Raw genomic sequence first — 57,671 nt, 5'->3', positions numbered from 1 at the left:
GGCCAGAAGTCCGGCGGCTGGCGGGAATTCCAGTACCAGTTGCGCGGCGGCGGCTGAGTTCGGCAGATGCACGATCAGCGGATCAAACGCGGGTCGCCGCTTGGCTTCAAAGATTCCGGCCACCGCTGCCGAATTTGTTGCATCCGCGCCCAGCCCATAAACCGTTTCCGTGGGAAATGCGACCAGCAGCCCCTGTCGAATCAGTTCGGCGGCGAAAGAAACGTCTTTCGTCAGGATTGAAGAAACGGACATCTCTTGGCATTTTGGTTCGGTGAGCGAAGTCGAAAGTCTATACTGTCCGCGGAAGAATCCGGCAGTTCTGTGTCTCTTTTTCAGTCACGACAGAATCTCCGCCGTGCTGCGGCGAATGTCCCGGACCGGTTCTGATTCCGGAACTCGTCGAAACCTGCTTGTGGTGAAATCATGCCTGACGCCGGAGTCCTTGCAACTATTCTGCTGATTGTCGGCCTGTTCCTGCTGGCACTGGAACTGATGATCCCCAGCTTCGGAATCATCGGCATTTGTTCGGCGATTTCCCTGCTGATTTCCGCCTGGTGTGCGTGGCAGGCGTGGTGGGGAACAAGTCCCGGTTTCTTCTGGACGTATGTCAGTTTCTGGCTGCTGGGGATTCCGGCGGTGTTTGTCGGAATGCTGGTCGTGATGCAATACACGAGCATCGGCGACGCGGTCGTCCTGCGCGGTCCCGGCCGGGACTCCGCGGCTTCATCCGCTTCCGCGCGTGAGCGGACTGGTCTGGAATCGCTGGTGGGAAATACCGGCAAGGCATTGTCGCTGCTGACTCCGGGAGGCATGGTGAGCGTCGCGGGAGAGCGGTTTCACGCCGAAAGTCCCGGCATGCTGATTGAACCGGGAACCGCGATTCAGGTGATCGGCGTGAAGGGAACCCGGCTTGTCGTCAAAGAAGCCAAACCGGTCACGTCCGATGCACTGGCCAGGACGGTCGTTCCGGCGTCTTCCGAAGTCGGTGATGACGATTCCGGCGCTGAGGAATCGGTGCGACCGGCAGGCTTAGTTGAAGAGTCCGCAGCGCCGCAGCACGCTGGCGCGTCGTCCGGCGCGGATACGAATGGAGCCAGTCAGGTGGTGGACGCTGACATCCTTGACTTCGATGTTCCGGAGAACTACACCGCCGGGTAAGAATTTTCGGCTTTGTTTGATCCGCCAGCGGCAGAATAACGTCTCTTCTGTGACGTGATAACGTGATGAGCAGGTCGGGCATATTTTGAAAAGGCGCTCTCATGGATATGGGACCGATGCAGTGGGCGGCAATTGTCGTCATTCTTCTGCTGGCGATTATTTTCCTGGCGGTTTTTGCACAGTTCGCCAGTCTGTGGCTGCAGTGCAAAATGACGGGTGCCCGAATTTCGCTCGTGAATCTGATCACGATGCGGTTTCGAAAAGTGAATCCGACAGTCATCGTCCGCAGCATGATCATGGCCGTGCAGGCCGGTGTGACTCGCAACTATCCGATTACACGCGAAAAACTGGAAGCTCACTACCTGGCCGGCGGAAATGTGCCCAACGTGATTCGCGCGCTGATCGCCGCACAGCGAGCCGACATTGATCTCGACTGGCAGACGGCTCAGGCGATTGATCTGGCGGGACGCGACATTCTGGAAGCCGTGCGAACCAGCGTGTATCCGAAGGTTATTGACTGCCCCGATCCCAAGCGCACTGCGGGAACATTGGATGCCGTCGCCGGAGACGGAATTCAGTTGCGAGCCCGAGCCCGTGTGACGGTTCGGACCAACATTCAGCAACTGGTCGGTGGGGCGACGGAAGAAACCGTGATCGCCCGCGTCGGTCAGGGAATTGTTCAGGCAATCGGCTCGACTCCGTCGTACAGCACGGTTCTGGAAAACCCGGATAAGATTTCCAAGACCGTGCTGCAGCAGGGCCTGGAAGCTCAGACTGCCTACGAAATCGTGTCGATCGACATTGCGGACATCGACGTCGGCGAAAACATCGGCGCGAGACTGCAGGCGGATCAGGCGGAAGCCGATATGCGCGTGGCTCAGGCAAAGGCCGAACAGATGCGCGCTCAGGCAAGGGCACGCGAACAGGAAATGATCGCCCGCATTCAGGAAAACCGAGCCAAGGTCGTACTTGCGGAAGCTCAGGTTCCTCAGGCAGTCGCTGAAGCGTTCGGCAGCCGCAAGCTGGGGTTGCTCGACTTCTATGAACTGAAGAACGTGCAGGCGGATACGCAAATGCGCCAGGCGATCGCGGGCGAAGGGCGTCGACCGCAGGACGCCGCTAACTGATCAGGAAGGACGGTTTCGTGGAAAAGCTTATCGTTTTCCTGATCATTATCGGCATCAGCGCGATTCGCGGCATGATGAAGAATGCCGAAGACAAGGCCGCGAAAGCACGGCGCATGGCGGCTGGCGGAAATCTCGCTCCGGAACGCAAACAGCGCGTGCAGAGTGAGATTGAAGCGTTCCTTTCCGAAGTCGGTGCCGCACCCGCAAAACCCGCTCAGCCTCGTCAGCCGCTGGCAGCACGGCCGACGGCGGCCAGTCCGTCGGCGCAGGTCAGCCGTCCACCGCGGCCTGAACGGCAGCAGCCGGCTCCGCCGAAACAACGCAAACCCCGGCCGTCACCGGCAGTTCGTCAGCCGGAACGGCCGAAGCCCCGAGTTGCGCAGCAGTCCGTTACCAAGCGGGCTCCACTTGCAGCGCGGCAGCAGGTGGGAACGGGCATCGGCAGCCACGTCGATCAATACATATCGCAGCACGTTTCGCAGCATCTTGACCACGACGTCGACGAATCTGTCACAGCCGACATCGTCAACAGCGTGAACTCGCATCTGGGCAGCCGCGATCGCGAAATGCCGGCGCTGACCGGAAATCGACAGGCAGCGTCCCCCGCGGGCGACATCGTCCGACTGCTTCGCAATCCGGAAGGCATTCGACAGGCGATTCTGATCAACGAAGTCCTGACACGGCCTCGAGCACTGCGCCGTTCGTAAACGTGAAACCCGATGCCGATGACGAGTCTTCGAAGGCAATTGCTGCCGTTCCTGTGTCTGCTCGTTGTTTCGACAGAATCGCCGGGTGGGCAGCAGGTTGCCTTTCAATCGGAATCAGACGCCGTTGTGATCACAGTCGACGGCCTCCCCGTCGCGCGATACGTCTACAGCGACCCGGCGATTCCACGACCGTATTTCGCCGACGTCAAAGTCCCCGGCGGCAGGCAGGTGACTCGCAATCACCCGCCGATCGAAGGCACGGACGCCATCGACCATGCGTCGATGCATCCGGGAATCTGGCTGGCGTTCGGTGACCTGAGCGGTAATGACTTCTGGCGCAACAAGGCTTCGGTCGTTCATGCAGGATTCGTGCAGGAACCAGAGGGCGGTGACGGCCGCGGCTCGTTTGTCGAAGAAAAGCGCTACCTTCGTCCGGACGGTTCGATGATTTGTCGCGAGGAGTTTTCGCTGACGGTCATCGTCCGCGACGACGGTTACCTGCTGGTCTGGGATTCCACGTTTCGTTCGGACACGGAGTTCCATTTCGGAGATCAGGAAGAGATGGGTCTCGGTTTTCGCGTCGCCACACCGATCAGTGAAGTACGGGGCGGTCGGTTGTCAGATTCCGAACGCCGTTCCGGCGCGGACAACATCTGGGGGAACGCCGCGGCATGGTGCGACTACAGCGGGAATGTTGACGGGCAGACAATCGGGATCACTGTGATGTGTCATCCGGGCAATTTCCGGCCGAGCTGGATGCATGCTCGCAATTACGGGCTGGTTGTCGCCAATCCGTTCGGCCGCCAGGCGATGAAGAAGGGCGACGTCAGCAAAGTGACGGTCAGGCCCGGCGAGGAACTGCGCCTAAGGTACGGAATCTGGCTGCACGGCGGCGACCTTCCCGCCGAGCGAACTCCGGACGATGTGTTTTCCGAGTATCGGTCAATTCCGTAGTTGTCGATCCGTGTGTCGTCAGCGCAGCCAGTCATCCAAGTGCTTCGCGACGAATTCGTCGTCTGTCAGCCACGGATATTCTCTAACAACGCGGTCCAGTTCATCAGCCTGACCAGGGCTGAGCACTTCGTGTTCGTTCAGGCAGCGGTTTGACGGCAGCAGTCCCTGGCGACGCAGGATTTCGTTGATTCCGGGAATGCAGCCGGCGAAGTTGTTGGCGGCATCGAAGACAGCGGCGTTCGCGTCCGTCAGTTGAGTATTCTTCGTCAGCCAGTTCGCAGCGATTTCCGTGAATGTCGCAGCCTGCTGAATCTGTTCCAGCATTTCGACCGCGCGGCGAGTCCAGACCGCCCACTGCCCGAGCAGTCCGCCGACGATGCGTCGTACCGACCCGCGGTAGGAATACGGAGTTATCAGGTCAGCGATGATGTTGTCGTCGTTGCCGGTGTACAGGGCTATGTCGCTGCGCTGCGACTCCATGACGGCTCGCACAACGTCCCAGGTGAAGTAGCGGTTGAACGGAGCGATCTTGATGGCAACCAGTTGATCAACTTCGCACAGACGTCGCCAGAATCGATAGCTCAGGATTCGTCCGCCGACCGCAGGCTGCAGGTAAAATCCGATCACCGGAATCACGTTCGCGACCTGCCGGCAGTGTTCCAGCAGTGCGTCGTCATCGGCTTCCGGCAGTGCCGCCAGACTCAGCAGTCCGGCGTGGTAGCCCAGGTCGGTGGCGATTCCGGCTTCGGCGACGGCTTGCTGCGTGTGGCCGCAGATGCCCGCAATCCGTACGAAGTCAGACATCGCACCCGCGGACGTCAAAACCTGTGACGCGAACTCCAGCAGCGGCCGGAACAGTCCGTGCTTCGGGTCACGGATTTCGAACTGCGTGGTATGCACTCCAACGGCCAGCCCGCCGGCGCCGGCCGCTGCATAGTATCTCAGCAGCGCCTGCTGATATCGCCGAGACCACCTTCCGTCTCCATCGAGAGCCAGCGGGCAGGCGGGAATGACGATTCCGGATCGCAGAGCATCGTTCCACGTTTTCATCGGACGTCTGCTGTCCTTTCTGTGAAGTATCGGCTGCGGCGTGAGACTTGGGGAATTCCCGCAGGGTTCAGCCCGGTACTGCGGTTTCCCGGATAACGAACACGACGTGGTGTCAAGCTGTGAGCTACTGTTGATGTGGACTCAGAATAGTTTCCCGTGACTGCAGTCGCCCAGTCCGGCAGAGGTTCTCATGATGGCACCAAGCAATCCGCTGCCGCATTCACTTCCCCCGGACCCCGACGGCATCGATGCGCTGATCGCGAAGGCGGCCCGTCTGCATTCTCCTCCGGAAGTGGCGCAGTCGCTGCTGAATCTGACCCGCGACGAAGACTTTGATATTCGTGAAGTCGTTGACTGCATTCGTCGCGACCCCGCGATGTCGGCCAAACTGCTGCAGGTTGTGAATTCATCGCGGTACGGTCTACCCGCTTCGGTCGGCAATCTGCACCAGGCAGCGGCACTGCTCGGACAGCGAACGGTGCGTCTTCTGGCAATGACGTTCAGCATTGTCAACACGTTCGCGACCGGTGCCGCCAGATCACTCTACAACGATTATCTGCGCAGTGCGCTGACAACGGCCTGTGGCGCGTCGCGAGTCAATCGTCGGGCGACGGTGCTGGAACGAAAGGACGCCTACACGGCGGGGCTGCTTGCCGACGTCGGAATTCTGGTGATGGCTCAGGCGGACGGCGATTCCTACCTGTCGCTATATCGCGATCACAGGGGATCACTGCTTGTCGAAGCGGAACAGGCCAGATACGGGTTTGATCACGCGGCTGTCGCAGCCAGGCTGTTTCAAAAATGGCAGTTTCCAGGTGGAGTCCTGAGCGCGGTTCGCCGGCATCATGACGAGGCTGTGACGGAGCCGATTGAGACGGCGACCTATGGCGGCTCGCTGCTTGCCGAAGCGATCTGGCGCAAGGACGCCGTAGTCATGGACCGATGCCGCGGCTGGCTGGAAGCTCACTTCGGGATCGACATCGATCGTTTCCTGGACCTGGCGATTCAGTGCCGTGACGAGGTCGCGCTGGAGCTGGAAGTGTTCGGCGTCGACTGCGACCTGTCGATCGACTGTCGAACGCTGCTGGAACAGGCCCGGCAGCAGTTCATCACGACGTCCGATGACGCGTCTTCTTACGATGAGTGTCCTCAGTCAGCACTGACCGAAGTCTGACCGCGGCAGCAACTGTGGTGTAACTGCCAGGCAGGCGGATTCCCCGGTGCCGCGATGCAGAGTCTCGACGCTCGTCGACGGGCGATTAGCCGTCCGAGCGCGGCGGTCACTTGTTTCCGGGACAATCCTGATTTGTAATGTCGGACGTCGGTTCCAGCGCATTCAAATTCCTTTGCAGGTCATCGTCGCCCCATGAAACGCTCCATCGTCATTCTTGCCGCGTTGCTTTTCGTTTCTTCCACGAGTTTGGTATTTGGACAGGATGCGGATCCCGTGCCGGGCCGGCAGGTCGAAGCGTCATTGACAACCAGCGACCGCGCGCAGGTGGGATACCTGATTTCGTTTCCGGAAGACTATGAATCCGCGGAGGGCAAGCTTCCGCTGATGCTGTTTCTGCACGGCCGCGGCGAAAGTTACGGTTTGCTGCCGCTTGTCGCGAAATGGGGACCGCCGCTGATGGCGGAGCAGGGCGAAGAGTTTCCGTTCATCCTGGTGTCCCCGCAGTGTCCCGGCGACGATTCCTGGAGCCGGCCGACGCAGCAGGCTCGCCTGATCGAGCTGCTGGACCACATCGTGAAGACGTACAAGGTCGACGAAAGCCGCATCTATCTGACGGGGCTCAGCATGGGCGGTTACGGATCCTGGAGACTGGCTGCCGACCATCCCGAACGCTTTGCCGCGGTCGTGCCTGTGTGCGGAGGCGGAGATCCCGCCGACGCGGAAAAGCTGAAGGCGCTGCCGATCTGGGTGTTTCACGGCGACCAGGACAGAGCTGTGCCGTTTTCGAAGTCCGTAGAGATGGTGGACGCCATCAAGGCTGCCGGCGGCGAACGAATCCGGTTTACGACCATGGAACACATCGGTCACAACTGCTGGTCGGCGGCCTACGCGACTCCCGAGCTTTATCAATGGCTCGCTCAGCAGCAGCGCACCACCGAATGACCGCGGCCCTGTCGCTGGCTGACCTGAAGGAAATGCCGGTGCGCGACCGATGGCCGGGACGGCGAGGCTCCTGCCGAGCCGCGTGTGCCAGAGGGCGCCCGGTGTGGCAACGGCTCGGCAGGAGCCTCACCCTCCCGAACACAGCGCCCTTCCGATGGGCTCGCGCGTGCGATCAATCGGTACCCGGCTGGCCGAGAACCGACTCCTGACACAAACGATGCTTTGGAGTGCGATGATTCAGCCTCGCTTTGGATTTCGACGAAGTGGCGAATTCCGAACTCTGCTTCGAATCACCTGAATTCCCGACTGAACGAAATGGAAGCGGCGACAAGTTGCCGCACCAAAAAGTCGTGGCTGACTCGATGGAGTGCCACGTGCGGCTCGCCCAGGGAATTCGTCAACCCTGCCGATGCGCGCGACACGGAATTGTGCGACGGCGGAACGAACTCTCCGTCAGCGGATTTGGTATGCTGCGGCAAACCCGCGTCGGATGATCATTCCTCCACCGCACCAACGATTCTGTTGTTGAATGCCCGAACCTCTGCGTCGAGTCCTGTTGCTGACCAGCGAACTTTCCTTTCGAGGATCGTCGATCCTGACGCTGCGCCTTGCGCGCGAGATGGAGAATCGCGGCATCGAAACGGTCACGCTGTGCGCACGGCAGAGCCCCGTTGACCTCGATCTGACGGCGGGGTTGAAGATCTTTCCGATGCAGGGCTATGCGCTGCCGCTGTGGGGGCGTGTTGTCGGGCGCACCGTCCTGAGCCAACTGACACCGCAGCCTCCTGACGTGATTCACGTACAGAACGTCGAAATGCTGCCGCAGGGACTCTGGCTGGCAAACGCCCTCGATCGGCCGATTGCGCTAAGTCTGGTTGACCAGGTGGAAGCGACTCGCATTCCACTGGTGGCGCCGCTGGAAAAGGTCAGCGCCATCATCTGCGTCAGTGAGAGTGTTCGCAGCGCGATCCCCGCTCATCCGCGGCTGGAACGGATTGAAAAGCGAGTCATCCTGCCAGGCGTTCGGCTGCCTGATCTGCCGGAGCACAACCCGATTCTTCCCGGCAACCGTGCTCCGGTGATTGGCATGGCAGGGCCGCTGGAGATTCTGAAGGGCGGTTCGTTCTTTTTGAGGGCCTGTCACCGTGTGATCGAACAGGGTCACGACATTCGCATCGTGATTACCGGCTCCGGCCCTGAAGAACGCAATCTGCGCCGGCTGGCCACGTCGCTTGAACTGACGGATCAGGTGACATTCGTCGACGACGGCGCGGAGATGCGGGCCTACCTGTCTGCGATCGACATTTTCTGTCTGCCTTCTCTGCAGCAGGGTCTTGGCGTGATGATGCTGGAAGCAATGGCGCTGGGGCGGCCGGTGATTGCTTCGGGCGTCGGCGGAATCCTGAGCGTGATTTCCGACGACCTGACGGGTTTGATCGTGCCGCCGTCCGACAGCCGGGCGATCGCCGAACATATCCTGCAACTGCTGGCGAACCCGGACCGGGCACGCCAGCTCGGCGACGCCGGGCGCAGGCTTGTCGAGCGGCACTTCAGCATTGGCCGCGTCGTGGACGAACTCACCACCGTGTTCCAGGAAATCCGAAGTCGTGATGAGGCGGTTTCCACGTCGGTTCCCCTGTCCGGTCCTGTGAGTGCGCGGGAATGAACGTCGCCCGGACGAATGCGGAAGTGATTGCCATCGGCTCCGAACTGACCTGCGGCGCGAGGCTTGATACCAACAGCCAGTGGCTCAGTCGCGAACTGGAAGCTCTGGGCTGGACCGTGCAGCGCCACACCACGGTGGCCGACGATCATGAAGCCATGGTGCGGGTGTTTCAGGAAGCGGCTCAGCGTTCCAGGATCGTCATCATCACCGGAGGACTGGGGCCGACTCTGGATGACATCACCCGCGACACGCTGGCGGAGGCGTTCGGTCAGCCGCTGGTGGAAGATGCTTCCGCGCTGCGGCACATCGAAGAACTGTTCCGCAGCCGCGGACGAGACATGCCGGAACGAAACAAAGTCCAGGCACTCAGACCCGCGGGTGCCCAGACTCTTCATAACGCTCACGGGACCGCACCCGGCATTCTGTTGAAACTGACAGAACCGGAGTGTCTGATCGGTGTCCTTCCCGGAGTTCCGGCGGAAATGATGCGGATGTTTTTTGAGCAATTGGTGGATGTGCTGCCGGGAAGCCAGGTTTTCGTAAAGCGCTCCACAATTCGAACGTTCGGCTACGGCGAATCCGACGCGGAACGGCTGCTGGGTGATCTGACCGCTCGCGGACGCAATCCGGAAGTCGGAATCACGGCCAGCGGAGCGGTGATTTCACTTTCCGTTACTGCTCGCGCGGGAAGTGATGAAGAGTGCGACCTGCTTGCGGAGGCGGCTCGCGAACAGATCCGAAACAAACTCGGCACGGCGGTCTTTACGGAAAACGATGAAGAACTGGAAGACGTTGTGGCACGGCTGATCGCCAGCCGAAAGCTGAAGATTGGTCTGCTGGAAGGCACGACAACCGGCGGACTCATCGGGCAGTGGCTGACCGAAGAGGAACATTCCGCACATCTGGTTTCCTACAGCCGGCTGTTCCCGACGGCTGCGTCGATGAACGAGACCGATCCGGCAAACTGGCTGCGCGGAGTTCGCGAAATCGCCACCAGCCTTCTTGATCGTCGAACTGCCGACTACGTGCTGATTTCATCTCCGGCAACGCGAAGCGAAAGCGACGGAGGCGCTCGGATGAGGTGCGGAAGTGTGCGAGTTGTCGGGCAGGGCTTTGATCGCGAACTGGATGTCAGTATGACTGGCAATCTGGCTATATTCCGCGAGCGCGCCGCGCGTACGGCGCTGAATCTGCTGCGACTGCAACTGCTGAGAACACAATGAACGAAGCCAATTCGGAAGATGCTCCCGTCTACCTCGAAGTTCGGCCCGCGACGGTCGATGACCTGCCGGAACTGGAAGCACTGGTCGATCGATTCGTCAGGGCGAACCGGCTGTTGCCGCGCACTCCCGACGAACTGCAGGACCTGATTCCGTTCGGCTTTGTGGCCTGCGCGGACGAGCGGCTTGTCGGATTCGCCGCGCTGGAAATCTATTCGTCCAAGCTGGCCGAAATTCGCAGTCTGGCGATCACCGAAGAAATGCAGGGCCGCGGACTGGGGAAACGGCTGGTGGAAGCATGTGTTTCTCTGGCTCACAGCCGCAATGTGCTGGAGGTGATGGCCATTACGTCGGCGGAGGGATTCTTTCGATCCTGCGGTTTCGACTTCACGCTGCCGGGAGAAAAGAAGGCGCTGTTCATTCAGACCCGCGAACATCCATAGCGCTGTTTTTTCTCGTACCGCGCTGGCAGCAAGTTTTTCGCGACATGAGCGGGCTGCGTCAGAATGCGGACATGCGGCGGAAGATCGATTCCACTTCGGCCGACTGATCCGGTTGGCCGGTCGCGGCGTGTTCGGGCAGCGAGTACTGCACGCTGCTGGTGAATTCCGTGGCCAGGGCGGTGGGGACAAGTCGAACGGTTTGTCGTCCGCCGCTGGTCGCCAGGTAGATTGGTCCGCGCGAGGTGGCTTCGGGTGCCGCGGAATCCGCCAGCCGGATGCGATCACTGTCGCTGACGGTGTTTCTTCGCCGGTCGGACGCGTCGACACGCAACTGCCAACCCAGGAACGGCGAGCCGCTGTTGCTGTCCATCTGCATGAACGCCCGGTCGTACTCGCAGCCTGCGAACAAAGCGATGAACGAAATCGAAATTATTCTGGCCGCGGCGAACGCTGATGCTTTTCGCACTTCTTCATGACGCGAGCCAGAATTCCTCAATTTGCCCCGCTCGGGGTATAGAAATCGCATCTTGCTGGTCATCCTGACCGAATTTGCCGCAGGTAAGGTTGAGTCCTGCGATTGCGTCCGGGCGATCGATTCATTCGATGCCCGGCTGCTGCATTATACATCGTCACACGGCAGCGTGGCCCGTTGTTGATTCTTCAGTCGCGACGATTGGAATCACAGCACCGGGAATGGTTCGGAATGATCGGTACAAAGGGACACCTGTGCAGCCGTGCCACGCATTCCGCTTGCAGCCCGCGAAATCTACCAGCTCCAGCGGAAGCCTCCAAGACCGTCTCGGGCCCGCGCACCAGCATGTCTTCCGGCGAATTCTGCCGGGATTCGGCAGGATTTCGAAATTCCGAAGAATGTTGAGGAAATTCGATGTTCTGTCGGATTTCAGAGTTCGCGCTACGCCTTTTAATGGTCGCCGAAATTCCCGAGGGCGTCCGGCAACTGTGTGCCGTCTTGCCGTGAGGTTCCGCGTTAATCACTTGCGGTCGCCGTTAGGTGAAGACCATTAGGTGGCTGCCGTCTGGCACAGGGCGTCCAGGATGCGGCGGCAGGCGTCGGAGCGGTTGAGGGCGTAGAAATGGATGCCGGGGACTCCGGCTGCTCGCAGTTCTTCGCACTGGTTGATTGCGTGCTCAACGCCGATTTCAAACTGAGCTACCGCGTCATCCTGGACGGCTTCAAGTCGAGACGCCAGATCCTCCGGGAATACCGAGCCGCACATCGCTGTGATTCGTTTGATCCGCGCGAAATCGGTGATCGGCATGATTCCGGGAACAATGGGCAGCGAAATCCCCAGCTTGTCACAGCGGTCGCGGAAATTCAGGAAGCTGTCATTTACGAAAAACAGCTGCGTGAACACTGCGTCGGCGCCGGCGTCGACCTTGCGCTTCAGGTTGGTCAGGTCGGTGTCCATGTCGGGAGCTTCCAGATGCTTTTCCGGATATCCGGCGACTCCGATGCCGAATCTGGAATCATGGGCGCGGATCAGTTCGACCAGTTCGTTGGCGTGTTTCAGACCTCCTGCGACGGCGGTGAAGGTTTCCTGTCCCTGTGGTGCGTCGCCTCGCAGAGCCATGATGTTGCGGATCCCGGCGGCGGCTGCATTGGTCAGCCACTGATTGAGCTGATCGCGGGTAGAGCCGACGCAGGTGAAGTGTGCCACGGCGACGTTTTGCAGGTCATTCTGAATCTCGGTGCACCAGCCAAGCGTGCGATCCTGAGTCGACCCGCCGGCTCCGTAGGTGCATGACACGAATGCCGGCGAATACTCGATAAGCGTCTTCAGGTGCCCTCGCAGCGCTTCGTCGCCCGCCGGCGTCTTCGGGGGGAAGATTTCGATCGAGATTGCGAATTCATTTCCGGCAAAGATTTCTGGGATCAGCATTTCCGGCACGGCTCCAGCGGGACAGGGTTTTGGCCAGCAGATCGTACCGGGACACTGTCATCGTCTACCAGCCTTAAATCCCGTTCCTGCGGCATCGTTTGGAGGAGGCGAGCGGGGCGTCAGGAGATCCCGTCGTCCGGAATCGACTTGTTGAACTTTCGGATTCGTGCAGAATTCGTGTTCCGGGAGGCTGTCGAAGATGGCGATCGAGTTTCACTGTCCCTATTGCACCGCGACAATTCGTGTTTCGGATGGGCATTCCGGCAAACGGGGAACCTGTCCGAAGTGCGCGACAAAACTGATCGTCCCGGCCGTTGCGCGTCCCGGCATTGATTCCGCTGCGCCTCGGACCGCGGACGTGAAGCCGCCGGACACGACCGCGGTCGGCGGGCCGGTTGGCGACATGCCCGCGGTCGGCGTGTCCGGTGAAGCCGTGCCGCCGGCTTTTCTGCCGGCGGAAGCGACTCCGTCAATTGCCAGAACACTTAAGCGGCAGCGGCGGCGAAATCGTTCGCAGAAACTGTTTACCGTCGGCATCCCCGTGCTGTTTCTGCTGCTGTTCGTGGGCTCGCTGGCCGCCGTCATGATGACGATGAATAAGCCAAAGGTACTGGCAGGTACCTTGCCGGCCACCGGCAGGGGAGACGAAAAGCTTCCGCCCGCGCGGATTACTGCCAGCATTCTCGACCTGACACCCGACGAGGCGCAGTCGGTGCTCAGCGACTTTGAAGCGGACCCGGCCGCGTTTCTGAGCAGCCAGATGCAGTGCCGAATTACCCGAGATGGTGATTCGCTGTCGGTAACCGTCAGTCCAGGCAACGGATTTCAGTGGTTTGCCGTCGATCCGTCCGCCAACCGGGATCTGCTGGAATGGATTCGCGAGCACCGGGCGGCTTTGGAAAAGCACCGGGCTCAGGAACTGGAGGCCGCCGGAACGGCCTTGTGTCACGATCGACTGAAGCAGGCGTCCGGTGAACGCGTCGTACTGGACGCGGCTCGCTACCGCGATGAATTCGGCCTGAACGCTCACTGCGACGCCTTCGGGTACGCTATTGAAGCGTTCGCCGAAAACCGCGTGGCACGGTGTGCTCACGAAGATGAACAGGGCCGCCTGTATTTCGCGCTTCCGGAATCGACGGTCTCGTTCACTCTTGCGGGCCGCGCGTTGTCCGATGAATCGCTTCGGTTTCCGGGAACGTACACTGTCAACGTGACCGGTCACGTGCAGCCGGTCGACATGGAAGGCTCTGTCGACCCGTCAGCCGCCGGTTCCGGAGACACCACCAGCGGCGATGACGCGAAGCAAACCGGTTCCGGTGCGAACTCCGACGACATGACGAACCGGGATGGCACGATGAACCAGGAGTAGCGCAGGAGCTGCCGGCTCGCCGGAACTTTCGGCCCCGTACCTTCGGCCCTGTACTTTCGGCCCTGGCAAGGAAGGACCTGATTGCTGATGACCAATTCGGAACCCGTCGAAGAAAATCCCGGCAGCGGCTGTGTCGAGAACATCAACGTGGCGTTCTGGAATCTGCAGAACCTGTTTGACACGGAGATTTCACCGATCGCCGCTGACCTGGAATTCACTCCGGTCAACGGCTGGGACCGGCGCGCATTCGAAGCCAAAGTCTGCAACCTTGCGGAGATCATCCGGCTGATGTTCGACGGCCGCGGTCCGGACCTGCTGGGCATCTGTGAAATCGAAAACGCCCGCGTCGCTGGGGTTCTGATCGACGCCATCGGACGCGATGACTACGAGCTGGCTCACGTCGATCAGCCGGATATTCGCGGGATCGACACTTCGCTGATTTACTCCCGGCGAATCTTCCGCTGTGACCCGTCGCAAACGAAGGGTCACCTCGTGCATCTGCGGTATCCGACACGCGACATCTTTGAAGTGCATCTGAAGGTGCTGTCGAATGACGCCGATCTGGTGGTGCTTGTGAATCACTGGCCGTCCCGCAGCAGCGGGCGTCTGGAGACGGAATCATTTCGAATGACAGTGGCCGCTCACTGCGGACGCATCATCGACGACAACCTGAAGCTGTCCCGCAAAGAGTACCTGGAACTGTCGGACAGTGAGGCGTCACTGCACTTGCTGAACAAGGTCTGGGACCGCAATGTGCTGGTCATGGGAGACCTGAACGACGAGCCATGGGACCGCAGTGTGCTGGAAATGCTGGGTGCGGGTTTCAGCACCGATCACCTGGAGGAGTCGCTTCGGTTTTCCCGCGGCAACCTTCCGTCATATCGGGCCTATGCGGGCAAACCGGCATGGCTGTTCAATCCGATGTGGTCGTTGATGTCGGATCCTGATCAGGGGACTCACCACTACGCGGGCGGCACCCAGACGATGAACATTCTGGACCAGTTCATCGTCTCACGCGGCCTGTATTTCGGATTGCAGGGACTGCGGATGAAGCAGTCACGTCCCGGAGTTCCCGGCGTGGAAGTCTTCCGGCCTGACGTCATGACGACCCGGGGAAAGGGCCGTCCCCGTGAGTTTCGCCGAGACACGCGCACCGGCTACAGTGATCACTTCCCGATTCTGACGACGCTCGAAATCGGACCCTGATGCGTTCGAAGCTCCCCCGCCATCGAATGGCCCTTCGCCGTCCCACGTGCGGCGGCTGTCCATCCAACGTTCCCGCCAGCTTCTCTCCATGCGACTTCCCACACAAAACGTCCACCGGACGCCGCTGCGGTTCAACATCACGCCGCTGATCGACGTCGTGTTTCTGCTGATCATTTTCTTTCTGGTGGCGAGTCATTTTGTTCGCAGTGAGCAGGCGGCTGCGGTCAATCTGCCGGATGCATCGGCAGGCCAGGTGGATTCGGAGATGGCTCCGCATCGACTGACGGTCACGGTTCAGCCGGATGGTTCGTATTCCGTCGCGGGGGAGCCTGCCGACGAAGCAGCCGTTCTGTTGCGGATCGAGGAACTGGCACGGACCGCGGGAGCGGCCGGTGTCATTCCCGAAGTGCGAATTCGGGCAGACAAGGCAGCGCGGTACGGAGCGGTCAGGATTCTCGTCGAACACTGTGCGGCCCACGGTGTCCGCAGCATTCGGTTTGCAGTCGCCGTCAGCGAATAAAAAACCGGACAACCGGAACCGGCGGAATCCGCTGCCGACATCGCCGCGAAGTCCGGGTTCCCGCCGGTTGCAAAAGGTGATGCGACCCACAATGATTCGACCTCATTAGTCACTTGATGAATTCACACCCATGAGATCGATTCAAAGACAATAGTCGCCGGTTGCGTCGGCACTATACAGGGGCAGGAGCCCAACTGGAGAACTCAATGTTTGCTGTGGCGTTGTGCGTGCCGATTCTTGGAGCGGTTGGTCTGGCGTTCAGTGCGTATCGGTATTGGTGGGTTGTTCAGCAGGATGCCGGAACGCCCCACATGCGGGAAATTTCGGCTCACATTCGCCGCGGGGCGATGGCTTTTCTGAAGGCTGAGTACTCCGTGCTGCTCGGATTTCTGGTGCTGGTCGGAGCCCTGCTGTGGTTCACCGGTGACCGGGAGGGTTCTCATCCGCTGATTGCCGTGTCGTTCGCGGTTGGGGCGACGTTTTCCGGCCTGGCCGGATTCTTCGGCATGAGGATCGCCACTCTGGCAAACGTCCGCACGGCACAGGCGGCACGCACCGGCCTGGGCACGGCACTCAGTCTTGCGTTCAGCGGCGGTTCTGTGATGGGGCTGACAGTCGTGGGTCTGGGAGTCGTGGGACTGGGCACTCTGTTTCTTTGCTACTCTCAAAAATTCGGCGTCACGCCGGAAGGTCTCCAGCAGTCGCTGAACGTGATTACCGGGTTTTCGTTCGGTGCCTCGTCGGTGGCACTGTTTGCCCGGCTGGGCGGCGGGATCTATACGAAGGCCGCTGACGTCGGAGCGGACCTGGTCGGGAAGGTGGAAGCCGGAATCCCGGAAGACCACCCGCTGAATCCGGCAACGATCGCGGACAACGTCGGCGATAACGTCGGCGACGTTGCCGGGATGGGAGCGGACCTGTTCGAAAGCTATGTCGGTTCCATTGTCGGCGCGATGGTGCTGGGAGCCACGCTGGCCAGCCTGCCCGAGTTCTCCGGAACGCTGAACGGGCTGGGCGGCGTCATTCTGCCACTGCTGCTGGCGGCTGTGGGAGTCATCGCATCCGTCGTCGGCACGTTTTTTGTGAAGGCCGACGAAACCACCGATCCGCACAAGGCACTGAATCGCGGTGAAATGGTGGCAGCCGGAGTCATGCTGGTCGGCGGGTTGATCACGATTTTCAGCATCCTGCCGGCGTCGTGGAAACTGGACGATGTCGAATACGGACGCATGGGAGTCTTTGTTGCGACGCTGGTCGGCCTGGGCTGCGGATTGCTGATCGGGATGGTGACCGAATACTACACCGGTTCCGGACGGAAGCCCGTTCGCGAAATTGCCGAACAATCCGTCACCGGAGCCGCGACCAACATTATCGCCGGGCTTGGTGTGGGGATGCTGTCGACCACAATCCCGTTGTGTCTGATCGCGACGTCTATTATTGCCGCGCATCATTTCGCCGGACTTTATGGAATCGCCATCGCGGCCGTCGGGATGCTGTCCAACACGGGCATCCAGTTGGCGGTTGACGCCTACGGGCCCGTTGCCGACAACGCGGGCGGGATTGCCGAGATGTCGTCACTGCCGAAGGCCGTTCGAGCCCGCACCGACCAGTTGGATGCCGTGGGAAATACGACGGCCGCAATCGGGAAGGGGTTTGCGATTGGTTCCGCCGCGCTGACCGCGTTGGCGCTGTTTGCCGCGTACATGGCCACGGCAGGAATCTCGGGAATTGACATTGCCCAGCCGAAGGTGATGGCCGGCCTGTTTCTGGGAGCCATGCTGCCCTATTTGTTTTCCGCACTGGCGATGCAGGCCGTGGGACGAGCGGCTCGCAGCATGATCGAAGAAGTCCGCCGGCAGTTCCGCGAAATTCCCGAACTGAAACACGCTTTGGAAGTCTGCAACCGCAATGAGGGCGTGGCGCAGGAAGAGTGGAGCGAATCCGACCAGTCGGACATGAAGAAAGCCATGCAGAAGGTCGAATGTGACCGCTGCATCGCAATCTCCACCCGAGCGTCGCTGAAGGAGATGATTCTTCCGGGATTGCTGGCGATCGCCGCGCCGATTCTGACCGGACTCTTCGGCGGGCCGCACATGCTCGGCGGACTGCTGGCCGGAGTCACCGTCAGCGGGGTACTGCTGGCCATCTTTCAGTCGAATGCCGGCGGCGCGTGGGACAACGCCAAGAAAATGATTGAAGGCGGAATCACCGTCGGCGCCGAAACGTATGGCAAGGGATCCGAACCTCACGCCGCTTCCGTTGTTGGAGACACGGTGGGTGACCCGTTCAAGGATACTTCCGGCCCGGCTTTGAATATTCTGCTGAAGCTGGTTTCGGTCACGGCACTGGTGATCGCTCCGTGGATCGCTGTGGGATAGAACATTGCTGACCCGCGCGGCCGGGGACGTTGCACCGCCGCGTCGGCAGGGACTGCCTGTCCGGTCGGGGAATCCTGACAGGCATCATTCGTCGCAGGAGGCATGGAATGTCGGAGCACCGAAATGGACGTCGATTCGCAGTTCCCGCATGTCGGCGGCTGACCTGGGATCTGCTGCACTTCAACCGTCTCGTCCCGCAGTGCGGACACGATCGGATGTGTGACCTGTCGTCCGTTGCGGCCGCTCGCGCATCCTGTGCCACACGGATTTCCTGGCCGGCTGTGTTCCTGAAGGCATTCGCCGTTGTCGCGCAGCGCGTTCCCGAACTGCGGCAGACGTGGTATCGCTGGCCGTGGGCGCACTTATTCCAGCATTCGCGCAGCGTGGGACTTGTCACTGTGCAGCGGCAGTTCCGTGATGAGCCGTGGCTGTTCTGGGGAAGAATTGCCGCTCCGGAAACTTTGCCGCTGTCCGAAATCCAGCAGCGCATCGATTCGTTCCGCAGCGACGATCCGGAAGCCGTTTTTCAAAGGCAACTGCAACTGGCAGCGCTGCCGACCTGGCTTCGCCGAATGGTGTGGTGGTGGAACCTGAATGTCGCTACGGACAGACGAGCCAAACGTCTGGGAACCTTCTTTCTGTCGACTCTGGCCAGCCGGGGCGCTGAGATCCAGGTGCCGCCTTCCATTCACACGGCGTGTCTGACGTACGGACCGCTGGATTCGGATGGCCGTTGCCGCGTGACTCTGGCGTACGACCACCGGGTCATGGACGGAGCACTGATCGCCGATTGCCTGAGACAGGTTGAAGTGACGCTTTCCACAGTGATCCGCGAGGAACTGTCCGCAATGTCGTCCGGCAATGCCGCGGATGCCGCAGCGTGAAGGAACTGCAGTTTTTGGCCGACGGAACCGCCCGGCGCCGTCGATCTCCGTTACACGCGTTACCGCCTGGGGCAGCGCCGGGATGTCGGCGACGTTCGGCCTTCCTGTGGTACTGTCCAAACTTCGGTTCGTTGTTATCAGCTCCGCTGTTTGAGGATTCCCGATGAAAGACCAGGTTGCTCTGATAACCGGCGCTTCTGCCGGAATCGGGCTGGCAGTATCCCGGGCTTTGGCAGCACAGGGATGCCGGCTTGTGCTGGCCGCCCGGTCGCCGGAACGACTGCTGGCCGCTCAGCAGCAGATCGATCCCAGCGGAGAAGGGTCCCTGGTGTTTCCTGCGGATGTATCCGATCCCAACGATCTTTCGCGCCTCGTCGACGCGGCGATCGAACGTTTTGGTGCGATCGACATTCTGATCAACAATGCCGGCGTCGACTGTTTTTGTCACTTCGAGTCGGTGCCGATCGACCAGATTCTGCAGACGATCGAAATCAATCTGACGGGTACGATACTGCTGACGCGGCTGGTGATTCCGCACATGCTGAGTCAGGGGCGCGGCACGATCATCAACATGGCCTCGACAGCCGGCAAGCACTGTCCGCCATACGGTGCCGTGTACGGCGCGACCAAAGCCGGCTTGATCGCGTTCACGCAGGGACTTCGCGGCGAGTTTCTGGACCGCGGCATTTCATCGACGGCCATCTGTCCCGGCTTCACGGCGTCGGGAGGCATCTATGACCGGATTGTGGCGGCAACCGGACGTCGAACCTCGACGGTGCTGGGAGGAACAACTGCCGAGAAGGTGGCAGACGGTGTTGTGAAGGCCGTCCGGTCCGGCGCTCCGGAAATCATCATCAACTATCCGCCCATTCGGCCGGCTTCGGTCTTTCGGGAGATCTTCCCGCGTCTCGGCGAGCGGCTGGCGAACCGGGTCTCACGAAAATTCACCAGACGTGCCGCCGATGCGGACAGTGAGCAGGCGACTGGCCGGTGATCCCCGGTAACGGCGCGAACATTGTCGGCGGGATCGGTGACGGCGCGATCAGATGGATAGGACGAAGCCCGTCGTGTGGCAGGCAGCCGCACGGTAAGCCGCGGGCTGGTCTCGGCCTGAACTCCTATTCTGCGGAGTCGCCGGCTTCTTCGGTTTCCCCTGATTCTTCTTCCTTCATGCGTTTGCGGATCACTTCGGAGCATTCGGCGGCGATCGCCTTCATGCGTGCGTTCGTTTCCTGCCGCAGATTTTTGTTGACGGCGGAAAGACTGCGTCGTCCGCCGATGACTGCCAGCACGTTGTAGACGCGTTCCCGAGTTCGTTCATCGCGGTGTTCGATGTAGTCCAGCACCGCATCTTCGGCGAACGGTCCCATCTCGTTCAGATATTGCACCGACTTGTCACCGTTGTGGAAGTCGGCCACGGCGCTGGCCAGCATCTTCGCACTCTGTTCGGTCTTCAGATCTGCCAGAGCCTTCATCAAAGCTTCGGCTTCTCTGTGGAAGTGACGGTCGTTGCTGATGCTGAGAATGACCTTTTCGGTCTCGTCAGTTTTCCACACGACCATTGCCGGTATGTAGTGTTCCAGTCCGCGGGCACCGGTTCGAGCAGCGCTAAGCAGCAGTTCAGAAATCTCCTCCCGCCGCGATTCATCGACTTCCATGATCGCCAGGGCCTTGTACGCTTTTTCCGCTGCAAAGCTGTCATTGTTGGTGATGACACGAACCGCCCAATCCAGCTCGCTTTCGTTCGGCCGCGGCCGATGTTCCCAGTCCGCCTTGCGAATGGCGTCATCCAGTTCCTTCTGCTTCTTCTTGACAGCATCGAGTTCCTCCTTGCTGGGAAGATTCTCCGGCAGACTCGCCTGAACGCTGATGATTCGGTCCCCGGCGCTGATCGACTGCACGCTGCCCCAGGTAATCCTTTCGCCGAACACCTGCGGGTCAGGAATCGGCCCGGCGCTGAATTCGTAAGCCCCGCTGCCAAGTGCCTTCATGCCCGCGATCGAAAGCCGTTTTCCGTCCAGTCCCAGTGGTGTCGTTTCATTTTCCAGGTAAAGCTGCACGCGATCCGGTTCCCCGCTGGCTGCCTGGACGCTGATTTTGTAGACGTTGCTGAGTCCGTATTCGAGAGCCAGTTCTTCGACATCCGGGTCCGGGATGGGCGTTGGCAGCAAAGCCTGAATCCTGACTTCGCGGCCCTGAACATTCGACACGTTGCCGACTCCCAGCCGCTCCGCGAATTCCCGCGGGTTGAGCGCAGGGGCGGCGTGGAACGTGTAAGTGTTGCCGACACGTCCCACGGTCACGATGCTGGGGTAGGGGACGTCGGAACGCACTCGCTGATAGCGGTAGGTGACCAACGTCGGCCCGAATCCTCCCCAGTTCTGCTGATGCTGAGCCAGCGCCTGCTGTTCGGCGGCTTTCTTATTTTGTTCGGTCTGTTGATCGGCCCGTTCCTGTCCGGCCTGATAATCCTTGTACGCCGCTCGAAAGACCTTGCGGTTCAGATATTTGTTGGCGGCCAGTGAGTCCCCCACAACATCGGTGAACACGACCGTGACGACTTTGTCCTCGCCGTATTGGCGAGCCAGGCTTTCGCGTTCGACTTTGCTGTTGGCCAGCCGCTGCCTTGCCAGGTTTTCCTGGTACAGCGCTTCGCGTTCCGCCTTTTCTTTGTCGGTCAGATCGGCGGGAGTGATTGTGTTGGCATCGCTCGAGCCCGCGTCGCCAGCAGGGTTTGCGGCCACGCTGTTCGAAGTGTCGGCGTCGTTGAACAGCGTGACAGCCATCATCGCCAGTCCGCCGCCTCCGACCAGAATGCCAGCGGCCACGGCGGCGATGATGATCGGTGTCCTGGAGGAAGTTGATCTTGTGCGTGTCCGCGATCCGCTGCCCATCGCCGGCGGCAGCGCTCGAGTCGTCGACGGCTGGCGACTGCGTTTTTTTCCGGGAACATCAATCGTTCCTCCGCAGGCTTTGCACGGCAAACGGCTGCCGGCACGTTCGTCCCCGAAGCGATATTGTTTCCCGCAGTCGTAGCATTCCGCGACGATCGGCATGTCGTTAGCCCCTTTGAAAACTCCACTACTGTGCCGACTATTTCGACGTTACAGGATCGTAGATTCAACACAAAACGAGGTCAAATTTCCGCCGATTCCGCCGACTCGCGCCCTTGGTTCGATCATTCGGTCGACCGCTGTCGGCTGACCGCCCGGGCGTCCGCGGCGCTATGGGGAATCTCCATCACAACGATCACGAAACGCCAGCAGCGCGGCTCGAACCAGCACTCCCATCTTCGGCGGCATGGCTTCCAGATGGACGGGCAGGCCGGCGTCACGGATCGCGTCTGAACACGTCGGACCGATCGAAGCGGTCAGTATCGCGGAGGCACGTTCGCGGAATTGTCCGGACAATGACAATCGGTCGGCGACCTGCAACACGTGTCGTACCTGCTGAGCACTCGTGAACAGCAGTACGTCGACATCGCCGGCGGCCACGGACCGAATTGCCCGTTTCAGCGGCTCTGTGTTGTCCGGCAGAGCCCAGCGATAGACGGGAATCGGGACGACGGACGCCCCGCGTTCTTCCAGCGCGGCGTACAGCTCGGGATTCGGCTGGCCGTATTCCTGAACACCCACGGTCGTACCGCGCAGAGTGATACCTTCAATGCTGATCGCCTCAAGCAGATCATCCGACGTATTGGGCGCGGCGGCCCGGACGGCTGGCTTCAGGCCGAGTCGCTGCAGCACGGCGTCCGGTTTCGGGCCGCGAGTCAGCAGGGGCAGGCGGCTCATCGCCTGAAGCAACTGGTCCTGGACGTTTTGGGACTCCGCAAGCTGCAGCATGGCTTCGATGCCGACTCCTGTCAGCAGGATCAGGAAGTCGAGTTCACCGGACAGCAGTCGGTTCAGGGCCGCGACGCCTTCGGGGTTGTCATCGATCGGCAGTTCCTTCATCGACGGAGCTACCATCGGTTGACCACCGAACCGCCGGATCATGTCGCCCATGACATCAGCACGGCGGCTTTCGAAGCTGCAGACGACAGGGACACCTTGTTGAGTCATCTGCGTGCCAGGTTCTATCCGGTGACTCGCCGGATGCTGCGGGAGAAGTAGTCGATGATTCCGGGAGCATCGACGGACGTGACCACGTCGACGTTGGTTTGCGTCAGGGCCACGCGTCGGCGGTCAAAGACGGTCATGCCGCGCGTCAATTCGCCGGACGTCTCCACGTCGACAAGAGCTGCTTCCGCGGTGAATCGTTCGGCTTTGGCAGCCACCGCCAGAGCGGCCACGCTGTTCAGCGGAATCCCCTCCAGTCCCATATGCTGGTGATGAGATCGCACGGAAAACTGCAGCATCGAAGCGACGGCAGTCCCGGACGCCGTTCCGTTGATAAATTCCGTCAGCAACTCGACGTCTTCAAACGTCAATACCGGCGGTGAGCGGATATCGAGCGGCACCAGCATTCGGTGCAGAGGCAGGCGAAATACGCTGCGGGCGGCTTCCGGGTCGGCCCAGATATTGAATTCCGCTGCTGCGGTGACGTCACCGCCGAACGTCACGCAGCCGCCCATCGCGACAACTCCCGCTAACAGTTCCGGAAGCTGCGGCTCCAGATCGTAGGCCATCAGCAGGTTGTTCAAAGGCCCGAGCGTCAGGATTTTCACCTCGCGGGGGTACTCGCGAACGATGTCTACGATGACCTTGGCCGACTCGCGACGGTTGTGCAGATCAGGCACCTGAAACTCCAGATCGCCGAGTCCCAGAGCACCGTTGACGGCGTGTTGATTGGCCACTCCACTGCCGGAATCGGCTCCAAACGCCACCTTGATGTCGGACTGCCCCACGCGAGGATGCCGCACGGGATCAACGAGTTCAACGAGGTACTGCAGGTTGCGAGTCGCCTGGATGCCCGAAACACTTCCCGCCGTTGCCGTTACCGCCAGCAGATCGACCGACGGGTCCGCCATGGCAACCAGTACCGCCAGCGCATCGACGATTCCCGGATCCGCATCAATGATGAGCTTTTGAGCCAACGCTGAACCTCTTTGCTGCCTGTCTCGAACGCGTGCGTGGCGGAACCCCGAAATGTCTCACGGATCTGCCTGCCACCATCACTGGACACTGTAGGAAATTCCTGCGAGACCGTGAAGGACGCTGCGAACCGTTGCGTGGTGGAGGATCGATGTCAGGCGACGTTTGGCGTGTTCGACCCGGCAGAACGCATCCCACCGGCTTCGCGCGTTTGATGGCCGGGGAACTGTTGACGTCAGTTAACGGAACCATCGTTTCCACGTGGCGCGCGGCAGCCTCAGAATGCGAGCTTGTTCGTATCGTCGTGCAACTCGTGGCTGTTCAGCCAGTTTGGTTTTGGATAAATTCGTCGCGCGGAATCGTTGGCACGCCTGTTGCGTCATTCGCCCCGGATCGATGTTTTTCCAGGATCGCTGCCCATCAAACAGGCGGCTCTGGTGTTGAATTGCGCACGTGGCGGGTCAGGAGCCGAAAGGAAACTCAGGTGCCGGAATCCGGTTTGTGCTTCGATGAACTCCTGGCTGATGACGGATCGCCGCGGCACGCCGCGTTGTCTCAATGTCTGAAGGAACTGTCGCTGGATGTGCTGGTCAACCGGCAGCGGCATGCCGACGAGGAGTTGTTGGAAAAAGGCGTGACGTTTGCCGTCTACGGCCACGACGAGGGTACGGAAAAAATCTGGCCGTTCGACATCGTCCCGCGGGCGATCGCGTGGGCGGAATGGCAGACCGTGGAGGCCGGTCTGCAGCAGCGGATCCGGGCACTGAATCTGTTCCTGAACGACATTTACGGCAACGCCGAGATCTTGAAGGACGGTGTTGTTCCGGAAAGCCTGATCTTTTCGGCGAAGACGTATCGGCCCGAATGTCACGGACTGTCGCCCCGCTGCGGCGTCTGGACTCACGTCACGGGCACCGATCTGATTCGGCACTCCGACGGCCGGATGTACGTTCTCGAAGACAACCTTCGCTGCCCGTCCGGTGTGTCTTATGTGCTGGAAAACCGGGAGTTAATGAAACGGGTCCTGCCGGAGGTCTTCTACGGTTCCGCGATTGCTCCGATCGACGACTACCCGGAACGCCTGCTGCAGACGCTGCTGGAAACCGCGCCGCCTGTGGATTCGCCCGTGGCGGTCGTGCTGACTCCGGGAGTTTACAATTCCGCCTATTTCGAGCATTCGTTTCTGGCTCAGCAGATGGGCGTCGAACTGGTGACCGGCTCGGATCTCTTCGTCGACGTGAACACCGTCTACATGAAGACGACTCGCGGTCCGAAGCGCGTTGACGTGATCTACCGTCGGCTGGATGACGACTTTCTGGATCCGGAATGCTTTCGAAGGGACTCCATGCTGGGAGTGCCCGGTCTGATGCGAGCCTGTCGGGCCGGCAGGGTGACTCTGGCGAATGCGCCCGGCACCGGGATCGCCGACGACAAGGCCGTATACGCCTACGTGCCGCAGATCATCAAATACTATCTCAACGAAGAGATCATTCTGCCGAACGTGCCGACCTGGCTGTGTTCCGACCCCGAACAGCGGGCCTACGTTCTGGACCACCTTGACGAACTTGTCGTTAAGCCGACGAACGAGTCCGGTGGTTACGGCATCCTGATGGGACCACAGGCATCGGCCGAAGAACGGCAGAAGTGTGCGGAGCAGATCGAAGCGGACGCTCGCAACTTTATCGCACAGCCAATGCTGCAGTTGTCGACCGTGCCGACCGTCATCGGCGGAAAGCTGTCTCCGCGGCGGGTCGATTTGCGGCCGTTTATTCTTTACGGCGAAGATGTCTTTGTCCTGCCGGGCGGACTGACTCGTGTGGCGCTGAAGGAAGGATCGATGATCGTGAATTCATCGCAGGGAGGCGGCAGCAAGGATACGTGGATTCTGTACGACAATGCCGGCTGACGCTCGCGCCGGGCATCGGGGCAGCGCCATCCGAATCCCGAACTATTCGGCGACTATCGATGATTGAAGGTTGACCATGCTGTGCCGAGTGGCTGAATCCGTATTCTGGATGAGTCGGTACATCGAACGCGCGGAAAACGTGGCTCGTTTCATCGAAGTCAATTCGGCAATCGCGCTGGGTGATCGCGGGACAGGGTCGGAGCAATGGGCGCCGCTGATTCGGGCCAGCGGTGACGAAACACCATTCCTGGAACGCTACAACAGCTTCTCGCGGGCGAACGTGATCAACTTTCTGCTGTTCGATCGCGATAACCCGAATTCCGTCGTGTCATGCACGATGAATGCACGCGAGAACGCTCGCACAATTCGCGAAAATCTCAGCACGGCCATGTGGGAAGCCATCAATCGCTTCTATCTTCGCGTGCAGTCGGCTCGCCGCGACGCTGATGCCATCATCGAAAACCCTCACAGCTTTCTGGAGCAGATCAAACGTTCCAGTCACCAGGTGATCGGTGTGACCTACGCCACGCTGTCTCAGGGGGAATCGTGGAGTTTCGGAGTGATGGGCCGCCTGCTGGAACGGGCCGACAAGACGTCACGAATTCTGGACGTGAAGTATTTCATTCTGCTGCCTAACGCATCACTGGTGGGAACGTCGGTGGATGTGGTGCAGTGGTCCGCGCTGCTGCAGTCCACCAGTGCTTTGCAGATGTATCGGCGACAATACGGCCGGATCGTGCCCAGAAAAGTCGCCGAGTTTCTGGTTCTGGATCGTGTATTTCCCCGGTCGCTGCAATTCTGCGTGCTGCACGCGGAAGACTGCCTGCGGGCAATTTCCGGAACGCCGCCACATGCCTTCAGCAACGCGGCGGAGCAGGTTCTGGGACAACTGAACGCCCGCCTGAACTATGCCCGGATCGATGACATTGTGAATCAGGGGCTGCACGAGTTTGTCGACGCATTCCAGACGAGTCTGAATGCTGTCGGCGACGCAATCTACGAGACGTTTTTTGATCTGGCGACAACCGGGACTCAGATGCAAACCCAGTATCAGTGGTAAGCACGAACCCGACAGGTTTCCATCCCGGCGCAACTGCTTGGCGTGCAGCCCGTGTCCAGTGACAGCCGAACGAGCGCCTGGCTGACCGCCATGTTTCGCAGGCCATGCTTCCAACAAAGAAATGAGTACTGACCATCGATGCCGATTCGCGTCGCTTTGCATCACCAAACGGAATATCGCTATGACAGACGAGTCGCCGTCGGCCCACAGGTCATTCGTCTGCGACCGGCACCGCACTGCCGTACACCGATTACGGCTTACAGTCTGACGATCGAACCCGCTGACCACTTCATCAACTGGCAGCAGGATCCGCACGGCAATTTTCTGGCTCGCGTGATCCTCCACGACAAGACGGATCTGTTTCGCGTGGCCGTGGATCTCGTTGCGGAAATGACGGTCATCAATCCGTTCGACTTCTTTTTGGAAAAGGCAGCGGAAGAGTTCCCGTTTCGTTATGCGGACGAGCTGTCGCACGACCTGAAGCCGTTTCTGGCCAGGAGCGATTGGGGTGCGACCTTCGACGCCTATCGTGCCGAAGTCGACCTGACACCGCGGCGGACGATGGACTTTCTGGTCGACCTGAATCTGCGCCTGCAGGAAGGCATCGGCTATCTGATTCGGATGGAACCGGGCGTGCAGAGTCCCGAAGAAACACTGCAGAAGCAAAGCGGATCGTGTCGCGATTCCGCCTGGCTGCTGGTGCAGTTGCTGAGAAGCTTCGGTCTGGCGGCTCGGTTTGTTTCCGGCTATCTGATTCAACTGACGCCGGACGTGAAGCCGCTGGAAGGACCGGAAGGACCGCCGGCGGATTTCACCGACCTGCACGCATGGACGGAAGTGTTTCTTCCCGGCGCCGGCTGGGTGGGGCTTGATCCGACTTCCGGACTGCTGACCGGCGAAGGGCACATTCCCCTGGCGGCGACTCCGATTCCACAGTCAGCCGCTCCGATTTCCGGCGGTGTGGAAAAATGCGAATGCGATTTTCGCTTCGACATGTCCGTCACTCGCATTCACGAAGATCCGCGAGTGACGAAGCCGTACAGCGAAGAGGAATGGAACAGGATTGACGCTGTCGGCGGCGAAGTCGATGCCCGACTGAAGGTCAATGACGTTCGCCTGACGATGGGCGGCGAACCCACGTTTGTATCGATCGACGATCAGGAAGGCGCCGAATGGAACACAGCCGCCGTCGGTCACGACAAACAGCGAAAGTCCGACGAACTGATTCGCAGACTTCGGGACCGGTTCGGTCCGGGAGGAATGCTGCACTATGGCCAGGGAAAGTGGTATCCCGGTGAATCGCTTCCCAGGTGGGCCTACAGCTGCATCTGGCGGAAGGATGGCGAACCCGTGTGGAAGAACGCGGACCTGCTGGCCAGACCGGACACGGCTGCCGATCCCGCCGTCGACGCGGTCCGCGCCGGCACCTTTCTGCACGAACTGGCGGATCGGCTGGAGGTCGACGATCACTGGATTCGTCCCGCCTACGAAGACATTTACCACATGATCGAACTGGAGCAGAAGCTGCCCGTCGATCTTGATCCGACGGAATACGATCCGGATTCCACGGAGGACCGGCGGCGGCTGGCCATGCATCTGGAACGCGGTGTGGGAAAGCCGGTCGGGTTTGTTCTTCCGCTGACTCGCGCGTGGTGGCAGGCTGGTTCCAAATGGACCAGTGGGCCGTGGCCGTTTCGGTCCAGGAATCTGTATCTGATCCCCGGAGATTCACCGATCGGATTGCGTCTGCCGCTGGAATCGCTGCCTTCGGGCGCGGCTGCCCGATCCGTTCGTGCTCTGGACCCGTTTGTCGGCCGCGATCCACTGCCCGGCTACGCGGAACTGCGGCTTGCGTCGCGACAGGCTCGCCGGTCTGCGGCGACGCCCGACGTGACGATCGAAACTCAGGAACGTCCGAGTTCCGTTGGCGCGGGTCAGGAATCGGGCGAACCTGTTTCGCAGCCCCAATCAACAGCCACGAACACGTACAGCGTCATTCCGACGGCGCTGTGTGTCGAACCTCGCAACGGCAGGCTGTATGTCTTCATGCCGCCGACCGGAACGCTGGAGGACTATCTGGAACTGGTCGCATTCGTCGAAGAAACCGCCGACGGACTGAATCAGCCCGTCGTAATCGAAGGATATCCGCCGCCGACCGACCATCGGATTCAGACTCTGAAGGTCACTCCGGATCCCGGCGTGATTGAAGTCAACGTCCATCCGGCCGCCGACTGGCAGCAGTTGAAGGAAATCACGCTGGGCGTCTACGAGGATGCTCGCAGTACTCGGCTGGGGACGGAGAAGTTCCAGCGGGACGGACGTCATACCGGCACCGGCGGCGGCAACCACCTGGTGCTCGGCGGGCCGACTCCCGCTGACAGCCCGTTCCTGCGCCGTCCCGATCTGCTGCGAAGCGTGCTTGCTTTCTGGAACAACCACCCGTCGCTGAGCTATCTGTTTTCGAGCCTGTTCATCGGACCGACAAGCCAGTCACCGCGGATCGATGAGGGCCGTGCGGATGCGCTGTACGAACTGGAAATTGCGTTTCGGCAGGTGCCTGACGACGGCGATGTTGCGCCGTGGCTGGTGGACCGGCTGTTCCGGCATCTTCTGGTCGACATCACAGGAAACACGCATCGCGCCGAACTTTGCATCGACAAGCTGTATTCGCCGGATCACGCCGGAGGCCGCCTGGGCCTGGTGGAACTGCGGGGCTTTGAAATGCCGCCGCATCCGCGCATGAGCCTGACTCAGCAGTTGCTTGTAAGAGCGCTGGTGGCAGCGTTCTGGAAATACCCGTACCGCGAGAACCTGATTCACTGGGGCACCGCGATTCACGACCGCTTCATGCTGCCGTACTACCTGCAGCAGGACCTGCAGCGCGTGGTGGAAACGATCCACCGCGCGGGACTGGATTTTGACGCGGCCTGGTTTGCTCCGCATGTCGAATTCCGCTGTCCGCGAATCGGTGAATTCGAACAGGCGGGCATCCACGTCGAAGTGCGGCAGGCCATTGAACCCTGGTACGTGCTTGGCGAAGAACCCGGCGGCGGCGGAATGACGCGGTATGTGGATTCCTCGCTGGAACGGGTTCAGGTGTTCGTCAAAGGGCTGTTTTCCGACCGGTACGTCGTGTGCTGTAACGGCTTCATTCTGCCACTGCAGTCGGCAGCCGTTCGGGGAGAATTCGTCGGCGGCGTGCGCTACCGGGCGTGGCAGCCGCCAAGCTGTCTGCATCCGACAATCCCCGTGCAGACTCCCCTGATCTTCGACATTGTGGATCGCTGGAATGGACGGTCGCTGGGCGGATGTCGCTATCATGTGGAACATCCGGGCGGGCTGAATCCCGCCGCGCTTCCGGTGAACGCCCTGGAAGCCGAGAGTCGCCGGGCGACAAGGTTCTTCCGGATGGGGCACACCGGAGGGACAGTTTCGCCCATCGCGGTGCAGCGTTCGGTCGATTTTCCGTGTACGCTGGATCTGCGTCGGGTGTAGGTTTCGGCAGTGGCCGCTTTCTTCCCGCGAACTGTTCACAGTCGGCAAACGAAATCGCCCGGTGATTTGCAAGGTGATAAGAGACACGAGATGACGACCGGTTTGGTGGAAGAATCTCTGAGCGAGATCCGTTTCCCGTGTCCTGACTCCGTTTACAACGAGGTCTATGCGCAGGGAAATCAGCCCCGCGGACAGTGGCAGGCACTGCTGAAAAGTCTGTCGTCACTGAAGCGGCAGGACTTTGCTCGCCGTAACCAGCAGGCCAACCGGCAGTTGAAGGAAAACGGCGTCACCTTCAATGTCTTTTCCGACCATGCCACATCCAGTCGGTTGTGGAACCTGGATTTGATTCCCTGCATGCAGGATGAGAAGGAATGGGCGGAACTGCAGGCCGGTCTGAACCAGCGTGCCACAATTCTGAACCAGGTGATTCTGGACCTTTACGGCGAACAGCAGCTCATCCGCCGTCAGATTCTGCCCCGCGAACTGATCTTCGCGAATCCGGCCTACCTGCGGCCCTTTTGCGGGCTGCGACCGGCGTCCGCCGATTCTCATCCGCTGTTCCTGTATGCGGCGGAACTGGGACGGTCGCCGAGCGGTCACTGGTGGGTGATGGCGGACCGCAGCGAGGCTCCGGCCGGTGCCGGCTTCGCACTGGAGAACCGCATCGTCACGGCTCGTTCGCTGCCCGGCATCATTCAGCAGATCGGTGTTCATCGGCTGGCACCGTTTTTTCTGAACCTTCGCGAATCGCTGGTCCGGAAAGCCGGCCGTGATCCGGACAATGCCCGGGTAGTGATCCTGACGTCCGGCCCGTCGCATCCGTACTATTTCGAAGACGTTTACCTGGCCCGCTACCTCGGATACCTGCTGGTCGAAGGCGGAGACCTTGCGGTTCGCGACGATCAGGTGTTTCTGAAAACGCTGTCCGGGCTGCTTCCGGTGGACGTGATCCTGTCACGCGGAACGGAGTCGGGTATCGATCCTCTGGAACTCGGAGGAGGAGCATCTCACGGCATTCCCGGACTGCTGCAGGCAATTCGGCGCGGAAACGTGGTGGTGACGAATCATCCAGGGTGCGGTCTGGTCGAAGCGCCGGTGTTCATGGCTTTTTTGCCTCAGTTGTGCCGCCACTTTCTGTCGGAAGACCTGAAGCTGCCGTCGATCGCTACGTGGTGGTGCGGCGATCCCGACAGCAAGGCACTGGTACTTGACCGGCTGGAGTCGCTGGTCATCAAACCGGCATTTGTCCACAGCGGAGGCCGTGAGATCTTTGTCGATCAGTTGACCGCCGACGAACGAGCCCGGCTGCTGCATGACATCGAAGCCGAACCGTATCGCTTCATCGCTCAGGAATGTATTCGCCGGTCCGCCGTCCCCGTCTGGACGGAAGACGGCATCGAATGCGGACACGTCGCGATGCGGACGTTTCTGGTGGAATCCGCCGGACAATACGAACTGATGCCCGGTGGTCTGATTCGCATCGCGCCGGACGCCGCACCGATGGCGCTGTCTGTATCCGCCGGAATCAGCAGCAAGGACCTGTGGGTCTGCGGCCGCGACGTGGAAGAATCCGTTTCCCTGCTGCTGCCAACCGACCAGCCTGCCGTGCTAAAGCGTACCAGCGCGATGTTTCCCAGCCGGGTCGCCGACAACCTGTTCTGGCTTGGGCTGTCGATTGAACGCTGCGACGTTTTGTGCCGGCAGATTCGAGGTATCGCAGACCGCCTGCTGAACGACGACCAGACAGACCTTCCCGAAATTCGAATGCTGGCCCGGGCTCTGGCCGACCAGGGACAACTGGAACCAGGCTTCGTCGTGGACGGACTTGGTTCAGGGCTGCCCGGACTGGTCGAAGCTCTTCCTGCCGCCGTTTTTGATCGCGATGAATCCGGCGGCTTGTGCGCAGCGGTTTCTGAAGTTGCGCGGCTGACGTCGCTGGTTCGTGACTGGTTGTCGCCGGACACGCTGCGACGATCGCTGTTCGCCACCGAAGAGTTCATGTCGACCGCCAGCGCGTCGTGGTACGACCTGAGCGATGTGATTTCCGTCACGAACGATCTGATCGGAAACCTGGCGGCGGTCAGCGGGCTGATCACAGACGGAATGATCCGCGGGCCGTCGTGGCTGTTTCTGGATTTCGGGCGCTGTATGGAACGAGCCCGGGGAAATGCTCGCCTGATTCTTTCTGCGTCGGAAAGCGGAGGCCTGGCAAGCGAAGCGAATCTGAGAACGCTGCTGGAAATTCTCGATAGTCAAATGACTTATCGCACGCGGTACCGCAATCAACTGCAGCCCAATGCCGTTTTGGATCTGCTGGTCACTGACGAGACAAATCCCCGGTCGCTGGCGTTTCTGGTCAGTCAGATGGTGCATCATGTGGGGCAGTTGCCGGATCGCGAACCAACGCCGCTGCGTTCCGTTGAGAATCAGCTTGTCATGCATTCCGCACATATGGTGCGGATGATTACCGGCGAACAACTTGCTCAGCGGCCGCCCATGCATATCCGGCGCGTGCTGCAGGACGTGCTGAAGAATCTGGAACAGCTCAGTGAGGCGCTGACTCGAAAGTATCTGGTTCACTCCATGGCTCCGCGACAGATCAACGAATTCCCCGGAGTCGTGCTGTGAATTATCGCGTTACTCACACGACCTGTTACACCGGCGATGAACCGATTTCCGTTGGCCACAATGAAGCCTGGCTGAAGCCCCGATCCGGACCGCGTCAGCAGACGCATAAATTTCATCTGCATGTTGATCCGGTGCCGGCTGTGACGTCGCTCCGGACAGATTCCTTCGGCAACGACGTTCACGTGTTTTCGTTCAATGAAGGCTACCGCCAGTTGAAAGTGACTGCAGTCAGCGAAATCGGAGTGCAGCCACCGCCAGTGCCGTCGGCGATGAAATCTCCGCCGTGGGAGGCGATCCGCGAGCAGCTTCGGAGTACCGGCGGCGCAGCGCTTCCGGCCGCGGAACAGCCGTCGTTTTTCGCGTATGAGTTTGCGTTCCCTTCACCGCGAATTTTCTGGGACGACAGCGTTGTCGGGTTTGCCGAAGTGTCCTTTGTTCCCGGCCGGCCGATTGTCGATGCGGTGCAGGATCTGACCAGTCGGATGCATGCTGAATTCAAGTACGATGGCACAGCCACGACCGTGTCGACTCCCGTGAAGGACGTCTTTCAGCTTCGCCGCGGAGTCTGCCAGGACTTCGCCCACTTGCAGATCGCCGCGATTCGATCGGTTGGTCTCGCCGCACGCTACGTCAGCGGCTATCTGCGGACGTTTCCGCCGCCCGGCAAGCCGCGGCTGGTGGGAGCCGACGCGTCTCACGCCTGGCTGTCAGTGTTCTGCGGCGAACTCGGCTGGCTGGATGTCGATCCGACCAACAACATGCTGGTTCGGGACGAACATATCACTTTGGCGTGGGGACGCGATTACGGCGATGTGCCGCCGCTGACCGGCGTGTTCATCGGCGGCGGCCAGCACCGCATGTCCGTCAGTGTGGACGTTCTGCCGCTGGAATAGCACCGTCCCGAAACCGGCGCCGCCGGACAGAACTCGACGGTCCAGAACCACCGCTGCGGCATCGAAAGCCGGCGCGCGGAATCGTCGATCGGATCGAGGTGCGGTTCCGCGTTTCGATGTCAGTGCCGAAAGTGCCGCTGGCTTATTGCTTTTTGCTGTTGGCAACCGCGTGGCGCAGGCCGGCACGGACGTCATCGAACTGACAGACGGCCGGAAGCCTGTCGCGACGAGTGCTGGTGACTCGCTTGTTTCCCCCGCGTTGTGAAGGCATCGGATCGTCAGCAAACACCGGAGGCGGAGCGCCGACCAGTTCGGCAAGAGCCGTGTAGTAGTCGCGCCGAGTCAGCGTGCCGGAATTGACGCCGTTGACCAGGGTCGGGATGTCACTGCCTGCCGTATCGACAGCGCGACGAATGCTGTCGATCAGTCTGACGGCGTCGTCCACGTGAATCAGGTTCAGTGGCTGGTCCGGCACCACGGACAGCGGCTGGAGCGACTTTAGACTTTCTATTCGCTGCAGCAGGCGATCCGGACCGTAGATGCCGGCCAGACGCAACACGCAGACTCGCGTCGACGGATGTCGGCGGTTGCAGAATTCCCGCAGCAGCGACTCTGCTTTCAGGCAGCAGATTCCGGCTTCCGTCGCGGGATCGGGTGTTGTTGATTCGTCCACGGCGGCTCCGTCGGCATCGCCGTACACGCTGGTGCTGGACACATACGTGAAGTGTCGCGGCGACTTCCCAATCGACTGAAGCAGGCGCCGCAGTCCGTCCAGCCAGATCGTTTCACGACTTGTACCGCCACTGCGATCAAACCCGATGGCCCAAAGGACGTGGTCGACATCCGGCAGTGGCACGTTCGAAGATTCCGCTCGAGACAGGTCGACCACAATCGGATGAAACCCTGCGGACCGGAACTCAACGGCCTTCCGTTCGCTGCGTGTCGTCACATAGACGTCGACACCCGCCTGGTGCCAGCAATCCGCAGCGCGGCGTCCAAGATAGCCGCAGCCGACAATCAGTGCGGATGACCGTGATGCATCATTCATAATCGCTGCCCGATGGCACCTGCAGTGTATTCGGGGAATCTGGCTGCTCCGCGCTGGAAGAAGTTCCGAGCACCGGACGCGCGACCACGCCGCAGCGTAGTCGGTCGAACGAGGGAAGCGGGGCACCCGGACTTCGCACGCTTCGGATTCCCGCAACTCGGAGGTCGCGGCACATGTTCTGTCGCGTCTTCCGTGAATTGCCCAATTGGTGACACAGGGTTAAACTCGAACGCCTGATCCGCGGGGCCATCGTGCTGCGATCTCCGTTCTGTCAATCCATCGATTCGGAAGGTTCAACATGTCCACAGAATTCACCCGTCGTTCGTTCCTTGCTTCGTCTGCCGGTTTTCTGGCGGCCGGAGCGGCAACTCAGGCTGCAGCGGCGCTGCTGACGTCCGCCGCGGAACCGCTGTTTCAGATTTCGCTGGCGGAATGGTCACTGCACCGCACGATTCGTGAAGGCAAGCTGGACAATCTGGATTTCGCCGCCACAGCGAAGAAGGACTACGGCATTGAAGGCATCGAGTACGTCAACCAGTTCTTCAAGGACAAGGCGAAAGATCAGAAGTACCTGGCCGAACTGAACCAGCGAGCTTCCGACAACGGCGTCAAGCAGTTACTGATCATGATCGACGGGGAAGGGCAACTTGGTGATCCGAGCCTGACGAAGCGAGCCGAAGCCGTCGAAAATCACTTCCGGTGGGTCGACGCTGCAAAGACGCTGGGATGCCATTCGATTCGCGTCAACGCCGGAAGCGGCGGCAGCTACGAAGACCAGATGCACCGCGCAGCTGACGGACTTCGCGCGCTGACCGAATATGCCGCGACGCAGGGCCTGAACGTGATCGTCGAGAACCACGGCGGACTGTCGTCCAACGGAGAATGGCTTTCCGCCGTGATTAAGAAGGTCGACCACGAACGCTGCGGCACACTGCCGGACTTCGGAAACTTCCGCGTCAGCCGCGACGAGGAATACGATCGCTACAAGGGCGTGACCGAACTGATGCCTCACGCAAAGGCGGTCAGTGCCAAGTCGCACGATTTTGACGCGGATGGCAACGAAACGCACACCGACTACATGAAGATGATGAAGATCGTTCTGGATGCCGGATACCACGGCTGGGTCGGCATCGAATACGAAGGCGGCAAGCTGAGCGAACCGGACGGCATCAAGGCAACGAAGAAACTGCTGGAACGCGTCCGCGAGAAGCTGGCGTGAATCAATCGGGATCAGCAGGCAGCGCATCTTCCCGAAAGGTGCGCTGCTCTTGTTTTTCCGCCGTTCACACAGTTTGCGACTGAGTGCCGATCTGAATCGGGATTGACGGGAACGCCGTGGCACAGGGCTGTTCGCCGACGCCAGGTGACACGCCATGAACACCGACATTGACCGCATCTGGAATCATTTGCGAGAGATCGCGTCGGAACCCCGATGCGCGGAATCTGCACGTCTGGAATACTGTCGCCGGTATTGCGAACGACAGCTTACTGACGCCGGATGGGACGTTCAGCGTATGCCGTTCACTGCGCGCGACAGCATGCTGACCGCTTACAACGGCATTAACCTTGCTGCTCGGCTGCCCGGAGACACCGGGGAATCGGCGCGCGGCGACCGTCGCCGGTTGTTTGTTCTGGGAGCTCACCTGGACACAAAGGAAGATACTCCGGGCGCCGATGACAACGCGTCGGCTGTTGCCACACTGCTGGAAGTGGCTCGAATCCTGGCAGGTGTGCCGGAATTCGCTGACGCGACTCGACGACATGTCACGCCCGAACTGGTCGTGTTTGACCTGGAGGAACTCGGGATGCTGGGAGGCGCCTATCACGCGGAAGTCTGCCGTTCCCTCGGCAGGGACCTGGTGGGTATGGTGTCGCTGGAGATGCTGGGTTACTGCGATCACAAACCGGGAAGCCAGTCGCTTCCGCCAGGCATGGAGGGGCAGTATTCGAACACCGGCGACTTTATCGCAGTCGTCGGCAACCAGAATTCCGGTAGCCTGCTTGAGGCTTTCGCGAACGCGTTTCGAAGGGTGCCGGGTCTGCCGACGGAAACGCTGCAGATCCCGGACAACGGCAATCCGCTGCCGCCGACTCGCCTGAGCGATCACAGTCCGTTCTGGGACGCGGGCTACCCAGCGCTGATGATCACGGATACAAGCTTCATGCGAAACCCGCACTACCACATGCCGACGGATACATTGGAAACTCTGGACCGCGACTTCCTGCACAAGGTCGCGGACGGAGTTCTTCACGCGGTGCTGGATCTGGTGCGCGGCGAATAGCGAACGTTTTATGGGGAACTCCGAACTCGCGGTTCTGTTCTTCCTGCAGGTCGCTGTGATCCTGACGATCTGTCGCGTCGTCGGTCTGATCGCGGTTCGTTTCGGGCAGCCGCAGGTTGTCGCGGAGATGATCGCCGGCGTTCTGCTGGGACCGTCGGTGTTCGGACTTTGGCTGCCGGCATGGCAGCAGACGCTGTTTCCGTGGGATGCGACTCAAACGGGCCGCGATTCGCAGAGCTATCTGTTTCCCGTGTCGCAACTCGGGCTGGCGCTGTACATGTTCGTTGTTGGCCTGGAGTTTCGTGTCGACATCATCGGCCGGCACTTTCGCAGTTCACTGGCTGTGTCGCTCGCCGGGATGGTGGCTCCGTTCCTGCTGGGTGCTGTTCTGGCGTGGTTCTTCGTTCGCCACACAGCACTGTTTCCGCCGCAGACGTCGCCGGTCGAGGGAATGTTGTTTCTGGGCGCGTCGTTATGCATCACCGCGTTCCCAATGCTGGCGCGGATCATCCACTCGAAGGGATTGACGGGAACTCGCATGGGGACCGTGGCGATCGGGGCCGGAGCGATCGACGACGCCGCGGCCTGGTGTGTTCTGGCCGTCGTACTGGCCAGTTTTGACGGCGACTGGTCGGTTGCCGTTCGCAGCATCGGCGGCGGCCTGGCATTCGTCGTTTTTGCCGCAGAAGTCATGCGGCCGCTGCTGCGGCACGGTGTGAAGTACCTGATCGGTCCTGAAGATGAGCTTTCGGAAACGGGGCTGGCCATTGGACTTGTCTGCATGGCGCTGGGTGCCTGGTTCACAGACATCATTCAACTGCATGCCGTGTTCGGAGCGTTTGTCATGGGGACCGTGATCCCGCGCGGACCGATGCAGCGTGCTCTGGTCGACCGCATCCAGCCGCTGGCGGTAACATTTTTGCTGCCGCTGTTCTTCACGTATTCGGGGCTGAATACCCGCATCACGCTGTTGAACAGCGGTTACCTGTGGTGTCTCTGTGGTCTGGTGTTGCTTGCCGCCGTGGCTGGAAAGGGAGCAGCCTGCTGGCTGGCCGCATGGCGGACGGGAATCCCTGTCCGGGAAGCGTTCGGAATCGGAGCCCTGATGAATGCTCGCGGCCTGATGGAACTGATCATCATCAACATCGGTCTGGAACGCCGCGTAATCTCCGAGGAGCTATTCGTCATTCTTGTGTTGATGGCGATTGTGACAACGCTGATAGCATCACCGGCCTTCGAGCTGCTGGTCACTGACCGCGAACGCTTGCGCTGATTCCGTTCGTGCCGGCTGACGACGCTGAACCGAGTGAACCGGCAGGCGATCGGGGCAGATTGTTCGGCTGGCGATGCTGCGGTATCAGTTTGGCTCGTTGAAGCGGGCTGTTCCGTCACCGGCGGCGACTTCACCGATTACGAAGGCCGGGAATTCATCCGTCGAAAGCGCGGCAACGGCGGATTCGGCAACCTCCGGCGCGACAGCAACCACCAGTCCGACTCCCATGTTAAAGACGCGGAACATTTCCGGTTCCGCGATATCGCCCAGCTCCTCCAGCCACCGAAACACTGTCGGTACTGTCCACGAGTCGTGCCGTAGTCGTGCTTCCACGGAAGCGGGCAGTACGCGTTCGAGATTTTCGACGATGCCGCCTCCGGTGATGTGAGCGATGCCGTGGACATTGTCATTACTGACCGAATGCAGCAGTTTCGAAACCAGCGACGCGTAGATTCGTGTCGGGGTCAGCAGGACGTCGCCGACCGTACGGTTTTCGAGCTTCGCGACGGTGTCTGACGCGGCCAGTCCGGCGTGTTCAAACACAGCCTTGCGGATCAGGCTGTATCCATTGGAGTGAAATCCTGACGACGGCACACCGATCAACACGTCGCCGGGTGCGATGCGTTCTGTTCCGTTGATCAGTTCGGAACGTTCGGCTGCCGCAACACAAAAGCCGGCCATGTCAAAGTCGCCGTCGGCGTAGAGATCCGGCATGATCGCGGTTTCGCCGCCCAGCAACGCAGCCTCGGCCTGCTGACAACCCGCGGAGACTCCGGAAACAAGTTGTTCCAGCAGAGGCGGATTGTCGCGGGCCATCGCGATGTAATCGAGAAAGAACAGCGGAACCGCTCCCAGACAAAGGCAGTCGTTCACGCACATCGCGACCAGATCGATGCCGATCGTGTCGTAGCGGCCCAGCATGATCGCCACTTTGATTTTTGTTCCGACACCGTCCGTTCCGGAAACCAGGACAGGATCATTCCACTGGCGAATGGCGGTCAGCCGAAACAGGCCGGCGAACCCTCCCGGCAGATCCATCACTCCTGCCGTCTGCGTCTGACGCATGAGTTTCGGCAGCTTTTGCATCGCCTGCTCGTAGAGCTGCAGATTGACTCCGGCAGATTCGTAGCTGAGTTGAGCCATAGTTTGGTTTTCGAGGGCTGGAACAACGCCGAAGTGATCGATGTCGCGGCACAGTGCCCGGCAGGCCGTGAAATGGCTGGTTGGAAGGCGCCGGATTGGCCGATAACCCCGATTGTAGCGTGGCACTCTGAAGACCGAACCCAGTGAGGAATGAAATGTGGGGCCAGTCCGAGCAACCGTCGTGGTTTTTCAATAGCCGCTCCCAGACGGAAGCCTGTCACCGGCTTGCGTATCTGATCGAGAACGGTGAGCCATTCGGTGTTCTGGAAGGCCGCTTCGGCAGCGGAAAGTCGGCACTGCTGCGACACCTGCGCGTTCAACTGAATCGCCCGTTGCTTTCGACTCTGCTGGTCAGCGCAGCGGCACTCGACGAAGTGTCCCTGCTGTGGCATATCGCCGCCTCCCTGTCGGTTTTGACTCCGGATGGCACGCCCCGGTCCGAACTGCTGCGACTTGTCCAGGACGAGTTGTCGGGTCGAACCGCCTGCGGACACCGCACGATCCTGCTGCTGGACGACATTCATCTTTCATTTGAAGACGTCAGCAGCGTGCTGCAGGGACTTGTCGCACTGGCTCGGCAAGCCAGCGGCGGCATTGCCGTCATCGTGGCGACGGAACAGCCGATTGCGAATCAACTACGGCAGTTGTCAGGACTTTCTGTCGTCCTGGAGCAATTCGCCGACGATGAATCTGCGGTTTTTCTGCGTCAGTTGCTGTTGCGGCGGAATGCTGACATGTCGCAGATCAGTGACGCCGCGATTCAGGCCGCCGCGTCAGCGTGTGGCGGTTCTGCGGGTCGCCTGGTGAGGATCTGCGACGCGCTTCAGGCGGTTCACTACGCTCATCCCGGTTTGACGATTAATCCGGATGTAGTGGAAGAAGCGGCCCGCGAACTTCTGCCGCGAAAAGCCGGATAGCGGGATCAGGGTGGTCCCCGCAGCGATCTCGTCGTGCAGCGTGTCTGGTCGTATCAGGGATCAGGCGCCGAATGGCGAACATCGTTCGTGAGCTCCCGGCTTCGTTCGCTGTTCGTTTGTCCCGTTTTATGCAGCCATCTGTGACGAGTCTGCGGCTTTGACGATTCGACCTTAAACGGGTGGATCGACGGGATGTTTCGGCTTCCTTCCGCGAACAGGCTTGTCCGGCAAAATATGCTGGTTTGTCCTGCACCCGGCCGTCATGACGAGTCGATAGCTCCTTCCAGAGTATCTCCTCTACCGCGCCGCGAACGCGCTTCGTCACGAAATTGCCGGAAGCAGGGTCTCCATGTCATCAACGGCCAGCAGAACACGATCATCATCCAGGTTGCAGACACCGCTGGAAACGTACCTGCGTGAAATCAATGAAACGGCGCTGCTGACCGCTGATGAGGAGAAAATGCTCTCCCGAAATATCTCCGCCGGAGACGCCGCGTCCCGTGACCGGATGGTTCGTGCGAACCTTCGCCTGGTGGTCAACATTGCGCGTGGTTATGCCGGCAAGGGCCTGCCGCTGCAGGACCTGATCGAAGAAGGCAACCTTGGCCTGCTGCGAGCGGTTGAGGGATTCGACCCGGACATGGGCACACGTTTCAGCACGTACGCAAGCTACTGGATCAAACAGTCCATCAAACGAGCCCTGGTGAATTCCGCGAAGACCATTCGAATTCCGGCTTACATGGTGGAACTGTTGTCGAAGTGGCGTCGGGCGTCCGCCAAGCTGACGGAAGAACTCAACTGCACGCCGACCGCCGAAGATATCGCCCGCGAAATGGGAATTCCCAGGAAGAAGCTGCGGATCGTTAAGAAGGCCATCGCGCTGTACAACGCTTCGCCACAGTCTGATCAGGACGAAACGGGAATGACGCTGGGCGACATCGTTCCGGATGATCGCAATCGCGGCCCGGAAGACGAACTGATCAACAGTGACAACATGATTCACGTCTTTCGTCTGCTGGACGAAATGGACCCCCGTGAAGCATCCATCCTGCGCATGCGTTTCGGACTGGACGACAGCGAACCCCGCACACTTAAGGAAATCGGCGAATCGCTGGGCCTCACCAGGGAACGGGTTCGTCAGATTGAAGGTGAAGCCCTGCGGAAGCTGAATCGCAGTCTTAACGGGGAGTGACAGCGATTCGGATCAGGAGCGGCTGTCCAGCCACTGCCTGACTTCCGCCGCTGAAGCCGCTGCGACGCACAGCCGAAGCAGTTGCTGCAGTGCGTCGGCCGATTCGATCTGATTGATTCGTGGTTCGAACCCGGCAACGTCGTCGGGGAATCGCACCTCCAGGATATCGCGGATGCTGCCGCGCAGCGAATTCACGCGTCCCTCTTCGCGTCCCTCTTCGCGTCCCTTCGCAACCCATTGCTCAAGGATCGAACTCACAACGTCTTCCCCTTCTGCACCAAGTGACTGCCGGGCGACCAACCTCAACTCCGGCGGCTCAATCCGGCGAGCGGCCGCCGCGACATATGTCAGGAAGCTGCGAAGGATTTCTGTCAGCTCATGACCGCCACGTTGTTCAGCGGCTGACCGCAGGATCTCCGCCAATCGACTCCGCAAGTCCTCATCGAAAATGTATTTTAGCAACAGCAGAGTTGCCCGTGTAAGAGATTCCCCTGAAAGCTGATCGTCCCGATAGGTTGTCAGATCGAGCAGCTCGAACGTGAAATCCGGGATGTAAGGAGTCAGAGAATCCGGTGCGTCAACCATTTCCGGAATTGATCGGGCCGTCGTCCATGACGCTGCACCGTGATACAGGACAACGGGGACGATCGGCGTCAGCGATTCCTTCTGCCGCTGCTGTCGCTCCCAGATCCGCACGATGTATTTCAACAGTTGAAATGCCGTGGCCGAGTCCGCATGGCTCTTGTGTTCGAACAGGATGTAGATCTGCCCGTGGCGGTCGTCGCTGAACTGCACATCGTACAGCACGTCCGACTGGCTGGCCCGCAGTTCGCTGTCAACGAAGCTCCCCGCTACCAGAGTAAGCGTTTCCAGCTTCAGTTGCCGTACAAGGCCCGGCGGCAGGTAATGGCCGATAATGTCGCGGGCAATCTCACGTCGCTCCAGACTCTGTCGAGTGAACAGGTCATGGGGACGTGAGATATAGTCGTCTGCCGACATTCTCTTCTCCACTCAACACCGACCGGTCGGCGCCGGTTCACGGATTGAGTCCGCGACGAGTGACGTTGATTCGTCGGTTCCGATGCGACTTGTCTGCTATTCCTCCGAATCCGGATTCACACCGAATTCACGCCAGATCGCTTTTTCCCATTCGACGTTGGCCGGCAGCAGAATTTCCCGCTGCATCACATCAATGATCGGGCTTCCGGCGAACGCGAATTGCTGACCTTCGTTCAGGAAGCGTTCCCGCAGGTCGTCCTCACCGATTTCCGGAGTCGGGAACCGGTTCGTGACCTGCACGATGTAATACGCTGACCGATCAAAATTGGGGACGACCCTGATATCTCCGTCGTTCATCTCTTCAAAGATGGTTCGCATGAACTCATCGCCGACAGAACCCAGGACGTCCGTTCCATCACCCGAAAATTGAATTGTCGATTGAGTAACCTGCTGCTGCTGCTGGAAGTTCATCTGAGGCGTCAAAGGCGCCTTCAGCCAGGAAAACGGCTGAGTCGTCCGCACTGCCAGGTCGGCTCCGTCGGATTGGTCGGTGACCGTCCGGCCTTCCAGTACCGACGCCATCGTTGGTTTCGCCTCACCTTCCTTCGCCAGCTCCGTGCGTACTTCTTCAGCGAGGGCCGTGGCCTGTTTTTCCGCCAGTTCCCGGGCCTTTTGTCGCTTCCACGTCAGCACGACCTGGTCTCGCACACCGGGTTCGTCCAGCGTGGGCACGTGCGACAGCGAAAAGCTGATCGGCCAGTACGCAAAGTAGCTGCCGCTGTTATTCATTCCGAAGGACTGAGTCGCCGCCAGTCTCGGGATGTACAGTTGGGTGTCGACGTTCGCAGGATCGATCTCGCGCGCTGACTGGTTCACAAACGCGCTGAAGACTGTGTAGGCGACGTTCGCTCCCTGGGAACGGCCGAAAGCGTCTTCTTCCGGATCTTTGGCCAGTCCGATGGGATAGTTTTCGCCATCCAACAGGTCGGCATACGAAAGCATCGGAGTTTCGACGTACGCGAAGCCGTTCTCCGCCGCCCATGCCTTCAGTTCGGCGTTCAGTTCCCGGGCGTACTCCGCGACTCGGGCACGAAGTTCTTCGGACGCTTCATTTGTTTCGCCGCGAGTCACGTGGTATTCCGGGTTCTCCTCGATCAGTCCGAACGCGAACCGATCCCGCTTCTTTGAGAGCGTCTGCATCACAGCGAGCGCTTCGCGGGTTTTCGCGTTGATGACTTCGCGTGCTCGCTGGCGCAGCAGTCGGTCACGGATTTGGCTCTTCAGATCTTCGTTCAGTTCACGGTACTCGTAAGTGACCTCCATCTTGTCGTCGCCGGATTTCGTGGCGGCGTCAGGAGTCGTTTCGGGGATCTCCAGAGACAGGGGAGGCGTACCGGGCTCCTGAGTCGCAGCGGCCTCAGGCGCGGAACCGTCAGCCGGAGTTGCCGAAGGTGTGTCCTCAGCCACAGCAGGGGCCGCGCCTTCTTCAGCGGCTGTCGCGCCATCGGACGCCGCTTCATCCGAAGCGGTCGACTCGGAGGATTCCCCCGTCGCGTTGTCGCCGGAGTCGTCGTCCTGCGCGAACGGATTGCATTCGTCGGCACCGTCCGGCTGATCAGCACTTTGTTCGTCGGAAGTGTCGGAGGCTGACTCCGGTTCCGTCGGAGGAGTCGATTCGGTTTCGGGAACTTCTGTTTTCGCGTCCGGCAGCTTCACATCTGCCTCGCCCTCGGTCGGACTGTCCTTGTCGACGGCAGCATCATCACTGCCAGCATCCCCGGGTTTCGGAGTCGCTTCGTCGGTCGATGGTGTGTCGGAGGCTGCAGGTTCGGCGTCATCGGAGGAGTTCGCGTCCGGAATGACGGGAATACTAAATTCCACGTCCTTGTTGGCTTCGTAGTATTCTTCGATCTCCGTGTCGGAGATTTCGGGAACCTGCGATTCCATCGTTTCGTAGTCGAGTTCCAGGTAGGCTAGTTGCATGCGATCCTGCAACCGGAAGCCAGCGGAACCACCTTCCAGTTCGTTTGGGAACCTCTGCCGATTTTCGGCAAAGAGCAGTTCAACTTCAGAGTCCGTGGGTTCTGCGACCTGATCCAGAAACGCATCAACGTCGAACGCGGCTGTATTCAGTTGCTGTCGTACATTCAGGCGACGGAAATACTGCCAGAACACTTCCGGCGCCGGCGGCAGACTGGCGACGGCTGGCCGCAGCATCTGATAGGCAAGAACCGCCTGCAGTTGATCCCCCAGGATTTCGAACAGGGTTTCGTCGTCGAGTGTGCGGCCCTGATACCGCATCGAACTGCGGATCCGTGCGAAGTCCGGCGCAGTGAGTTTTTCAGCGGTGGCCTGATGAATGAAGTCGTTGACCATTGACTGGGTGGCGGAAATACCGATCGATTCAGCTTTCGCCTGCAGCAGTTTTCCAAACAGAACGTCTTTGCTGATGGATTGGTGTCCAAACCCAAACTGCTGAGGGAATTGGCCGGATGCGCCGGTCGCTTCCACCAGAAACCGGTTGGCGATGAACCGCCGCATCTCAAGGTCATCCAGTTCCTCCTGTTCGATGATCCCCAGAGAGGTGCTGATGACCCCCGGCGGTCTCAGGTACGTCGGCAGCATGAACCCAAGTGCAGCTCCCAGCAGGCCGCCGCCGAGTCCCCATTGCAGCCAGCGTCCCTGACTGATTCCGGCAATGCCGAATGCGGCCCCGCCGATCAGCAGTCCCAGCAGCCAGTATGTCGGTTCGCGCGTGCTGAACAGGGAATCGAGTGTGAACAGCAGCATCGACAGGATGACCAGTACGACCATCATTCCTGCCTGATGTTTTCGGAAGAACTTAAACGGTGAAGCCATGAGAATTGCTCATTCGAAATGAAAGTCGGCAAACGCCTGGCGGGACGGTTCACGAAACGCGGTGGGCGCGATCCGGAGCAGGAACGGCGTTGATTCCGGCGGTGCCTTTGGTTAGTCCTGTCGGCTGCGAGTCAACGCTGTCGACGTGGTGTCGCGACGGCGACATTTTGAGGGCACACTTGACAGGGGACGGAAAGATGCTTTATCCCACCGCCCCCGCCAGTCAGTCCGCCGTCAGTTGGAAGCCGCGAATTCTAGCTGTCGCACGAACTCAAACAAGGTCAACCCAAATCACGGGTTACGGCGGATCAAAGGCCGCTTTTTCGCCAATGCAATCGTCCCGTCCTTCATAGAAACCACCCTGGAACCTGTCACGCATGGCTGCTCGAAAAACGGCTTTGGTGATCGTCGAATCGCCCGCCAAGGCAAAGAAAATTCAGGGTTTCCTGGGCAGCGACTATGTCGTTCGAGCCAGCGTGGGACACGTGCGCGATCTGCCGGCGAAAGCCGCGGAGGTTCCTCCGAAGCTGAAGAAGGAGTCCTGGGCGAATCTTGGCGTCAATGTCGACAACGATTTCGAGCCGCTGTATGTCGTGCCGGCCGATAAGAAGAAGATCGTCAGGGAACTGAAGGATCTGTTGAAGGACGCGGATCAACTGATCGTCGCGACCGACGAAGACCGTGAGGGAGAAAGCATCGGCTGGCATCTGGTGCAGTTGCTGGAACCCAAAGTTCCCGTGAAGCGGATGGTGTTTTCGGAAATCACCAGCGACGCCATTCTGGAAGCGCTGGCGAATACTCGAAAGATGGACGAAAACCTGGTCGCCGCTCAGGAAACGCGCCGCGTCGTTGACCGCCTGTACGGCTACACGCTCAGCCCTTTGCTGTGGAAGAAGATCGCTCCGAAACTTTCCGCAGGGCGCGTTCAAAGCGTGGCTGTCCGCATTCTTGTGGAACGCGAAATCGAACGCATGAAGTTTCACAGCGGCACGTACTGGGACCTGAAAGCGGACCTGAAGGCGGGCCAGTCAGCGACTGCGGGCGGTCGCTTCGAAGCGATTCTGCAGACAGTCGACGGCCGACGCATCGCTTCCGGAAAAGACTTCGACGAAAACACCGGAAGGCTTCGAGAAGGCGCCGGTGTGCTGCTGCTTGAAGAAGGTCCGGCGAAGGAACTTCAGGAAAAGCTGAAGTCCGCCGACTGGATCGTTTCCAAAGTTGAGCAAAAACGACAGAACCGCAAGCCGGCTCCGCCATTTACGACCAGCAGCCTGCAGCAGGAAGCCAACCGCAAACTGAACATGACGGCGCGGCAGACCATGCAGACCGCTCAGCGGCTGTATGAAGCCGGACACATTACTTATATGCGTACCGACAGCGTCAATCTGAGCGGTGAGGCGGTCAGCGCCGCTCGCGGTCGTATCGAAAACCTGTACGGCCATGAATACCTCAGCCCGTCGCCCAGGCAGTACACCAGCAAGACCAAGGGAGCCCAGGAAGCTCACGAAGCCATTCGTCCGGCGGGAAAGAAAATGAAAACCGCCGACGAAATCGGAGTCACCGGTGCCGAATACAAGCTGTATGACCTGATCTGGAAGCGCACGATGGCCACGCAGATGGCCGAAGCACTCCTGCGATTCGATACTGTCACGATCGCCGTTGAAAATGCGGAATTCCGGGCCTCGGGACGCACCGTCGAATTCCCGGGCTTCTTCCGAGTCTACGTCGAAGGCAGCGACGATCCGGATGCCGCTCTGGACGACCGGGACTCACCGCTGCCGCCGCTGTCCGAAAACGACAATCTTGACTGCAACAGCGTCGAAGCGAATCCTCACGAAACCAAACCGCCGGCCCGCTACACGGAAGCGTCGCTGGTTCGAAAACTGGAATCCGAAGGGATCGGCCGGCCCTCAACGTATGCCAGCATCATCGGCACGATTCAGGACCGCGAATACGTCAATAAGAACGGCAGCCAGCTTGTTCCCACGTTCAAGGGGCTGGCGGTCACGAAACTGCTGGAGAACCATTTCCCGAATCTCGTGGATCTGGGGTTCACAGCGGGCATGGAACAGACTCTGGACGACATCGCCACCGGCAATGCTGACCGATTGCCATACCTGCAGCAGTTCTATTCGGGCAACGACGGAATCAATGAACAGGTCAGGCAGCGCGAAAGCGATATCGATCCGCGGGAAGCCTGCACTCTGAAGCTGGAAGGTCTGGATGTCGACGTCCGGGTCGGAAAGTACGGACCGTACTTCGAAAAGCTTGACGGCGAATCGAAGGTCACCGCGTCAATCCCGGCCACGGTCGCTCCCGCAGACATCAACAACGCGCTGGCCACGCGGCTGCTGGAAGAAAAACAGAAGGGTCCCACGGCTCTTGGCATGCACCCCGACGACGGAGTGCCCATCTATCAGCTAAGCGGTCCCTTTGGTCCGTACCTGCAACTGGGAGAAGTCACCGAAGAAAACCCGAAACCGAAACGATGCAGCATTCCCAACTGTTTCGATCCTCTGAATCTGGATCTGCAGACCGCCGTCGCGCTGCTGGAACTGCCGCGTCGTATTGGCAAGCATCCGCTGACCGACAAGGTCGTCAACACAGGTATCGGTCGGTTTGGGCCATACGTGCTTCACGACAAGGTCTACGCCAGTTATGACCGCAAGACTCACACGTATGAGTTCAACGGCCAGACTTACAACGTCCTGAACATCACAATGGACGCGGCCGTCGAGATGCTGAAAAACACGCGAAAGCGAGCCGCACCGGAGCCGCTTCGCGAAATCGGCAATCACCCGGACGACGGAGCGACGATCGGCGTGTTCGAGGGCCGCTACGGGATGTACGTTAAACACGGCAGGATCAATGCCACGGTTCCCAAAGACACGGACATCAACGGAATCACCGTGCAGCAGGCCGTCGAATGGCTGGAGGCTAAGGCGGCGAAGTCGGGCGGAGTCAAAAAGTCGGCGAAGAAGAAAGCAACAACGAAAAAATCGGCCAAAAAAAGTCCGCAAAGAAGAAACGGGCTTCGTAGCGCGGTTCTCATCCGTTGCGGCAGGTGGAACGGAAGAAGTCGACCGGTTTCGTCCGGTCGCAATTCGTGCCCTGGCCGACGGACAGTGCGCAAAGCATGGTCGCCTGCGGCCCGGGCCATTCGACCAAAGCTTCTATCTTAACTCAGGAATTTCCTATGCCAGCCGGATTCGGAATTGTCGGTACCGGGATGATTTCGCACTTCCACGCGAAGGCGATCGCTGACATCCGCGGTGCCCGCGTGGTTGCGTGCTTTGACACGGTCGAAGAACGAGCTGTCAGTTTCGGCAGAGAGTACGGCTGCAAAGCCTATACGGACCTGAAGGAAATGCTGGCGGACAGCGACGTCGACATCGTCAACGTGTGCACGCCCAGTGGCGCTCATCGCGACCTGGCCGTTGCTGCAGCGAAAGCGGGCAAGCACGTTGTCGTCGAGAAGCCGCTGGAAATCACGCTTAAGCGCTGCGACGCGATCATCAATGCCTGTGAACAGAACAACGTCCGGCTGTGTGCAATTTTTCCGTCGCGGTTCAGCCCCGTAAACATGGAACTCAAGGCTGCGATCGATGCCGGTCGGTTCGGTCGACTGACGCTTGGCGACACGTATGTGAAGTGGTGGAGAACTCAGGAGTACTATGACAGCGGTGGATGGCGCGGCACGTGGGACATGGACGGCGGCGGGGCGTACATGAACCAGGCAATTCATCAGGTCGATCTGCTTTACTGGCTGATGGGCGACGTGGTGGAGGTGACGGGAATGACGGGCACTCTGGCGCACGAACGCATTGAAGTTGAAGACGTCGGTGTCGCGACATTGCGGTTTGCCAACGGGGCCATCGGCGTCATTGAGGCGACAACCAGTGCGTGGCCGGGGTTGCTGAAGAAGACGGAGATCCACGGAACCAACGGCACCGCGATCGTCGAACAGGACGACATTCTTCGCTGGGAATTCCGCACGAAAGACCGCCGAGACGCCGCGATCCGCCGAAAATTCGCGGCCGGTTCGGCAAACACCGGCGGAGCGGCCGATCCGAAAGCCATCAGTTATGTCGGCCACCGTGACCAGCTAAAGGACTTTGTGGAAGCCATCAGCGATCAACGGCCGGCCCGGGTTGATGGCGTGGACGGAAGGAAGAGCGTGGAGATTATCCTTGCGATCTATCAGTCGGCGTGGACCGGTCGAACGGTGAAGCTGCCTCTGTCAGGCGATCCGCGGCGGCCGAAGTAACTTCACGTCCGGCATGCTGCATCAGTCTCCGGTGCCGACCTCCAGGTTCATCGCTGTCTGCATCAGTCGGCGTTCCTGGCGGTTGTGAGCGTCGAAATTATCCATCCAGGCTTTCAGCTCCAGGCTCAGCACGCGCGCTGTTTCCTCAACGTGATCCGGGTCGGACAGCCGGTTCCGCAGTTCTCGCAAATGGCGACACAGTCGGCGATGCTGGCTCTCCAGAGTCGCGACATGACAGAGCCAGTTCGGGTGGCGTTCCAGAACTTCGCGCAGGTAGCCGCCCTGTCGCTTGAGTTCAAACTCGACCGGCAGCGAGTCCAGCAGCGCGTCGACGACGGCGTGAATCCAGCGCAAATTGTCGTCGTCGATGGGGTCTTCGAGAAGGTCTCTCAGGTCGCCGACCAGAATGTATTCAAGCTGCGTGTATCGCTTGAGTTTTTCCGCTGTCGATTGGCCACTCATGTTGTCACCTCCGGATGTCCGGGACGGGCGGACCTGTTGTTTGACGCTGGGTCACACGGTGTTCGGGTACTTTGACTTGAAGACTGCCGCGAAGGGAATTGCTGCGCCTGGTGGCGGGACGCCGACAGGCGTGAACGGAATCGCGAAGTCGCGCTCCCGCCAACCGCGACCGATGGCCACCAGGCTTTTTGGGGCACCACGATTTTAGTCGGCGGCACTGGTCCCAACAAATGCGCTGGACACGAACTTTGCACCGACCGGATGCGATCGAAAAAAAACCAAAAAAGGGCGATCGTGGGTTCGCGCACCCGCGCACGAAAAACCCGACGCGGAAACGTCGGGCAGGGAAGGGTGGCTAACCGGATTTGAACCGGCGACCTCTGGAACCACAATCCAGCGCTCTAACCAACTGAGCTATAGCCACCGCAAAGCGAAATTCGCCGCGAAAGAACGCAGCGGGCGGAGGATGATATCCGTGAGATTCAGGGCATTCAAGGCGGCAGACTGCGAAGTAGCTGAAGTGCCTGAACTGTCCGACCGCTGACGTCGGTTCGACGCAATACCTGCGTCGTCGACTGCGTTGTTGCCCGCGCGCGACACGGGATCCCCGGGCCGGGGAACCGTCAAACTGCGGGACCGTCAAACAAATACAGGACGCAGACAAGCTGCCGATCAGGAAGTTGCTGGAGTCGCCGCGGAATTCCTGGCAGTCGGTCCCGTTTCTTCCGGTTCCCGCTACGATTGCCCGCCATGATCGCCATTGACATTGAAAACCTGAGCAAGTCCTACGGTCGCCGTCGCGGCATCGATGACGTCAGCCTGAAGATCCAGGCCGGCAGAATTTTCGGTTTCCTTGGTCCCAACGGCGCAGGAAAGTCCACCGCAATTCGCATCCTGCTGGGATTCCTGAAGGCAGGGCATGGCACCGCCAGAGTGCTGGGACACGACTGCTGGTCGGCCAGCGCCTGCATCAAGCGTGATGTCGGATATGTCGCGGGCGATGTCCGGCTGTATTCCTGGCTGACGGCGCGAAAGGCGTTTCGGATTGTCAGCCAGATTCGCGGCACGGATCTGCAGGCGGAGGGCAACCGGCTGACTGAGAGATTTCGGCTGGAACCCGATCTTCCGGTCAGAAAGATGTCGCGGGGAAATCGCCAGAAGCTGGCCCTTGTGATGGCGCTCGCCCATCGGCCTCGCCTTGTGATTCTGGACGAACCGACTTCGGGGCTCGATCCTCTGATGCAGGATGTTCTGGCAGACTGCCTGCGCGAAATGGCGGCGGATGGTCGTACGGTGTTCTTTTCCAGCCACACCCTGAGCGAAGTCGAAAGCCTGTGTGACGACGTTGCCATCATTCGAAGCGGGCGGATCGTTGCCAATGATACACTGCACGCACTGAAGGCTCGCGCGCCGCGAATGGTTTCGCTGGTGTTTGACTCTGAAGAGTGCGCCGACAAGGTATCGTGGCCCGACTTTCTGACGCCGGACCGCAGATTTCGAAACGGCTGGCAACTGACGATGCAGGGTCCGTCGCGGCAACTTGTGACCTGGGCGGCGACTCAGCCGATTGCTGACATGAGTATCAGCCCACCGAGTCTGGACGCCTTGTTTCGCGGATTCTACCGGGACGAAGAGTGACTTGCCTGACCGGAGAAACAATCCGCCGGACGCGGACAGGGTTTCGTCATGCCTTTAGATTTCGCGTTGCGTTTCTTCCGCGACGTTGTGCCGCGAAGGTGCGGGCTTTGTGTGATCCCTGCTTCGAAAGTGGAGTATTCTTCCGGCTCAAATTCATCACACCGGCGCCGTGCCGGTGACTTCCTTCCTGCCGGTCTTCCCGCCGGTCGCTGACGATGTGGACCATGCGAGGCATCCTGAACAAGATCTTCCACGAGATTCGCTGGCCGGTGCTGTTCTTCAGCGTGGGGCTGGGGTTGATTATGGCCCTGCTGACGACGCTGTTGCCGAAGATCCTCAGCGACATCGACAAGGTCTTTGAACGCCTGCCATTCATCAAGCCAATCATCACCGCGCTGCTGGGGATCGATCCGGGCGACGAGTTCACGGCTCAAATGATTCAGGCGTTCCTGTGGGTCCATCCGTCCGTGCTGGCGGTGACGTGGGCCCATGAAGTGATGTATTGCACTCGTCTTCCGGCCGGAGAAATCGACCGCGGAACCGTTGACTTTCTGCTGGGGCTGCCCGTTTCGCGGTGGACGCTGTACGTCGGCGAAACGATCGGCTGGGCGGTTTCCGGTCTTGTAATGCTGTCGTCGGGCTGGCTCGGTCACTTTCTGGCTTCCGGAGTTCTGCAGCCCGATATGCGGCCCGGCTGGTTGCCGACGCTGTTTGTGATGCTGAACCTGTTCGCTGTCTATTGTGCGGTCGGCGGCTTTTCGTTTCTGGTCTCGACTCTCAGCAACCACAGGACTCGCGCGATTGGTGTTGTCTTCGCTGTCTTGCTGTCGTCGTTTCTGCTGAACTTTCTGGCTCAGTTCTGGGATCCGGCGAAGAATGTTTCGTTTCTGAGCGTGATGGAATACTACCGCCCGGCGATCATTATTCAGTCGGGACAGTTCCCGTTTTGCGATGTGGGGATCCTGCTGGGGATCGGCGGCTGCTGTTGGTTCATCGGCGGATTGGTGTTTCGCTGTCGAAGCATCTGCACCGTCTGAACAGGCCGGTCGCTGGCAGCCCGATGTTCACGCGGTCCGTTTTTAGGTTGGCAATTCTTCTGGCAAGTCGAATTAGAATGCGGACGACAGCGAACAGTATCGCGGCACTGTGGATGGCCGGCTGGATTTCCGTGTCAGCGCAGCCGGCGCTTTGCCAGCCGTCGGCAAGGCTTCTGTCGGGGCGGTCGCTCCAGGATTCGCTGGCGGCTGAACTGACTCTTACGGTCAGCGACGCACGGACCGCAGACCTGCTGCAGACACTGCAGCGAGACACAGGAATTCCTGTCATCCTGGACCGACGGATCGATCCGACAGCCGATCCGGGTAGTTATTCGGGAACAATGACAATCGCACAACTGCTGCGCAGCATCGCGGAATCCCTCAACTGCGGCGTGTCGTATTCGGAGCATTTTGTTTACATCGGTCCGAAACGGGCTGCCGAATCTCTGAGAACGGTCATCGAACTGCGTCGGCAGGAAATCTCCGGTCTGCGCGGAATAATGCCGGCGGATACCTACCGCGCGATTGTCGCCGATCGGCCGGCATCGTGGCCGAGACTCGCGCAACCTCGCGAGCTGCTAACGGCTGCGGCACCGCAGGCGGGACTGCAGATCGAGAACGCGGATGTGGTTCCCTACGATCTGTGGCGTGCCGGGGAACTGCCGGACGTGTCGTTTGCCGAATATGCGTCCGTGATTCTGATCCAGTTCGATCTGACGTTTCACATTGATGAACAGGGAAGCGTGCTCCGCGTTGAGCCGCTTCCGGAAGCCGTTCGGATCGAACAGAAGCACCGCGTGGCCGCTCGACGGAAGGATGCCGTTCAGCAGCGCTGGCAGACCGAATTCGCGGATCTGGAGTTTTCGTGGCAGGGTTCCACAGCAGTCGTTGCGGCGACAATCGAACAGCACGAACGGCTGGACGAACTGATTCGTGAGCCGTAAGCGGCACATGATTCGCAGATTCGGCAAACGGCCGTGCGGGTTCCGGCGTGGTTTTGAATTCGATGCGTGCGGTCTTTAGGATACCCGCCCGACATCAACCGAAACCCCGGTGGAGAACGCTTCATGCTTGAAATTCCCGCATCCGGCGCCCTGGACTTTGTGTCACTGGGCGCGATGGTGCATCGTCTGGATCCCGGTCGCATTCCGTTCCGAAAGGCAACGCAACTGGCCATCCATGTCAGCGGCGGAGAATTCAACTGCGCGGCGAACCTGTCTGATTGCTTTCGTCTGAAAACCGGCATCGTGACGGCAATGGTCGACAACCCGATTGGCGACCTGATCAGTGAACGAGTGCGGGCGATGGGCGTCAGGCCGTTCTACAAAATGTTCAAACATGACGGCGTTCGCGGGCCGAACATGGCCACTGTGTACAGCGATCAGGGCTGCGGTGTGCGTGCTCCCGTTGTCTTTTACAACCGCAGCAACGAAGCCGCCGGAATGCTGAAAGCCGGTGATTTCAACTGGGACGAAATCTTTGCCGGCGGAGTCCGCTGGTTTCACAGTGGAGGTATCTTTGCGGCGCTTTCGCCGACGACGCCGGAAGTGATCGTCGAAGCCATGAAGGCGGCAAAGAAGGCCGGCGCTGTCACGTCGTTCGATCTGAATTATCGAGCGAAGCTGTGGGCGATTTCCGGCGGCCTCGACAAAGCCCAGGAAACGCTGCGAGGAATCGTCGAACACTGCGATGTCCTGGTTGGAAACGAGGAGGATCTGCAGAAGGGCCTGGGACTGAAGGGTCAGGACGTGGAAAAGAAGGGCAAGCTCGACCCGACGGCGTTCTTCGGAATGATGGAATCGGTCGCCAGGGATCTTCCGAATGTGAAAGCCGTCGCAACGACCCTTCGCGAAGTCGTTTCCACGAATCGCCACAACTGGAGCGCTGTGTTGTGGCTGGATGGCAAGACGTATCAGGCTCCGGAGACGCAACTGGATGTGCTTGACCGAGTCGGTGGCGGCGACGGTTTCGCGTCCGGCCTGTTCTACGGCCTGATGGGTGGCGAAACTCCGGAACAGGCGCTGCGGCTGGGCTGGGCTCACGGAGCCCTGCTGACAACGTTTCCCGGCGACACGACGATGGCGTCTCTGGAACAGGTCAGGTCATTCGCGGAAGGCGGTTCCGCCAGAATTCAGCGATGACGCCGCAGTTCTGCTGCCACCGGTGCAGCCACACGATTTGCGGCTTGCGCGACTGCTGCTCGGTGTTCGACGTCCCGTTGCACCAGGACTCGCGAACAGCGGGCGCTTACGTTTGATCAAGATTCCTCTTCTTTGAAATCCGCTACCAATGGCAAAACATGACATCGGCTTGATCGGCCTGGCAGTGATGGGACAGAACCTGGTCATGAACATGGCCAACAAGGGCTTCAACGTCGCTGTCTATAACCGCACCACGGAAACGATGCGTGAGTTCATCGACGGCCTTGGCAGCCGGCCGGCGGGCGTCGTTGAGCCCGGCACGGCCGAACGGATTCACGGCTATGAATCACTGGAAGACTTCGTCAACAGCCTGGAATCGCCTCGCCGCGTCATGATTATGGTCAAGGCCGGGTCGCCGGTCGATGCCGTGATCGAGCAGTTGAAGCCGCTGCTTGCGAAGGGAGACATCATCATTGACGGCGGCAACGCCGACTACACGGATACCAATCGACGACATCACGAACTGAAGGAGCAGGGGTTTCGTTTCATCGGAACCGGCGTTTCCGGCGGTGAAGAAGGAGCGTTGAAGGGCCCGAGCATCATGCCCGGAGGTCACCCGGAAGCGTGGCCATACGTCAAAGACATCCTGCAGAAGATCAGCGCGAAGGTCGGTCCGAATCACGACATCCCGTGTTGTGACTGGGTTGGCGAGGCCGGGGCAGGGCACTACGTCAAGATGGTGCACAACGGCATTGAATATGGCGATATGCAGTTGATCTGCGAAGCCTACTACATCCTGAAACACGGTGTCGGCCTGACCAATGCGGAACTGCATCAGGTCTTTCGGGAATGGAACGAACGCGAGCTGGAGAGCTATCTGATTGAGATCACTCGCGACATCTTTACGGTCAAAGACGGGGAAACCGGAAAGGATCTTGTCGACCTGATTCTTGACACGGCCGGCCAGAAGGGAACCGGCAAATGGATGAGCCAGCACGCTCTGGATCTGGGAGTCCCCACGACGCTGATTACGGAAGCTGTGTTCGCCCGCTGCCTGTCAGCGCAGAAGGACGCGCGCGTGCGTGCGGAGACCGTCCTGAGCGGACCGGATACGAAGTTTGAAGGCGACCGTGACCAGTTTGTCGATGACGTTCGGCAGGCGTTGTATGCGTCCAAGCTCTGCAGCTACGCACAGGGGTTTGTTCAGCTTGACGCCGCCGCCGCCGAGTTCGGCTGGAAGCTCAACAACGGACCAATCGCGCTGTTGTGGCGAGGCGGCTGCATCATTCGGTCCCGATTTCTGGAAGACATCAAGAAGGCATTCGACAAGAACCCCACACTGGAAAACCTGCTGCTGGACGATTTCTTTAAGTCTGCGATCAGCAAGGCTCAGCCCGCGTGGCGTCGAGTCGTCGCGACGGCGATCGCACTGGGCCTGCCGGTTCCTGGGTTCAGTTCAGCGCTGACGTACTATGACGGCTATCGTCGTGGTCGGCTGCCCGCGAACCTGCTGCAGGCTCAGCGAGACTACTTCGGAGCACATACCTACGAACGCGTTGACAAACCTCGCGGCGAGAAAGTCCACACCGACTGGATCCGTGAGCGCAAACTGACATAGAGGTGCGTTCCGATCCGGACGCGGGCTTCACATCATCGCGATGAACTGAATGAAAGCCGCGCGTTGTTGGAACGGCGAATGTGACGGGCCGGCATCCGCCCTGCAGGTCATTTCTTCGACGCCAGCCACGCGTCGACGATCTCTTCCAGCACCGCCAGCGGCACGGCTCCGTTTCGCAGCACGACGTCGTGGAATTCCTTCACGTCGAAGGCAGTTCCCAGTTGCGCTTCCGCGCGGGCTCGAAGTTCGCGAATTTTCAATTCGCCGATCTTGTAGGCCAATGCCTGGCCCGGCCAGGCGATGTAGCGATCAACTTCGTTTTCAATGTCCAGCAGAGTCTTGGCGGTGTTGGCGGCGAAGAAATCGATGGCGTCCTGGCGAGACCACTTCATTGTGTGCATTCCGGTGTCCACAACCAGCCGGACGGCTCGCCACATTTCGTAGGTCAATTGTCCGAATTTGGAATACGGATCCTGGTACAGGCCGAGTTCCTCACCCAGCTTTTCGCTGTACAGTCCCCAGCCTTCAATGAACGCGGTGTAACCTTCATAGCGGCGGAATTCGGGGATTTCGTCCAGCTCCATCGCCAGCGCGATCTGCAGGTGGTGCCCCGGAACGGACTCGTGAAGCGACAGCGCTTCAATTTCATATTTCGGCCGCGCTTCGGGCTTGTAGAGATTCACGTAGTAGCCTCCCGCGCGACTGCCGTCGGCGGCGGGCGGCTGGTAATAAGCGGCCGTGGTGTCGGGAGCCATCTGCGACGGGATAGGCACGATTTCATAGGGGATCTTCGGCAAGCGAGAAAACAGATTTGGAAGCTGAGGATCAATCCGGCGGCAGCATTCCCGGTAGGCTTCCAGCAGGTCGTTCTGATTGTCGTAGTAGAATTGCGGATCTGATCGAAGATGCGTCAGGAATTCCTGAAACGAACCTTCGAAGCCGACCTGCTGCTGAATGGCTTCCATTTCCTTTCGTATCCGCGCGACTTCGTCGAGTCCGATCTGGTGAATCTGCTCGGGGGTCAGGTCGGTCGTCGTAAACTGTCGTGCCAGCGCGGCGTACATTTCCAGTCCTTCGG

The 57,671-nt window shown here is 59.9% G+C and carries 45 protein-coding genes and 1 tRNA gene (2 of these 46 cut by a window edge); 32 read left to right on the top strand and 14 right to left on the bottom strand.

Features of this window, described 5'->3' with window-relative positions; all coding sequences use genetic code 11:
• A protein-coding gene (locus tag R3C19_04485) for an L-threonylcarbamoyladenylate synthase (GenBank protein ID MEZ6059599.1) crosses the window boundary here: on the bottom strand, window positions 1-252 show its beginning. The gene continues 744 nt to the left of window position 1, outside the view; only the first 252 of its 996 coding nucleotides appear in the window; it begins with the start codon at window positions 250-252; the stop codon falls past the left edge of the window.
• Window positions 253-423: 171 nt separating this feature from the next.
• On the opposite strand from R3C19_04485, the gene R3C19_04480 reads away from it, so the two are divergent.
• From R3C19_04480 to R3C19_04465, 4 genes are all read left to right on the top strand, one after another.
• Window positions 424-1,158, top strand: a complete 735-nt coding sequence (locus R3C19_04480; GenBank protein ID MEZ6059598.1) for an NfeD family protein — start codon at window positions 424-426, stop codon at window positions 1,156-1,158.
• Between the two features lie 107 nt (window positions 1,159-1,265).
• Window positions 1,266-2,285 carry a flotillin-like protein FloA gene (floA, locus tag R3C19_04475; protein MEZ6059597.1) on the top strand — a complete coding sequence of 340 codons (1,020 nt, stop codon included), beginning with the start codon at window positions 1,266-1,268 and terminating at the stop codon, window positions 2,283-2,285.
• Between the two features lie 17 nt (window positions 2,286-2,302).
• Window positions 2,303-2,992, top strand: a complete 690-nt coding sequence (locus tag R3C19_04470) for a hypothetical protein (protein ID MEZ6059596.1) — start codon at window positions 2,303-2,305, stop codon at window positions 2,990-2,992.
• An 18-nt stretch (window positions 2,993-3,010) separates the two neighbouring features.
• Window positions 3,011-3,946: a PmoA family protein gene (locus R3C19_04465; protein MEZ6059595.1), complete on the top strand. Its 936-nt coding sequence runs from the start codon at window positions 3,011-3,013 to the stop codon at window positions 3,944-3,946.
• Between the two features lie 18 nt (window positions 3,947-3,964).
• Here the strand turns inward: R3C19_04465 and R3C19_04460 are convergent, their stop codons facing one another.
• Window positions 3,965-4,996 (bottom strand): dihydrodipicolinate synthase family protein, encoded by a 1,032-nt coding sequence (locus R3C19_04460; GenBank protein MEZ6059594.1) that lies wholly within the window; start codon window positions 4,994-4,996, stop codon window positions 3,965-3,967.
• A 190-nt stretch (window positions 4,997-5,186) separates the two neighbouring features.
• On the opposite strand from R3C19_04460, the gene R3C19_04455 reads away from it, so the two are divergent.
• The 5 genes from R3C19_04455 to R3C19_04435 all read left to right on the top strand — a co-directional run bounded on the left by R3C19_04455 (window position 5,187) and on the right by R3C19_04435 (window position 10,441).
• Entirely contained in the window at window positions 5,187-6,170 is a 984-nt protein-coding gene (locus R3C19_04455; protein ID MEZ6059593.1) for an HDOD domain-containing protein, read from the top strand.
• A gap of 192 nt (window positions 6,171-6,362) precedes the next feature.
• Complete coding sequence (locus tag R3C19_04450) at window positions 6,363-7,112, top strand: prolyl oligopeptidase family serine peptidase (protein MEZ6059592.1); 750 nt, start codon at window positions 6,363-6,365, stop codon at window positions 7,110-7,112.
• A gap of 529 nt (window positions 7,113-7,641) precedes the next feature.
• Window positions 7,642-8,778: a glycosyltransferase family 4 protein gene (locus R3C19_04445; GenBank protein MEZ6059591.1), complete on the top strand. Its 1,137-nt coding sequence runs from the start codon at window positions 7,642-7,644 to the stop codon at window positions 8,776-8,778.
• Entirely contained in the window at window positions 8,775-10,001 is a 1,227-nt protein-coding gene (locus tag R3C19_04440) for a molybdopterin-binding protein (GenBank protein MEZ6059590.1), read from the top strand. Before R3C19_04445 ends, R3C19_04440 begins: the two co-directional genes overlap by 4 nt.
• The gene (locus R3C19_04435) at window positions 9,998-10,441 is read left to right on the top strand and encodes a GNAT family N-acetyltransferase (protein MEZ6059589.1); all 444 of its coding nucleotides are present in this window, start codon (window positions 9,998-10,000) and stop codon (window positions 10,439-10,441) included. The genes R3C19_04440 and R3C19_04435 overlap by 4 nt, the downstream gene beginning before the upstream one ends.
• A gap of 58 nt (window positions 10,442-10,499) precedes the next feature.
• On the opposite strand, the gene R3C19_04430 is transcribed toward R3C19_04435, so the two are convergent.
• Both R3C19_04430 and metF read right to left on the bottom strand, forming a co-directional pair.
• Window positions 10,500-10,907, bottom strand: a complete 408-nt coding sequence (locus R3C19_04430) for a hypothetical protein (protein ID MEZ6059588.1) — start codon at window positions 10,905-10,907, stop codon at window positions 10,500-10,502.
• 556 nt (window positions 10,908-11,463) lie between these two features.
• Window positions 11,464-12,342: a methylenetetrahydrofolate reductase [NAD(P)H] gene (gene metF, locus R3C19_04425; GenBank protein ID MEZ6059587.1), complete on the bottom strand. Its 879-nt coding sequence runs from the start codon at window positions 12,340-12,342 to the stop codon at window positions 11,464-11,466.
• 358 nt (window positions 12,343-12,700) lie between these two features.
• On the opposite strand from metF, the gene R3C19_04420 reads away from it, so the two are divergent.
• The 6 genes from R3C19_04420 (at window position 12,701) to R3C19_04395 (ending at window position 19,693) form a co-directional block, all read left to right on the top strand.
• Window positions 12,701-13,711 (top strand): hypothetical protein, encoded by a 1,011-nt coding sequence (locus tag R3C19_04420; GenBank protein MEZ6059586.1) that lies wholly within the window; start codon window positions 12,701-12,703, stop codon window positions 13,709-13,711.
• 87 nt (window positions 13,712-13,798) lie between these two features.
• Window positions 13,799-14,917, top strand: a complete 1,119-nt coding sequence (locus R3C19_04415; protein MEZ6059585.1) for a hypothetical protein — start codon at window positions 13,799-13,801, stop codon at window positions 14,915-14,917.
• 88 nt (window positions 14,918-15,005) lie between these two features.
• Window positions 15,006-15,437: a biopolymer transporter ExbD gene (locus R3C19_04410; protein MEZ6059584.1), complete on the top strand. Its 432-nt coding sequence runs from the start codon at window positions 15,006-15,008 to the stop codon at window positions 15,435-15,437.
• 206 nt (window positions 15,438-15,643) lie between these two features.
• Window positions 15,644-17,815, top strand: a complete 2,172-nt coding sequence (locus R3C19_04405) for a sodium-translocating pyrophosphatase (protein ID MEZ6059583.1) — start codon at window positions 15,644-15,646, stop codon at window positions 17,813-17,815.
• Window positions 17,816-17,922: 107 nt separating this feature from the next.
• Window positions 17,923-18,699: a hypothetical protein gene (locus R3C19_04400; protein ID MEZ6059582.1), complete on the top strand. Its 777-nt coding sequence runs from the start codon at window positions 17,923-17,925 to the stop codon at window positions 18,697-18,699.
• 163 nt (window positions 18,700-18,862) lie between these two features.
• On the top strand, window positions 18,863-19,693 hold the full coding sequence (locus R3C19_04395; GenBank protein MEZ6059581.1) for an SDR family NAD(P)-dependent oxidoreductase: 831 nt from the start codon (window positions 18,863-18,865) through the stop codon (window positions 19,691-19,693).
• Between the two features lie 124 nt (window positions 19,694-19,817).
• Here R3C19_04395 and R3C19_04390 read toward each other — a convergent pair whose 3' ends face one another.
• The 3 genes from R3C19_04390 to R3C19_04380 all read right to left on the bottom strand — a co-directional run bounded on the left by R3C19_04390 (window position 19,818) and on the right by R3C19_04380 (window position 23,734).
• A complete protein-coding gene (locus R3C19_04390; protein ID MEZ6059580.1) occupies window positions 19,818-21,755 on the bottom strand; it encodes a hypothetical protein in 1,938 nt (645 codons plus the stop codon).
• 168 nt (window positions 21,756-21,923) lie between these two features.
• Entirely contained in the window at window positions 21,924-22,760 is an 837-nt protein-coding gene (locus R3C19_04385; protein MEZ6059579.1) for a uroporphyrinogen-III synthase, read from the bottom strand.
• A gap of 14 nt (window positions 22,761-22,774) precedes the next feature.
• Complete coding sequence (locus R3C19_04380) at window positions 22,775-23,734, bottom strand: nucleoside hydrolase (protein ID MEZ6059578.1); 960 nt, start codon at window positions 23,732-23,734, stop codon at window positions 22,775-22,777.
• 482 nt (window positions 23,735-24,216) lie between these two features.
• Here R3C19_04380 and R3C19_04375 point away from each other — a divergent pair, with 482 nt between their 5' ends.
• The 5 genes from R3C19_04375 (at window position 24,217) to R3C19_04355 (ending at window position 33,717) form a co-directional block, all read left to right on the top strand.
• Window positions 24,217-25,638, top strand: coding sequence for a circularly permuted type 2 ATP-grasp protein (locus R3C19_04375; GenBank protein MEZ6059577.1), 1,422 nt, complete (start codon window positions 24,217-24,219; stop codon window positions 25,636-25,638).
• Between the two features lie 76 nt (window positions 25,639-25,714).
• Window positions 25,715-26,698, top strand: a complete 984-nt coding sequence (locus tag R3C19_04370) for an alpha-E domain-containing protein (protein MEZ6059576.1) — start codon at window positions 25,715-25,717, stop codon at window positions 26,696-26,698.
• A gap of 138 nt (window positions 26,699-26,836) precedes the next feature.
• On the top strand, window positions 26,837-30,193 hold the full coding sequence (locus R3C19_04365) for a transglutaminase family protein (GenBank protein ID MEZ6059575.1): 3,357 nt from the start codon (window positions 26,837-26,839) through the stop codon (window positions 30,191-30,193).
• Window positions 30,194-30,283: 90 nt separating this feature from the next.
• Complete coding sequence (locus R3C19_04360; GenBank protein ID MEZ6059574.1) at window positions 30,284-32,824, top strand: circularly permuted type 2 ATP-grasp protein; 2,541 nt, start codon at window positions 30,284-30,286, stop codon at window positions 32,822-32,824.
• A complete protein-coding gene (locus R3C19_04355; GenBank protein MEZ6059573.1) occupies window positions 32,821-33,717 on the top strand; it encodes a transglutaminase family protein in 897 nt (298 codons plus the stop codon). Before R3C19_04360 ends, R3C19_04355 begins: the two co-directional genes overlap by 4 nt.
• Before the next feature lie 142 nt (window positions 33,718-33,859).
• Here R3C19_04355 and R3C19_04350 read toward each other — a convergent pair whose 3' ends face one another.
• A complete protein-coding gene (locus tag R3C19_04350) occupies window positions 33,860-34,765 on the bottom strand; it encodes an NAD-dependent epimerase/dehydratase family protein (protein ID MEZ6059572.1) in 906 nt (301 codons plus the stop codon).
• A 298-nt stretch (window positions 34,766-35,063) separates the two neighbouring features.
• Here R3C19_04350 and R3C19_04345 point away from each other — a divergent pair, with 298 nt between their 5' ends.
• The 3 genes from R3C19_04345 (at window position 35,064) to R3C19_04335 (ending at window position 38,320) form a co-directional block, all read left to right on the top strand.
• Window positions 35,064-35,984, top strand: coding sequence for a sugar phosphate isomerase/epimerase family protein (locus R3C19_04345; protein MEZ6059571.1), 921 nt, complete (start codon window positions 35,064-35,066; stop codon window positions 35,982-35,984).
• Between the two features lie 154 nt (window positions 35,985-36,138).
• Complete coding sequence (locus R3C19_04340) at window positions 36,139-37,047, top strand: M28 family peptidase (GenBank protein ID MEZ6059570.1); 909 nt, start codon at window positions 36,139-36,141, stop codon at window positions 37,045-37,047.
• Window positions 37,048-37,057: 10 nt separating this feature from the next.
• A complete protein-coding gene (locus tag R3C19_04335; protein ID MEZ6059569.1) occupies window positions 37,058-38,320 on the top strand; it encodes a cation:proton antiporter in 1,263 nt (420 codons plus the stop codon).
• An 84-nt stretch (window positions 38,321-38,404) separates the two neighbouring features.
• Here R3C19_04335 and purM read toward each other — a convergent pair whose 3' ends face one another.
• On the bottom strand, window positions 38,405-39,463 hold the full coding sequence (gene purM / locus R3C19_04330) for a phosphoribosylformylglycinamidine cyclo-ligase (protein ID MEZ6059568.1): 1,059 nt from the start codon (window positions 39,461-39,463) through the stop codon (window positions 38,405-38,407).
• Between the two features lie 155 nt (window positions 39,464-39,618).
• Between purM and R3C19_04325 the strand changes: the two genes are divergently transcribed.
• Entirely contained in the window at window positions 39,619-40,380 is a 762-nt protein-coding gene (locus R3C19_04325) for an AAA family ATPase (GenBank protein ID MEZ6059567.1), read from the top strand.
• Window positions 40,381-40,729: 349 nt separating this feature from the next.
• A complete protein-coding gene (locus tag R3C19_04320) occupies window positions 40,730-41,572 on the top strand; it encodes an RNA polymerase sigma factor RpoD/SigA (GenBank protein ID MEZ6059566.1) in 843 nt (280 codons plus the stop codon).
• A gap of 12 nt (window positions 41,573-41,584) precedes the next feature.
• Here the strand turns inward: R3C19_04320 and R3C19_04315 are convergent, their stop codons facing one another.
• Together R3C19_04315 and R3C19_04310 are read right to left on the bottom strand one after the other, a co-directional pair.
• A complete protein-coding gene (locus R3C19_04315; protein MEZ6059565.1) occupies window positions 41,585-42,571 on the bottom strand; it encodes an Rpn family recombination-promoting nuclease/putative transposase in 987 nt (328 codons plus the stop codon).
• Window positions 42,572-42,667: 96 nt separating this feature from the next.
• Window positions 42,668-45,430: a hypothetical protein gene (locus R3C19_04310; protein MEZ6059564.1), complete on the bottom strand. Its 2,763-nt coding sequence runs from the start codon at window positions 45,428-45,430 to the stop codon at window positions 42,668-42,670.
• 377 nt (window positions 45,431-45,807) lie between these two features.
• On the opposite strand from R3C19_04310, the gene topA reads away from it, so the two are divergent.
• Together topA and R3C19_04300 are read left to right on the top strand one after the other, a co-directional pair.
• Complete coding sequence (gene topA, locus R3C19_04305) at window positions 45,808-48,612, top strand: type I DNA topoisomerase (GenBank protein MEZ6059563.1); 2,805 nt, start codon at window positions 45,808-45,810, stop codon at window positions 48,610-48,612.
• A gap of 14 nt (window positions 48,613-48,626) precedes the next feature.
• A complete protein-coding gene (locus tag R3C19_04300) occupies window positions 48,627-49,697 on the top strand; it encodes a Gfo/Idh/MocA family oxidoreductase (protein MEZ6059562.1) in 1,071 nt (356 codons plus the stop codon).
• Between the two features lie 21 nt (window positions 49,698-49,718).
• Here R3C19_04300 and R3C19_04295 read toward each other — a convergent pair whose 3' ends face one another.
• Window positions 49,719-50,159 carry a hypothetical protein gene (locus tag R3C19_04295; GenBank protein ID MEZ6059561.1) on the bottom strand — a complete coding sequence of 147 codons (441 nt, stop codon included), beginning with the start codon at window positions 50,157-50,159 and terminating at the stop codon, window positions 49,719-49,721.
• A 350-nt stretch (window positions 50,160-50,509) separates the two neighbouring features.
• A tRNA-His gene (locus tag R3C19_04290) sits at window positions 50,510-50,583 on the bottom strand.
• A 326-nt stretch (window positions 50,584-50,909) separates the two neighbouring features.
• Between R3C19_04290 and R3C19_04285 the strand changes: the two genes are divergently transcribed.
• From R3C19_04285 to gnd, 5 genes are all read left to right on the top strand, one after another.
• Complete coding sequence (locus R3C19_04285; GenBank protein MEZ6059560.1) at window positions 50,910-51,797, top strand: ABC transporter ATP-binding protein; 888 nt, start codon at window positions 50,910-50,912, stop codon at window positions 51,795-51,797.
• 224 nt (window positions 51,798-52,021) lie between these two features.
• A complete protein-coding gene (locus R3C19_04280; protein ID MEZ6059559.1) occupies window positions 52,022-52,834 on the top strand; it encodes an ABC transporter permease subunit in 813 nt (270 codons plus the stop codon).
• 77 nt (window positions 52,835-52,911) lie between these two features.
• Entirely contained in the window at window positions 52,912-53,778 is an 867-nt protein-coding gene (locus R3C19_04275) for a hypothetical protein (protein MEZ6059558.1), read from the top strand.
• 123 nt (window positions 53,779-53,901) lie between these two features.
• Window positions 53,902-54,975: a sugar kinase gene (locus tag R3C19_04270; GenBank protein ID MEZ6059557.1), complete on the top strand. Its 1,074-nt coding sequence runs from the start codon at window positions 53,902-53,904 to the stop codon at window positions 54,973-54,975.
• A gap of 148 nt (window positions 54,976-55,123) precedes the next feature.
• The gene (gene gnd, locus R3C19_04265) at window positions 55,124-56,593 is read left to right on the top strand and encodes a decarboxylating NADP(+)-dependent phosphogluconate dehydrogenase (GenBank protein ID MEZ6059556.1); all 1,470 of its coding nucleotides are present in this window, start codon (window positions 55,124-55,126) and stop codon (window positions 56,591-56,593) included.
• Window positions 56,594-56,700: 107 nt separating this feature from the next.
• Here the strand turns inward: gnd and R3C19_04260 are convergent, their stop codons facing one another.
• A protein-coding gene (locus R3C19_04260) for a DUF885 domain-containing protein (GenBank protein MEZ6059555.1) crosses the window boundary here: on the bottom strand, window positions 56,701-57,671 show its 3' portion. The gene runs 286 nt beyond the window's last position; the window shows 971 of its 1,257 coding nt (coding positions 287-1,257); the start codon falls outside the window, past its right edge; the stop codon is at window positions 56,701-56,703.

The sequence above is a fragment of the Planctomycetaceae bacterium genome, from assembly GCA_041398785.1.
GTDB lineage: Bacteria > Planctomycetota > Planctomycetia > Planctomycetales > Planctomycetaceae > JAWKUA01.
The sequence above is the reverse complement of the archived record's forward strand: the minus strand, read 5'-3'. Positions and strand labels throughout refer to the sequence as shown.

Excerpts from the sequence above, each read along its gene's own strand:
- R3C19_04480 (MEZ6059598.1), top strand. The coding sequence starts at position 424 with ATGCCTGACGCCGGAGTCCTTGCAACTATTCTGCTGATTGTCGGCCTG.
- floA (MEZ6059597.1), top strand. The coding sequence starts at position 1,266 with ATGGGACCGATGCAGTGGGCGGCAATTGTCGTCATTCTTCTGCTGGCG.
- R3C19_04465 (MEZ6059595.1), top strand. The coding sequence starts at position 3,011 with ATGACGAGTCTTCGAAGGCAATTGCTGCCGTTCCTGTGTCTGCTCGTT.
- R3C19_04460 (MEZ6059594.1), bottom strand. The coding sequence starts at position 4,996 with ATGAAAACGTGGAACGATGCTCTGCGATCCGGAATCGTCATTCCCGCC.
- R3C19_04455 (MEZ6059593.1), top strand. The coding sequence starts at position 5,187 with ATGATGGCACCAAGCAATCCGCTGCCGCATTCACTTCCCCCGGACCCC.
- R3C19_04450 (MEZ6059592.1), top strand. The coding sequence starts at position 6,363 with ATGAAACGCTCCATCGTCATTCTTGCCGCGTTGCTTTTCGTTTCTTCC.
- R3C19_04445 (MEZ6059591.1), top strand. The coding sequence starts at position 7,642 with ATGCCCGAACCTCTGCGTCGAGTCCTGTTGCTGACCAGCGAACTTTCC.
- R3C19_04440 (MEZ6059590.1), top strand. The coding sequence starts at position 8,775 with ATGAACGTCGCCCGGACGAATGCGGAAGTGATTGCCATCGGCTCCGAA.
- R3C19_04435 (MEZ6059589.1), top strand. The coding sequence starts at position 9,998 with ATGAACGAAGCCAATTCGGAAGATGCTCCCGTCTACCTCGAAGTTCGG.
- metF (MEZ6059587.1), bottom strand. The coding sequence starts at position 12,342 with ATGCTGATCCCAGAAATCTTTGCCGGAAATGAATTCGCAATCTCGATC.
- R3C19_04415 (MEZ6059585.1), top strand. The coding sequence starts at position 13,799 with ATGACCAATTCGGAACCCGTCGAAGAAAATCCCGGCAGCGGCTGTGTC.
- R3C19_04410 (MEZ6059584.1), top strand. The coding sequence starts at position 15,006 with ATGCGACTTCCCACACAAAACGTCCACCGGACGCCGCTGCGGTTCAAC.
- R3C19_04405 (MEZ6059583.1), top strand. The coding sequence starts at position 15,644 with ATGTTTGCTGTGGCGTTGTGCGTGCCGATTCTTGGAGCGGTTGGTCTG.
- R3C19_04400 (MEZ6059582.1), top strand. The coding sequence starts at position 17,923 with ATGTCGGAGCACCGAAATGGACGTCGATTCGCAGTTCCCGCATGTCGG.
- R3C19_04395 (MEZ6059581.1), top strand. The coding sequence starts at position 18,863 with ATGAAAGACCAGGTTGCTCTGATAACCGGCGCTTCTGCCGGAATCGGG.
- R3C19_04390 (MEZ6059580.1), bottom strand. The coding sequence starts at position 21,755 with ATGCCGATCGTCGCGGAATGCTACGACTGCGGGAAACAATATCGCTTC.
- R3C19_04385 (MEZ6059579.1), bottom strand. The coding sequence starts at position 22,760 with ATGACTCAACAAGGTGTCCCTGTCGTCTGCAGCTTCGAAAGCCGCCGT.
- R3C19_04370 (MEZ6059576.1), top strand. The coding sequence starts at position 25,715 with ATGCTGTGCCGAGTGGCTGAATCCGTATTCTGGATGAGTCGGTACATC.
- R3C19_04365 (MEZ6059575.1), top strand. The coding sequence starts at position 26,837 with ATGCCGATTCGCGTCGCTTTGCATCACCAAACGGAATATCGCTATGAC.
- R3C19_04360 (MEZ6059574.1), top strand. The coding sequence starts at position 30,284 with ATGACGACCGGTTTGGTGGAAGAATCTCTGAGCGAGATCCGTTTCCCG.
- R3C19_04350 (MEZ6059572.1), bottom strand. The coding sequence starts at position 34,765 with ATGAATGATGCATCACGGTCATCCGCACTGATTGTCGGCTGCGGCTAT.
- R3C19_04345 (MEZ6059571.1), top strand. The coding sequence starts at position 35,064 with ATGTCCACAGAATTCACCCGTCGTTCGTTCCTTGCTTCGTCTGCCGGT.
- R3C19_04340 (MEZ6059570.1), top strand. The coding sequence starts at position 36,139 with ATGAACACCGACATTGACCGCATCTGGAATCATTTGCGAGAGATCGCG.
- R3C19_04335 (MEZ6059569.1), top strand. The coding sequence starts at position 37,058 with ATGGGGAACTCCGAACTCGCGGTTCTGTTCTTCCTGCAGGTCGCTGTG.
- purM (MEZ6059568.1), bottom strand. The coding sequence starts at position 39,463 with ATGGCTCAACTCAGCTACGAATCTGCCGGAGTCAATCTGCAGCTCTAC.
- R3C19_04325 (MEZ6059567.1), top strand. The coding sequence starts at position 39,619 with ATGTGGGGCCAGTCCGAGCAACCGTCGTGGTTTTTCAATAGCCGCTCC.
- R3C19_04320 (MEZ6059566.1), top strand. The coding sequence starts at position 40,730 with ATGTCATCAACGGCCAGCAGAACACGATCATCATCCAGGTTGCAGACA.
- R3C19_04315 (MEZ6059565.1), bottom strand. The coding sequence starts at position 42,571 with ATGTCGGCAGACGACTATATCTCACGTCCCCATGACCTGTTCACTCGA.
- R3C19_04310 (MEZ6059564.1), bottom strand. The coding sequence starts at position 45,430 with ATGGCTTCACCGTTTAAGTTCTTCCGAAAACATCAGGCAGGAATGATG.
- topA (MEZ6059563.1), top strand. The coding sequence starts at position 45,808 with ATGGCTGCTCGAAAAACGGCTTTGGTGATCGTCGAATCGCCCGCCAAG.
- R3C19_04300 (MEZ6059562.1), top strand. The coding sequence starts at position 48,627 with ATGCCAGCCGGATTCGGAATTGTCGGTACCGGGATGATTTCGCACTTC.
- R3C19_04295 (MEZ6059561.1), bottom strand. The coding sequence starts at position 50,159 with ATGAGTGGCCAATCGACAGCGGAAAAACTCAAGCGATACACGCAGCTT.
- R3C19_04285 (MEZ6059560.1), top strand. The coding sequence starts at position 50,910 with ATGATCGCCATTGACATTGAAAACCTGAGCAAGTCCTACGGTCGCCGT.
- R3C19_04280 (MEZ6059559.1), top strand. The coding sequence starts at position 52,022 with ATGCGAGGCATCCTGAACAAGATCTTCCACGAGATTCGCTGGCCGGTG.
- R3C19_04275 (MEZ6059558.1), top strand. The coding sequence starts at position 52,912 with ATGCGGACGACAGCGAACAGTATCGCGGCACTGTGGATGGCCGGCTGG.
- R3C19_04270 (MEZ6059557.1), top strand. The coding sequence starts at position 53,902 with ATGCTTGAAATTCCCGCATCCGGCGCCCTGGACTTTGTGTCACTGGGC.
- gnd (MEZ6059556.1), top strand. The coding sequence starts at position 55,124 with ATGGCAAAACATGACATCGGCTTGATCGGCCTGGCAGTGATGGGACAG.